Genomic DNA, 55895 nt, shown 5'->3' with positions numbered 1-55895 from the left:
GAGCGATCGTGGACGTACACGTCATTGACCATCCGCTGGCCCAGTCCAGGTTGACTGCCATGCGGGACGCGCGCACCGATTCCTCGACGTTCCGGGCCGCGCTGCACGAACTGACCACCATGCTGGTGTACGAGGCGGCGCGCACCTTCCCCGTCGAGCGGTACCCGGTGCAGACGCCGGTCACCGGCACGGAGGGCACCCGGCTGGCCAACCCGCCGCTGCTGGTGCCGGTGCTTCGCGCCGGCCTCGGCATGGCGGACGCCGCCCTCGGCCTGCTGCCCGAGTCGTCGATGGGTTTCGTGGGCCTGGCCCGCGACGAGGCGAGCTACGAGCCGCGCGCGTACATGGAGTCGCTGCCCCGCGACCTGGCCGGGCTGCCGGTGCTGGTGCTCGACCCGATGCTGGCCACCGGTGGCTCGCTGGAGCACTGCTGCCGGCTGCTGGCCGACCGCGGCTGCACCGACATCACCGTGCTCTGCGTCCTCGCCGCGCCGGTCGGCATCGAGCGGCTGGAGCGCTCCGGCCTGCCGTTGCGCCTGGTCACGGCCTCGATCGACGAGGGGCTCAACGAGCACATGTTCATCGTCCCCGGGCTCGGCGACGCCGGTGACCGTCAGTTCGGTGGCATGCCCCGCTTCTGAGGCGTTACCCGGTCGGTGCCGGGTCCGGCGGGTCCGCGCGCGGTGGTGCGCGGACCCGCTACCGTTTCCGGCCATGACTGGTGTTGCGCTCGCCGAGGAGTTGTTGCTCCTCGCCTACGACGACACGACCGGCAAGGCGACCATGCCGCGGATCAGCCTGGACCTCGGCATGGCTGCCGCGGTGCTGGTCGAGCTGGCCCTGGCCGGCCGGATCGCGTACGCCGACGGGTCCCTGACGGTGGTCGACCCGACGCCTACCGGCGAGCCGGTCGCCGATGAGGTGCTCGGCCGGATCGCGGCCGACACTCCGCACACCCCGGCCTCCTGGGTGCAGCGCCTGCGGCACGGCCTGCGCGACCGGATCCTCGGTGACCTGTGCAGCCAGGGCGTGGTCCGCGACGTCGACGAGACCGAGCTGGGCTTCATCCACGTACACCGTTACCCGGTGGTGGACACCTCCGTCGAGGCGGAGACCCGGCAGCGGCTGGCCGAGGCCCTGACCGGCGCGGCCGCGCCCGACGAGCGGACCGCCGCGCTTGCCACCCTGGTCGTGGTGCTGCGGATGGAGTCCGCGCTCGGGGTGAGCGGCGAGACCGCTGCCGACGCTCGCCGCCGGCTGGAGGCGATCGCCACCGGCGCCGGTTTCTCCGGCGAGGTGAGCGCGGACGACTCGGTGGTCCGTCCCTCCGTCGGCCTGGTCGTCGCCGCCCTGGGCCGGGCCGTCGACCAGGCGCTCGGCCCCCGCCGCTGATCCCCGGCGCCGCCGCCCCTCGGGCTACAACCCGAGGGCGGCGGCGATCTCCGTGCGGAGCTGCGCGATCGCCGCGCTGGCACGGGCGCGGGCGGCGGCGACATCGCCGTCGGGCACCGGCTCCACCACTTCCAGGTACGCCTTGAGCTTCGGCTCGGTCCCGGATGGGCGGATCACCACCCGGGCCACCCCGGTACGCAGGATCACCACGTCCGCCTCCGGCAGCAGGTCCCGGACGCTGTCGACCGGGTGCCCGAGCAGGGTGGTCGGGGTGACCGCCCGGATCCGGGCCATCCCGTCGGCGATCACCCGTAGGTCGTCCACCCGGACGGAGAGCTGGTCGGTGTGGTGCACGCCGAACTCGGAGGCCAACTCGTCCAGCCGATCGGTCAACGTGCGGCCCTGCGTCTTGAGCCCGGCCGCCAATTCGGCCACGGTCAGCGCGGCGGTGATGCCGTCCTTGTCCCGGACGTGCTCCGGGGCGACGCAGTAGCCGAGCGCCTCCTCGTAGCCGAAGACCAGCGGGGTGCTCCCGCCGCCGGCCCGCACGATCCACTTGAAGCCGGTCAGCGTCTCGTCGTACGGCAGGCCCCGGGCCGCGCACATCGCCCGCAGCAGCGACGACGACACGATGGTGGTGGCGTAGAGCCCGGTCACCCCGCGGCGCATCAGGTGGTCGGCGAGCAGCACGCCCACCTCGTCTCCGCGCAGCATCCGCCAGCTCTGCCCGCCGTCGCCCACGCTGTCCCGGACGACCACCGCGCAACGGTCGGCGTCCGGGTCGTTGGCGATGGCGAGGTCCGCGCCGGTGGAGTCGGCCAGGGCGATCAGCCGGTTCACCGCGCCGGGCTCCTCCGGGTTGGGAAACGACACGGTGGGAAACTCCGGGTCCGGCTCGGCCTGGTCGGGCACCACACCGGGGACCGGGAAACCAGCGCGGGCGAAGGCGGCGGTGAGCACCGCCGCGCCCACCCCGTGCAGCGGGGTGTACGCCACCGTCAGGTCCCGTGGCCCGTCCGGGTCGATCACCGCGGTGGCCCGTTCGACGTACGAGGCGGCCAGGTCGTCGCCGAGCACCTGCCCGGGTTGGCCCAGCGGCACCTGGGTCAGCGGGCCGACCGACCGGATGGCCGCCTCGATACCGGCGTCGGCGGGCGGCACGATCTGCGCGCCGACGCCCAGCTCACCGCCCAGCTCCGCGCCGAGGTAGACCTTGTAGCCGTTGTCCTGTGGCGGGTTGTGGCTGGCCGTGACCATCACCCCGGCGACCGCGCCGAGGTGGCGCACCGCGTACGCCAGCACCGGGGTGGGCAGCGGGCGGGGCAGCAGTAGCGCCGGCCGACCGGCCCCGGTGGCCACCTGGGCGGTGCGTTCGGCGAACTGTCGGGAGCCGTGCCGAGCGTCGTACCCGATCACCAGGGGGCCGGTGCCGCCCTGGGCCGCTAGCCAGCCGACCAGGCCGGCAGCGGCCTGGGTGACCACGGCGAGGTTCATTCCGTTCGGGCCGGCGCGTAGCGGGCCGCGCAGGCCCGCGGTGCCGAAGGTCAGCGGGCCCGCGAACCGGTCCGCCAGCTCCGGTGCGCTCCCCGGCAGCCCGTCGAGCACTGCCGTCAGCTCGTCCCGGCTGGCCGGGTCGGGGTCGTCGGCCAGCCAGCGCCGGGCTTGCTCGCGAATGTCGTCGATGTCAGTGGTGTCCGCCGCCATGCCTCTTGATAGCACGGCGACGGATCACCGCTGTCGGTTCCCTCCGGCTCAGCCGTCTCCGGTGAGCTGGAACGTCCGCACCATCTCGTCGAAGATCGACTTGCTCTCGGCGAACTTGGTGTCCGTGGCGGTGAGGTAGAACGAGTACGCCTTGCCGTCCTGCGCCACGCCACGCCAGACGCCGTGCCGCATGGCGTCACCCTCGCCGCAGGTGTACTCGAATTCGGCGGCCGGCTTGCTGGCCAGCTCGGTCTCGGTGGAGGAGATCTGGCTGTACGGCTTGACGCAGGAGGTGCTCCTGGTCTTGAGACCGTTCTCGGCCGTCTCCGCCCACCGGGTGGAGCTGCTGGACCACTTCTCGGTGATGATGCGGACCTTGCGGCCGCTGTCCTCCGGGTCGATGTAGTCGGTGTACGAGCCGCCGGTGGCCTTCTTCCAGCCCTTCGGCACCATGACCTGGATCCCTCGGGCCACGTGCTCCTGCATCTCGACCGTGGGAGCTGCCGGGGCGGACGGGGTGGGCTGCGCCTGCGGGGTGCTCGGCCCGGGGTCGTCGCCGCCGGACAGCGCCACCACGGTGAGGAGCAGCACCACGACCAGCCCGCCGGCTGCGGCGAGCTGCACCTTGCGTGGCCAGCCCTTGACCGTGCTGACGAGCTGACCCCCGGTGGCGCGGACCTTGCCCAGAGCGCCGCCTCCCGGAGCAGCGGGCGAGGCGGCCCAGGGCTGACCGGTGCCCGGCACCGACCACTGGTTGCCCCCGCCGTAGGTGCCGCCGATCCGCTGGGTGGCATCCGGTGCGCCACCGTAGCCGACCTGCTGGGTGGCATCGGCCGGACTGCCGTAGCTGACCCGCTGGGTGGCGTCCGGGTGCCCGCCGGCGTCCACCCGCTGGGTGGCGTCCGCGTTGCCGCCGTAGGTGCGCCCGGCGGCCGGTCGGCCGGGTGCGGGCATCGCGCCGGTGGGTGTGTGCAGAGGGCCGGCCAACGCGTCGGCGCTGGTCTCGTCGAGCCCGGTGGCGCCGGCCGTGCCAGCTGGTTGCGGGCGTTCGCCTCGGCGTAGCGCGGCCAGCCGGTCGGTCAGGGACTCACCCGGGCCGATCATCGCCGGGCCACCGATCTGGCTGTCCGGCTTCGGCTCGGGCTGGGCCGGCGGGAGGACGGGCACCGGGCGTTGCTGCACAGGCACCACGGCGTACGGGTCGGTGATCGAGTGCACAGCCGTCGCGGTGCTGCCGAGCGGGCCGGCGAGCAGCTCGCGCAGCATGGCCCGGGAGGTGTGCACGTCCAGCCGGCGCGCCGGGTCCTTCTCCAGCAGACCCATCAGCACGCGGGTCAGCGGGCCGCTGCGCTGCGGCGGGGCGGGCGGGTCCTCGACCACGGCGTGCATGGTCTCGATCGGGTCGCCCTTGTCGAACGGGGGGCGGCCCTCGACCGCGGTGTAGAGCGTCACGCCCAGCGAGAAGAGGTCGCTCGGCGGGCCGAACTCCTGGCCCATGGCCCGCTCGGGCGAGATGAAGTGCGGCGAGCCGAGCACCATGCCGGGGGTGGTGAGCTGCACGTCGGTGGGCATCCGGGCGACCCCGAAGTCGGTCAGCACGCAGCGCCCGTCGGTGCAGATCAGCACGTTGGCGGGCTTGACGTCGCGGTGCAGCACGCCGATCGCGTGCGCGACCTCCAACGCGCCGAGCAGCGCGATGCCGATCTTGGCGACGGCGCGGGGCGCGACCGGCCCGTCCTCGATCACCATGTCGGCGAGGCTGCGGGCGTCCAGCAGCTCCATCACGATCCACGGCCGGCCAGCCTCGGTGACCACGTCGTACACCTGCACCACGGCGGGGTGCTGGATGGCGGCGGCGGCGCGGGCCTCGCGCAGGGTGCGTTCGTACATCGCGTCACGGTCGCTGGGGGCCAGCCCCGGAGGCAGGACGACCTCCTTCACCGCCACATCGCGGCGCAGCAGGGTGTCTGTGGCGCGCCACACCGTGCCCATGCCGCCGTTGCCCACCGAGGACCGCAGCGAGTACCGGCCACCAATGGTGGTGCCGGGCGCCGCTCGTCCGTTGGCGGGACTAACTGGTCCGCCGCTCCACGTCGGGATCTGAGTCACAGAAAAGCCACCGGGGGAAATCGAGGGGGGCTGGGACACAACCCCCCTATCTTGCTGGTTCCGACGCCCGATGCGAAAGCCGACGCGACGGACGTTTATCGAAGTCGACGGAACGTGCCCTGTCGTTCACCTCTTGTCGACCGGTCGGGACGCACTGTGCGGTATCCCTCACCCGACGACGTGGCCAGGCGACTTACCATCCGGGGATGAACGAACGGCGGTCAAGCGAGTCCGGTTTCCCGATCAACGGCGTCTACACGGCGGACGACCTTCCGGAGGACCTGGACTCCCGGCTGGGCGGCCCAGGGGAGTTCCCGTACGCCCGTGGGGTCTACCCCACGATGTACACCTCCCGCCCGTGGACCATGCGCCAGTACGCCGGCTTCGGCACCGCCACCGAGTCCAACGCGCGGTACCACCAGTTGTTGCGGGCCGGCACGATGGGCCTCTCGGTCGCCTTCGACCTGCCGACCCAGATGGGCTACGACTCCGACGAGCCGATCGCGCACGGTGAGGTCGGCAAGGTGGGCGTCGCCATCGACTCCATCGAGGACATGCGGCTGCTCTTCGCCGACATTCCGCTGGACAAGGTCTCCACCTCGATGACCATCAACGCTCCCGGCTCGGTGCTGCTGCTGCTCTACCAGCTCGTCGCCGAGGAGAACGGGGTGCCCGGCGCGGCGCTCAACGGCACGATCCAGAACGACATCCTCAAGGAGTACATCGCCCGGGGGACGTACATCTTCCCCCCGAAGCCGTCGCTGCGCCTGGTGGCCGACACGTTCGCGTACTGCCGCAAGGAGGTGCCGAAGTGGAACACGATCTCCATCTCCGGCTACCACATGGCGGAGGCCGGCGCGACGCCCACGCAGGAGATCGCGTTCACCCTGGCGAACGGCGTGGAGTACGTGCGGGCGGCGCTGGCCGCCGGGCTCGCCGTGGACGACTTCGCGCCCCGGCTGTCGTTCTTCTTCGTGGCCCGCACCACGCTGCTGGAGGAGGTGGCGAAGTTCCGCGCCGCCCGGCGGATCTGGGCCCGGCTCATGCGCGACGAATTCGGCGCCAAGGATCCGAAGTCGATGATGCTGCGTTTCCACACCCAGACCGCAGGCGTGCAGCTCACCGCCCAGCAGCCGGAGGTGAACCTGGTCCGGGTGGCCGTGCAGGGGTTGGGCGCGGTGCTCGGCGGCACGCAGTCGCTGCACACCAACAGCTTCGACGAGGCGATCGCGCTGCCCACCGAGAAGGCGGCCCGGCTCGCGCTGCGGACGCAGCAGGTGCTGGCGTACGAGACGGACCTCACCGCCACGGTCGACCCGTTCGCCGGCTCCTACGTGGTGGAGGCGATGACCGCCGAGATCGAGGCCGCCGCCGTCGAGTTGATGGAGCGGGTGGCCGACCACGGCTCGGCGGTGGACGCCATCGAGGCCGGGTTCCAGAAGCGGGAGATCGAGCAGTCCGCGTACCGGATCGCCCAGGAGATCGACTCGGGTGAGCGGGTGGTGGTCGGGCTCAACCGGTTCACCGTGGACGAGGAGGAGCCGTACGAGCCGCTGCGCGTCGACCCGACGATCGAGGCGGCCCAGGCCGACCGGCTGGCGCGGCTGCGCTCCGAGCGGGACGCCGACGCGGTGGCGCGGGCACTCGCCGACCTGCGGGCGGCTGCCGACGGCACGGACAACGTGCTGTACCCGATGAAGGAGGCGCTGCGGGCCCGGGCCACCGTGGGTGAGGTCTGCGGGACGCTGCGCGAGGTGTGGGGGCTGTACCGGCCCACCGATCGCTTCTGAGTCACCGGCCGGCACCGGGCCGCGCTTCTCCTGGGGGCAGGCGAGCGCGGGCGCGCGGTGTGTCCCTGGGGCATGGCGGGTAACCCGGCGTTGTATGCGGACGCACACGGTGTGCGCCCGTGGTGGGCGGGTGCATGTGAGCGTCGTTATCCGGCTCGTTGCGGAGTGCGGTCGGCTAATTGTCGGAGTGTCAGTTCATCACCCCGACTAATGCGACAATTCGCAACAAGGGCCCGCTAGTGGCGCCGGGATTCGTGACCGCCGCAATCGGTTACGCGTTGTAGGAGGTGAGGGGCGGATGACGGCCTTCGACCGCGATCTACCTGCTGTCCCACACATCTCCGAGCGCCCCCAGCAGGGCATACGTGACGCTTCGCGGTCTGATCATTACCGTAACGAGGTTGCGCAGCGTCACCGCCGGAGGTCTAGGCTGTCTGCTGTCCCCGATGATCCATCCATCTCTAGTAATCGAGAATTCGACGTGACGAGTGCGTTGACGCTGCCCACAGATGGCCAGCTGGCGTCGTCCTGGCTGGAGACGCCACCCGGGTCCCAGCCCCTGCCCCGCGATCTGGACCACCTCCTCGCGCTCCGGGTACCGGGGCTGATCGCCACGCGCCGTCACCTCCACTCGCACCCTGAGCTCTCGGGCAACGAGTTCGAGACGGCCGCACTGATCGCCCGGGAACTCTCGTTGGCCGGGCTGAACCCGCGCCTACTGCCCAAGGGCAACGGCGTGATCTGTGACGTCAACGGCAGGCCGGACGGCCCCGTGGTCGCGCTGCGCGCCGACATCGACGCCCTGCCGCTCGCCGACTCCAAGGACGTGCCCTACCGGTCAACCGTGGAGGGCGTCTGCCACGCTTGCGGGCACGACGTACACACCTCGATCCTGCTCGGCGTCGGCATGCTGCTGGCCCAGCTCGCCGACCTCGGCGAGCTGGATGGTCGGGTCCGGCTCATCTTCCAGCCGGCCGAGGAGATCCTGCCCTGCGGCTCGCTCGAGGTCATCGAGGCAGGCGGCCTGGACGACGTGGTGCAGATCTTCGCGCTGCACTGCGACCCGAACCTGCCGGTCGGCCAGGTCGGCCTGCGGGTCGGCCCGATCACGGCGGCCGCCGACAACGTCACCGTCCGGCTCTCCGGCCCGGGCGGGCACACCGCCCGTCCGCACCTGACCGTCGACCTGGTCGACGCGCTCGGCCGGCTGATCACCGAGGTGCCCTCCCTGGTCAGCCGCCGGGTGCCGGCCAACAGCGGCCTGCTGCTGGTCTTCGGCCACGCCTCGGCCGGCACCCGCTACAACGTCATCCCCTCCGAGGCGACCGCCTCGGGCACCCTGCGGGTGATGGACCGCGACACCTGGGAGAAAGCTCCCAAGATCGTCGCTCAGGTCGTCCGGGATGTGATCGCCCCGACCGGCGCCACCGTCGACCTGGAATATCTGCGCGGCCGGCCGCCGGTGTGCAACGACTCCCGAGCCATCCAGGTGCTGACCGCCGCCACCGCTGCCGCGCTCGGCCCGGAAGGAATCGCTGAGACACCGCAGAGCATGGGCGGCGAGGACTTCTCCTGGTACCTGGAGTACGTCCCCGGCGCCCTCGCCCGGCTCGGCGTGGGTCGCTCCGGCCCCAACGTCGACCTGCACCGCGCAAGCTTCGACGTGGACGAGCGGGCCATCCCGGCCGGCGTACGCGTCATGGTGCAGACCGCGCTGCGGGCACTGGCGTCGGTGCGCTGACCGGGGCGACCAGGGCCGGGGTCTTGCGCCGCCGGCGCAGCACCAGCAGCAGCACCGCCACCGGTACGCCGAACGCCACCAGCCAGGGCAGCAACGCCCCCAGCACCGTGAGCAGGACGGTCAACGAGGCGACGAACGCCTTCCAGCTGCCGGTCAGCCCGGCCATGAAGCCGGTCTCGGTCGTGTCGTCGGAGGCGATCTTCGCCGCCGGCCCAGCGAGCGACACGGTGATCGTGGAGAGGGCGGTCAGGTCGGCCAGCCGCCGCTTCTTGGCCTCCAGCGATGCCAGATCGGCCTCGCGGCGACCCAGCTCGTTCTCCAACGACACGAGGTCGGCGATCGAGGTGGCACGGGACAGGAGCCGCCGGGCACTCTCCACCCTGGCCCGCTGACTGACGATGCGCGCATCGAGGTCGACGATCTCCTCTGTGGCGTCCTGGGTGTTGATCTCCCGGCTCTGCTGCCGGCCGAGCTTCGCGACCTCGTCCACCACGCCGGTGAACTTCGCCGCCGGCACCCGCAGCTGCAACTCCGCCACCGCGTCGGCCTCGGCACTGCGCCGCTGGTCACCGCCGATGAAGCCACCGGACCGGGTGACCAGGGCGGTCACCTCGCGGGCGGCGGCGTCCACATCGTCCACCTGCACCCGCATCGATCCGGTGTAGATGATCGCCCGCTGGTCGATCCGCAGGTCCGGTGCTGCGGCTCCACCACCCTGCGGTGCCCCGGCCTTGCCCTCCTGCGGTGCCCCGGCTCCGGCCGCCTCGGGTGCTCCCACCGCGCTGTCCCTGTCCGCACCGCCGCCGTTCGCCGCGGGGGCGTCGGCCGCCGAGTCCCTCGACCCGCTGTCGCCGGCCCCGCACCCCGTCAAGACCAGCGCGGCCACCAATGCTGTTGCCGCCAGCAGTGTGCCGCGGCGTCGTACCGCCCGTTCGTCCATCCCCGCTCCCATCGTCGTCATCCGGTGTGGCGATAGCTCGGACGCGGCGCGCGCGTCGGCTGGTTCCGGCAGACTGCGCTGAGGACGTCACGATTCGATAATCGAGGAGTCACGATGCGGCTCACCAAGTACGGCCACTCCTGCCTCCGGGTGGAACACGACGGGGGAGTGCTCGTCGTCGACCCCGGGGTGTTCAGCGACCCTGCGGTGGCCTTGGACGGTGCGGACGCGGTGCTGATCACCCACGAACACCCCGACCACCTGGACGTGGCGGCGGTGCGCCTGCAGCTCGACCGGCAGCCGTTCCCGATCCACGGGCCGGCCTCGCTCGCCGGTGCCCTGGGTGACGCGGCCGAGGTGTTGCGCCCGGTCACCGTCGGTGAGTCGTTCACCGCCGCCGGGGTCGCCGTCCGCGCGTACGGGGGGCAGCATGCGGTGATCCACCCGGACATCCCGGTGGTGGACAACCTCGGTTACCTGATCAACGACGTGGTCTACCACCCCGGGGACGCCCTGGTGGTGCCCGACGAGACACCCGTCGACACGCTCTTCGCGCCGATCCACGCACCCTGGTCGAAGTTCTCCGAGGTCGTCGACTTCATTCGGGCGGTCGCACCGAGGCGCGCGTACGCCCTGCACGACGCCCTGCTCAACGACAACGGGTTGGGCGTGCTCGACCGGCAGTACGCCGCGTTGTCCGGCACCGAATACCAGCGACTGGAGCCCGGTAGCCGGGTGGACGTCTGACACCATGCCCGGCCCCTCAACGGAGCTGGTGCAGCAGCTCTACCGCACCCCACCGGACCGCTTCGTGGCCGCCCGGGACGCCGCCGTGGCCGAGGCTCGCCGTGGCGGCGACCCGACCACTGCCCGGCAGCTGGCCCGGTTGCGTCGGCCGACGGTGGCCGCCTGGCTGGTGAACCTGCTCGCCATCCGCCGTCCTGAGCTGGTCGCCGACCTGGTCCAGCTCGCCGATGCGTTGCGGGCCGCCCAGCGGGAGCTGCGCGGGCCCCGGCTGCGGGAGCTGTCCGCGCAGCGCCGCGCGGTGGTCGCGGCCCTGGTCGCCGAGGTCCGCAAGCTCGCCGCGGCGGAGCCGGAAGCGCCGCCGGCCGGTCGGCTGCCACTGGCCGAGGTGGAGGCGACCCTGAACGCGGCGTTCTCCGACGTCGAGGTCGCCGAGCAGGTCCGGGCGGGCCGCCTGCTCCGGGCGACCAGCTACGCCGGCTTCGGCGAGGTGCCCCGGCCACAGCTGCGGCTGGTCACCGGCAATGACGAGGAGCCGGAGGAGGAACGTCCGACCGGCCGACCCGGCGCCCAGCGAGGACGTCCCGAGGCGGCCCCCCGTACGGACCGGGCGGCGGAACGCGCCGAGCAGGCCGAGCGGACCGCGCAACGAGCGGCCCGCGCCGAGCGGGCCCGGCGGCGCCGTGCGTTGGAGCGGGAGCTGACCAAGGCCCAGGCTGGCCAGGAGCGCGCCGAGGCCGAGCTGACCGAGGCGACCGGGCAGGAGCGGGACGGTGTGGCCGTACTCGACGGGATCGAGGCTGAGCTGGCCGAGCTGGAGCGGCGGCGGGCGGTCGCCGAGCAGGATCTCAGTCGGGCCAAGCTCGCTCGGCGCGCCGCCGAGCGTGCGGTCACGGTGGCTCGGCGGCGCGCCGGTGAGGTCGAGGCGGCAGTCGAGGCGCTGGCGGCCGAAGAGGGGGATGCGGACACGGGCGGTGGCGCGGCAGACTGACCATCGATGGACGACGTCGAGTGTGTGGGCCGTCCACGGCGGGTGACCCCGGACCGGGGCGTCGTCGTGGTCGACGGGTCGGGTTGCCTGCGGGTGGCGCTCGAATGACGCCGGAGCAGGTCGCCGCCGCCAGCAAGCCCGTCGTGCTCGACCTGGGTGACGCGTTCAGTCGGGACCCGACCACGTTGCGCCGGGCCCGGCTGCTCGGCATCTCCGGCTGGGCCTTCTACATCAGTGGCCGGGCCGGCGCGCTCGGCGATGTGCGGGCCGAGACGGCCGCCGCCGCCCTCGGCTTCATCGCCCCGGACGCGGTCGCCGACGGTTGGGACGCCGCAACCCGGATCGTCCCGCCGTTCGAGGTGGCCGCCGCCAGCCTCGCCGAGTGCTGCCGATGGGGATCGCAGCGGCTCGGCGCCCTGCCCACCACCGAGCGCCTGGCGGCGCTCGTCGAACGGGCGGTGGTGGCGGCGGACGCCAGCGGGATGCCGCTCTTCGCCGCGTGGCGTGCGATGCCGTTGCCGGAGCTCTCCCCGGGGGCCCGGAGCGCCGCCGGGCTGCGGCTGCTCCGCGAACACTTCACCGGCGCCTACCTGTTGGCGGTACGCGCCGCCGGGATGACCCCGTTGGAGGCCGTGCTGTCCGGGCCGGAGGGGGAGGCCGGGGCGGTGGCCTGCGGCTGGCCACCGCCGTACCCGCCGATCGGGCCGTTGGTGCGGCGGCGGCTCTGGGCGGAGGCGGTGACCAACCGTCTGGCCGCGCCGGCGTTCACGGCCCTCGGCCCCGCCGACGGCGCCGAGCTGGTGGAGTTGCTGCACCGCACCCGGGCCGACCTCGCCTGAGCGGTCTCGGCCGTCGAAAATGGGCGGCGCCTGCGGCGGCCGGCTGCCAGGATCTTCTGCCGTGACTCTTCCCGCTGGTTGGACAACGCGCAGGCCCACCCTCGACGACGTGCCGGCGATCCTCGCGGTGGTGCACGCCGCCGACACCTTCGCCATCGGCCATCCCGACTTCGACGCCGAGGACGTCGCGACGTCGCTGACCGCGCCATACTTCGACCCGACCCGGGACTCCTGGCTGGCGGTCGACCCGGATGGCACCGTGGTCGGCTGGGCGACGGTGGACAACCCGACCGGGGTGGGCCGGGAGTTCGTGGAGGTCTACGTCGACCCGGAACACGCCGCCGTCCGGGCGCCGTTGTTGGACCGACAACTGGACCGGGTCGCCGAGCGCGCCGCCGAGCGAGGGCTGCCGGCGCTCACCGTCCGCTGCGCGGTCTTCGCGCCGGAACGCGACTGGGACCGCGCCCTGCGCGCCGTCGGGTTCACCCTGGCCAAGCGGTACGTCCGGATGAGCCGCCCGCTGGCCGACCTGCCCGACGAGCCCGCTGGGCCGCCCGGTGTCACGGTGCGGCCGGTCCGCCCGGACGACGAGGCCGACCTGCGGGAGTTCCACCGGATCTACGAGGTCGCCTTCGGTGACACCCCGGACCACGAGCCGCTGTCGTACGAGCGGTGGCGGGCCCGCATCGGCGACCTGACCGCCTGGGACGAGTGGTTCGTCGCCGAGGTGGACGGGGTGCCCGCCGGCGCGTTGCAGTCCTCGGATCAGGCGCTCGACCAGCAGGAGGGCTTCGTGAAGAACCTGGCGGTGCTGTCCGCGTACCGCCGACGGGGTGTGGGTGCGGCACTGCTGCGCCGCGCCTTCGCCCGCTACGCCGAGAAGGGGCGGCTCTCGGCCGGCCTGGGCGTCGACCTCACCAACCCGACCGCCCCGCTGTCGCTCTACCGGTCCGTGGGCCTGCGGGAGACCCGGTGGACCGACATGTACGAACTTTCCGTCCCGGCCGCCGGTGTGTGATTGACGACCCCGGCCGGGCCCGACCGCCGGTCCGGTCGACGGCGGTAGCAGACTGCAGACGTGCGATACGCGCTGCTACGCCGACGCGGTGCCGGTGGGGCGGCCCCGCAGCTCGGTGACGTAGTCGTCCGGAGCGCCCGCCTTCTCGGCGGCGGTCGCGATCTCCGAGAGGTACCACGAGGTCGGCAGGCCACCCTCGTACCCGTTGAAGACGTAGATCCACGCGGTCACGTCGCCGTCGAGGGTGGAGACCCGGACGTGCAGCTTGCGGTACGTCCCGGCGGTCACGCCCTCGAGCTCGTCGAGCTGGTCCGCGTCGTACGGGTGGATGTCGTAGAGCGCCACGAAGACCCGGTCACCGGGAGACTCGACCAGGGTGCTCACCGCGCCCTCCCAGCCGATCACGTCCGCCCCGGCGAACGTCAGCCGCCAGCCCTCCAGCCAGCCGGTGCCCACCATCGGCGAATGCGGACAGTAGGCGCGCATCCGGGCAGGGTCGAGATTTGAGCCGTAGGCGGCGTGATGACGCACGGCGATGACGATAGCCCGACCAACGGGTGGGGGAGAATACGACAGTGCGTGTCGAATGCGCTCAGGAGAAGAAAGTCACTGTGAGCATGAATGAAGGGCGAATGCTGTGAGCCGGATCGTGATCATCGGTGGAGGGCCGGCCGGGTACGAGGCGGCCCTGGTCGCCGCCCAGCTGGACGCCGATGTCACCGTGGTGGAGGCCGACGGGGCGGGCGGGGCCTGCGTGCTCTCCGACTGCGTACCGTCGAAGACCTTCATCGCCAGCTCGCAGGTGGTCACCGGCTACCGGGACACCGAGGAGTTCGGGGTGCACTCGGATGGCCTGGAGGCGGTCACCGTCGACGCGCGGGCGGTGCACGAGCGGGTCAAGCGGCTGGCACTGGCGCAGTCCGCCGACATCCACGCCAAGCTGCTCAAGGCGGGGGTCACCTTCGTGGCCGGCACCGCCCGGCTCGGTGAGGACGCCCTCGGGCACACCCACCGGGTCGTCGTCACCCCCGCCGACGGCAGCGAGGAATACTCGATCGCCGCGTCCAGCGTGCTGGTGGCCACCGGCTCGACGCCCCGGCAGTTGCCTACCGCCGTGCCGGACGGTGAACGCATCCTGACCTGGCGCCAGGTGTACGACCTGCCCGAGCTGCCCGAGCACCTGATCGTGGTGGGCTCCGGTGTGACCGGCGCGGAGTTCGCCAGCGCGTACCTGGCAATGGGTGTGAAGGTCACCCTGGTCTCCAGTCGGGACCGGGTGATGCCGCACGAGGACGCCGACGCGGCGTCCGCCATCGAGCGGGTGTTCCGCAACCGGGGCATGGAGATCCTCAACAACTCCCGGGCCGACACGGTTCTGCGTACCGCCGACGGCGTCGAGGTGGAGCTGTCCGACGGTCGCAAGGTCACCGGCTCGCACGCGCTGATCGCGGTCGGGTCGATCCCGAACACGGCCAACCTGGGTCTCACCGAGTACGGCGTGGCGCTGGGCCGGGGCGGCTACGTGACCGTCGACCGGGTCTCCCGGACCAACGTGCCCGGCATCTACGCCGCCGGTGACTGCACCGGGGTGCTGCTGCTGGCCAGCGTCGCCGCCATGCAGGGCCGGATCGCGATGTGGCACGCCCTCGGCGAGGCGGTCCGCCCGCTGCGGCTGCGGACCGTCGCGGCGAACGTCTTCACCGACCCGGAGTTGGCCACCGTGGGTGTCTCACAGGATGAGGTGGACGCCGGCAAGGTGCCGGCCCGGCAGGTGATGCTGCCGCTGTCCGGCAACGCCCGGGCCAAGATGGACGACCTCTCCGACGGTTTCGTAAAGCTGTTCTGCCGGCCCGCCAGTGGTCAGGTGATCGGCGGTGTGGTGGTCGCCCCGAAGGCCAGCGAGCTGATCCTGCCCATCACGATGGCGGTGGAGAACAACCTGACCGTCAACGAGCTGGCGCAGACCATCACCATCTACCCGAGCCTCTCCGGCTCGATCACGGAGGCGGCCCGCCAGCTCATGCTCCACGAGTTGGAGTAACCCCACCCCCACCCCCACCCCTGCCCCCCGCCCCTGCCCCCGCCCCCACCCCCGCCCGCGTCGATCATGGAGTTGTGGTGGCTGGTTTACGCCGTCACGCCCCTTTTGTGGGGCACCATAACTCCATGATCGACGGGAAGTCGGTTTTGGATCACCGCGACCGTGGCGAGGACTGCCACCTCGGTGAGGATGAGCAGGCGCTCGGCCAGGCCGATGAGCACGCGGTCACCGGGGTAGGCGGACCAGATCATCACCGCCGCCAGGATCAGGCTGAGCAGGACGAGGGCGCGCAGCGTCCGGGCGGCGGGTGCCAGGTCGGGCCGGCGGGCCAACAGCCAACCGGCAGCCGGGAGCGCCAGGAAGGCGACCACTGAGGCGTACCGGTGCAGGTAGGCGGCGGTGGTCATGGCGGTGCCCGGCTCGTTCGTCGGCACCACCGCGGCCAGCAGCAGCCCGGCCACCCACGCGCCGAGCAGCAGCTCAGCCATCCGACCCGAGCGTGGTGGGGGTGGGTCGGTGCGGCGCAGCCCGTACAGCAGCGCCACGGTGGCGAGCGCGAGCACCACCATGGCGACGTCGATGACGCCACCCCGGTCGGAGACCGCGAAGTCGCTGATGGTCAACGCCCACGGGTTGAGGTCGTCGTTGACTTCCAAGTGGCCGATCACGGTGAGCAGCGCCGCCAGGGCGATCCCGCCGAGGGCCAAAAGACCGGTGCTCCGGGTTCCAGGCATGCCTCAGCCTGTCGCCGCAGGGACCCGAGGCGGATCCGGAACGGCCACCCAATTCGTCCCCCGGGACCACCCCTAGAGGCATCCGGGCAACGGCCCAAACCCGTCCGCGATCTTGCACTTGCGGTCGTCGTTCTGCGTGCCTTGCCGCCTTTTGCCGGGACACCAAGTGCAAGATCGCGGCTGGCTCGGCGTCAGTCGATGGGGATGTCTGCTCCGGCGGCGGTGCGGGCATGGCGGGCGCTGACCAGAGTCATGGCCCATCCGGCAGCGGCGAAGCCGGCCGCAGCGGCGGTGGCGATGATGGCCAGCCGCCACGCCGACTCGGTCAGCGCGGTGCCGCCCAGGTGCCCGACCAGCGCGCCGTAGGTGGCCCACCCCAGCGCGGCGATCGTCTCGTAGAGGACGAACAGCCGGTACGGGTAGCGGCTGCGGCCGGCCGAGAAGCAGGCCGCCATTCGGCCGCCGGGCACGAACCGGCAGAGCAGGATGACCAGCGGCCCGGGTTGTCGGAGCCCCCGGGTAACCCGATTGGCCACCCGGCGGGCCCGGCTCGGTTCGGCGTGCCGGGGTGGCCGGCGGTCTGGTGCGCTCCGCCCGAGCAGGTAGCAGGCCAGGTCACCGGCGAACACGCCGAGTGCGCCGACGGCGATGGTGACCGGCAGGCTGAGCCCACCGTAGACGGTGAGCGCACCGCTGGTGATCATGACGATCTGGGTGGGGATCACCGGGACGAACGCGTCCGCGATCAGCAGGGTGAGCAGCACCAGGTACGCCCACGTCGGCGATGCGACGTCAGTCAGTAGTTCGGGCACGCCTGCCACCTCGCCGGATGCGGCCGATTGGGTGTCTTGAGCCTGACGGCGTGTCCGGCGTCACCGTGGACAGCCCCGGCCCGTCGTGACCGTCGACACGGCCAGGCCACGCAGGTGCAACGAGCCGAAGGGCTTCCGGGTGACGGTTCGGCTGCCGTCCCAGACGCCCCGCGCCGGTCGGCGGAACGGCGTTCGTCGGCGTACCGTTGTCGGCGCGGCCCAGCCCGTCGGGTCCCCCGTTCCTGACGATTCGGGCCGCCCAGGGCCGCCGGCGGGTCCCGCGCCGGCGGCCCGCCCCCTCCTCCAGCACGTCAAATCCAGGTGCGTCCGTGACCGCCCGACGGGTAGCGTCGCCGCATGCGCAGCGCGGTAGTGGTGACCACGACGCCGGGTGTCCCCGGCGCGCCGCTCTGACGTAACCACCGTCGACCAGGCCCCGGGGCGATCCGCCCCCGAGGGCCGCGCGGCGTTCGGAGTCCAGGTCGCCTCCGGGTCGTACCCGATCCAGGAGCGCGACATGATCGACCACCGCAAACTCGGCCGTGAGCTGGACCTCTTCGTCTCGGATCCGCTGGCCGGCGCCGGCCTGCCCATCTGGCTGCCGGCCGGCGCCGCCGCCCGGCACGCCGTCGAGGAGTACGTCCGAGAGTTGGAGCGTCGCTCCGGCCACCAGCACGTCTACTCGCCACCGCTGGGTAAGCGCGAACTGTTCGAACTCTCCGGGCACCTCGGCTACTTCGCCGACGACATGTTCCCGCCGATGCGGCTGAGCGCCGACGACGAGTTCGTGCTCCGGCCGGCGCTCTGCCCGCATCACGCGCTGGTCTTCCGAGCCCGGGGCCGCTCCTACCGGGAGTTGCCGCTGCGGATCGCTGAGCTGGGCGGAATGTACCGCTCGGAGCGCTCCGGGGTGCTCGGCGGGCTGTCCCGGGTCCGCGCCATCTCGCTCAACGACGCGCACACCTTCTGCGCTCCGGAGCAGGTCGGCGAGGAGGTCGTGGAGATCCTCGGTCTGATCCGCGCCGCGCACGCCGCGCTCGGCGTCCGCCCGGCCGGGTTCCGGCTGTCGCTGCGCGGGCCGGGCGAGAAGTACGTCGGCGACGACGCGCAGTGGGCCCGCGCCGAGGAGTTGCTCCGGGGAGCGCTGGCCGGTGTGGAATACGTCGAGGCCCCGGGGGAGGCCGCGTTCTACGGCCCGAAGATCGACATTCAGATCATCGACGCGGCCGGCCGGGAGTCGACCATCTCCACCATCCAACTGGACTTCGACAAGCCGGAGCGGTTCGACCTGTCGTACACCGACTCCGACGGCAGTCGGCGTCGGCCGGTCATGGTGCACCGCAGCCTGGTCGGCAGCATGGAGCGGCTGTTCGCGTACCTCATCGAGGTGCACGAGGGCGCCTTCCCGGCCTGGTACGCGCCCGTTCAGCTGGTGCTGCTGCCGGTGGACGACGGGCAGGCCGGCGCGGCGGCCGAGCTGGCCCGGCGGGCCGTCGACGCCGGGCTGCGGGTCGAGGTGGACGTCGCCGGCTCGCTGGGCGCCCGGGTACGGGACGCGGCCCGCCGCCGTGTCCCGTACCTCGGGGTGCTGGGCGCCCGAGAGGCAGCCGACGGAGGAATCTCCCTGCGCCTCCGAGACGGCCGCACCCTGCCCCAAATGCCCGCGACCGCCGCGCTCACCCTGATAAGCGAGCAGGTCACCGCCCGAGCGTCCGCCCTGCTCCCCCGGGCCTGACCCGCCCGTCGATCTAGGGCGAATCGCTGTGAGTGGATCTCCATTCACGACGATCTGCCCTAGATCGACGCGGACGCGGACGCGGGCGCGGACGCGTCCGCGGGGGCGGGGGCGGCGGGTGCGGGGTCCTCGTCGACCACGGCGCCGGTGAACTGGGAACGGTAGAGCCGGTGGTACGCGCCTTGGGCCGTTAGGAGCTGGTTGTGGGTGCCTTGCTCTACGATTCGACCGTTTTCCATCATCAGGATCAGGTCGGCGTCGCGGATGGTGGAGAGCCGGTGCGCGATGACGAAACTGGTCCGGTCCGAGCGCAGCGCGGCCATCGCCCGTTGGAGCAGCACCTCGGTACGGGTGTCCACCGAACTGGTCGCCTCGTCCAGGATCAGCAGCGACGGCTCGGCGAGGAACGCCCGGGCGATGGTGATGAGCTGCTTCTCGCCGGCGCTGACGTTGCTGCCCTCCTCGTCGATGACCGTGTCGTAGCCGTCGGGCAGGCTGTGGACGAACCGGTCCACGAAGGTGGCCCGAGCCGCGGCGAGGATCTCCTCCTCGGTCGCGTCCGGTCGCCCGTAGGCGATGTTGTCCCGAATGGTGCCGCCGAAGAGCCAGGTGTCCTGGAGCACCATGCCGATCCGGCCGCGTAGGTCGTCACGGCGCATGGTCGTGATGTCCACCCCGTCCAGGGTGATCCGGCCGGCGTCCAGTTCGTAGAACCGCATGACCAGGTTGACCAGTGTGGTCTTGCCGGCGCCGGTCGGGCCGACGATGGCCACCGTGTGCCCCGGCTCCGCGACCAGGGACAGGTCGTCGATCAGCGGCTTGTCCGCCTCGTAGCGGAACGAGACATGCTCGAACTCGACCCGACCGTGCGGGTCGACGACCCGAGCCGGCTCGACCGGGTCGGGGCTCTGCTCGTCGGCGTCGAGCACCGCGAAGACCCGCTCGGCCGAGGCCACCCCGGACTGGAGCAGGTTTGCCATCGAGGCGAGTTGGGTGAGCGGCTGGGTGAACTGCCGCGAGTACTGGATGAACGCCTGCACGTCGCCGAGGCTCATCGTCCCGGAGGCGACCCGCAGCCCGCCGACCACGGCGATGGCCACGTAGCTCAGGTTTCCGATGAACATCATCGACGGCATGATGATCCCGGAGATGAACTGCGCCCCGAAACTGGCCCGGAACAGCTCCTCGTTCTTGGCGGCGAAGGCGGCCTCCACCTCACGTTGCCGGCCGAAGACCTTCACCAGCTCATGACCGGTGTACGCCTCCTCGATCTGGCCGTTCAACTCGCCGGTGTGCGTCCACTGGGCGATGAACTGCTTCTGCGAGCGCTTGGCGATGCGCTGGGTGACCAGCACCGACAGCGGCACCGCGACCAGGGCCACCAGGGCCAGCAGCGGCGAGATCCAGAACATCACGCCCAGCACACCGACGACGGTCAGCAGCGAGGTGAGCAGCTGACTGAGGGTCTGTTGGAGGCTGGTCGAGATGTTGTCGATGTCGTTGGTGACCCGGCTGAGCAACTCACCGCGGGGCTGCCGGTCGAAGTAGGGCAGCGGCAGCCGGTTGAGCTTCTCCTCCACCTCGGCGCGCAGCCGCAGCACGGTGCGCTGGACCACCCCGTTGAGCAGCCAGCCCTGCCACCACGACAGCACGCTCGCGGCCAGGTAGAGCCCGAGCGCCAGCAGCAGCACCCGGCTCAGGGCGCTGAAGTCGATGCCCACCCCAGGCACCACGTCCATCCGGGCCAGCATGTCGGCGAAGCTGTTGTTTCCGCTGGCTCGGGCCGCGGCAACGGACTGCTCGGCCGTGGTGCCGGCGGGCAGTTGCCGGCCGATCACCCCAGTGAAGATCAGGTCGGTGGCGTGGCCGAGGATCTTCGGTCCGGCCACGCTGAACCCGACGCTCACCACGGCCAACGTGATGATCGCGGCCAGATGCAGTCGGTGCGAGCGCAGCCGGCCGAGCAGCCGTCGGGCCGACGGCCCGAAGTTCATCGACCGCTCGGCGGGCATCCCGGCGCCCGCCCACGGCGGCCCGCCGCCCGGGCGGCCCGGAGGCAGCCGCTTCGGCGTCGGCGCCTCGCCGCCGGGCTGCTGCGCGTCGCCTCCCGGCGTCCGCGCGTCGCCTCCCGGCTTCTGACTGGGTACGGCCGCAGTGCGCGGCTCGTCGGGCTCGCTCATGCCGGCACCTCCGCCGTCTGCTGTGAGGCCACGATCTCGGCGTACGTCGGGCAGGTCTCCAACAACTCCGCGTGTCGTCCCACTCCGACGACTCCTCCATCCTCAAGAACGATGATCTGGTCGGCGTCGATGATCGTGGAGACCCGCTGGGCCACGATCACCAGCGCGGACTGCGCGGTGACCGGCCGCAGAGCCGCCCGCAGTCGCGCGTCGGTGCCCAGGTCGAGCGCGGAGAACGAGTCGTCGAAGAGGTAGATCTCCGGCTGCCGGACCAGGGCTCGGGCGATGGCCAGGCGCTGCCGCTGCCCACCGGAGACGGTGGTGCCGCCCTGCGCGATCGGCGCGTCCAGCCCGCCTGGCATCTGGGCCACGAAGTCCCGGGCCTGGGCGATCTCCAGCGCCGCCCACAGCTCCTCGTCGGTGGCGTCCGGGTTGCCGTAGCGCAGGTTGCTGGCGACCGTGCCGGTGAACAGGTACGGCCGCTGCGGCACGAGGCCGATGCGCCGCCACAACTCGTCCGGCGCCAGCTCCCGCACGTCCACCCCGTCGACCAGCACCGCGCCAGCGGTGACGTCGACCAGGCGGGGAATCAGTGACAGCAGTGTCGTCTTGCCGGCCCCGGTGCTGCCGATGATCGCCGTGGTGGTGCCGGGGGTCGCCCGGAAGGAGATGTCCCGCAGCACCGGCTCGACCGCGCCCGGGTACTGGAAGCGCACCCCGCGCAGCTCCAACTCGGCCCGGGTGGGCAGTTCGGTGACTGGCTCGGCGGCGGGGACCACCGAGGAGTCGGTGTCCAGCACTTCGACGATCCGCTCGGCGCAGACCGCCGCCCGGGGCACCATCATCAGCATGAAGGTGGCCATCATCACCGCCATCAGGATCTGCATCAGGTACTGCAGGAAGGCGGTGAGCGCGCCGACCTGGATCGCGTTGGCGTCCACCCGCTGCGCGCCGAACCAGAGCACGGCCACGCTGGAGACGTTCAGGACCAGCATGACGACCGGGAAGATCAGTGCCATCAGCCGGCCGGTACGCAGCGCGGTGGCGGTCAGGTCGGCGTTGGCGACGCCGAAACGATTGGTCTCGTACGGCTCGCGGACAAAGGCGCGGACCACCCGGATGCCGGTGATCTGCTCGCGCAGCACCCGGTTGACCGTGTCGATCCGGGTCTGCATCAGCCGGAAGCCCGGCACCATCCGGCGAATGATCGCGCCGAGCGTGATGGCCAGCACCGGCACGCTGACCAGCATCAGCCAGGAGAGCCCGACATCCTCGCGGAGCGCCATCACCACGCCGCCCACGCTCATGATCGGTGCGGCGACCAGCATCGTGCAGCTCATCAGGACGAGCATCTGCACCTGCTGCACGTCGTTGGTGTTGCGGGTGATCAGCGACGGCGCCCCGAACCGGGCCACCTCGCGGGCGGAGAAGCGGTTGACGTGCCCGAACAGCGTGGCCCGGACGTCCCGGCCGAAGCCCATCGCGATCCGCGCGCCCAGGTAGACGGCGGCGATCGAGCAGACGATCTGGATCAGGCTGACCAGCAGCATCCACCCGCCGGTCTGCACGATGTAGTCGGTGTCGCCCCGCGCCACGCCCTGATCGATGATGTCGGCGTTGAGGCTGGGCAGGTAGAGCGAGGCCATGGTGCCCACGAACTGGAGCAGCACCACCGCCAGCAGCGGTCGTTGGTAGGTGCGCAGTTGGTCGCGCAACAGTCGGATCAGCACGCCGGATCCTTCGATTCGGTAGGGCGTCCGGTCATCCGCGGGTCGTCCCCGCTGCCGATGACCTCGAGCAGGAACTCCCGGATCACCTGGGCCTTCGCCGGGTCAGCGTCGACCGAGGTCAGGGAGCGTCCGGAGTGCATCAGTGCGCCGAGCGCGGCCGCCCGTTCCCGCCCTGCGGGGGTGAGGGCGAGCCGCACGCTGCGTCGGTCGCTGTCGTCGCGCTGCCGCTCGACGAGCCCCTCGCGGGCCAGCGTGTCCACGATGCCGGTCAGGGTCGCCGGGCGGACGAAGCCCTTCTCGGCGACCTCCCGGTGGGGCAGCTCGCCGTGTCGGGCGAGCGTCATCAGGGTGACCATGCCCGCCTGGGTGAGGCCGTGCTCCTCGGCGAGGTAGCGGTTCCACCGCTGCCCGACGAGGTGCCCGGCGACCACCAGCAGCCGAGCGAGCGGCACATCCTTGAGGGTGACGAGTTCCACGGAAGGCAGGTTAGCCCCCTGATAGTCAGGGGCCAAACGAAATTGCCGCGGCAGTGGCCACGAACACGATCTGTAGGACGATGCGCTGGCCGAGCGGGGTGACCGGTTGCCCGGCCAGGGTCAGTCGCCGACGCGCGGCCGAGACGTTGGCCGGGAACATCACCAGCATGAGCAGGCCGAGCCCGGCTGCGGCCACACGTGCGGTCGCCGGCACCAGTAGGCCGACCGCGCCGACCAACTCCAGCACGCCGGTGACGGTGACCAGCAGGCCCGGCCGGGGCAGGCCGGGCGGGACCATCGCGATCAGGTCGGCGCGGCGCTGGCCGGCGAAGTGGGCCACGGCGGTCAGCGCGAACATCAGGGCCAGTCCGACCCGTAGTGCGGGTTGCCAGCCGTCCAACGCGTCGACACCGGCGAAGCCGGTGAACCGGGCCAGTGCGGTGCCGACCAGCAGAGCGATCAGGGGTGCCATCGAAATCCTCCTCATGAACTTGAACTTGTCGGTGGCAAGATTGCCTCGATGGGTGTCATCTTGTCAATGGCAAGATAGGATTCGGGCATGACCGGAGCGCGCGCTTACCACCACGGCGATCTGCGCCGTGCCCTGCTCGTCGCCGCGCTGGAAGCGATCGAGGAGGTGGGGCCGGCCGCGCTGAGCCTGCGCGACCTGGCCCGCCGGGCCGGCGTCTCGCACGCCGCGCCCGCCCACCACTTCGGCGACAAGGCGGGTCTGCTCGCCGCGTTGGCCGCCCAGGGCTTCGACCGGTTGGCGCAGAGGCTGACCGAGGCAGGTGACGACCTGCTGGCAGCCGGTGTCGCGTACGTCGACTTCGCCGTCACGCACCGCGCGTACTTCGAAGTGATGTTCCGGCCCGAGCTCTACCGTGCCGACGACGCTGACCTCATCGCCGCGCGGGAGCGCGCCGGCGCCGCGCTCCGCTCCGGGGTGGCCGCCCTGCCCACCGGCGACACGCCCGCCGATGTCGACCGGGACGCGCTCGCCGCCTGGTCGATCGCGCACGGCTTCGCGACCCTCTGGCTCGCGGGCGTACTGCCGGACCGGGTCGGCAACGAGCCGCGAGAGGCCGCCCGGGCCGTGCTACGCAGACTCGTCAACTAACCCGAGCCCTCTCTACCGCGTCGATCATGGAGTTATGGTGGGCGTTTCGCCCGTCCATGCCCCTTTCGTGGGGCACCACAACTCCATGATCGACGGGGCGGGGGGCGGGGCGGGGCGGGGGGCGGGGGCGGGGGTTACCAGCTGGTGGGGAGGGGCATTCCCTCGGTGAAGCCGGCTGCGCTCTGCACGCCCACGATCGCGCGCTCGTGGAACTGGGTCAGGTCCCGCGCGCCGGCGTACGTGAAGGCGCTGCGTACCCCGGCGATGATCTCGTCGATCAGGTCCTCGACGCCGGGTCGGGTCGGGTCCAGGTGCATCCGCGCCGAGGAGATGCCCTCCTCGAACACCGCCTTGCGGGCCCGGTCGTACGGGCTGTCGTCGGCGGTACGGGCGCTGACCGCCCGAGCCGAGGCCATCCCGAAGCTCTCCTTGTACCGCCGGCCGTCCGCATCGGTGTACAGGTCACCTGGGGACTCGTAGGTGCCGGCGAACCAGGAGCCGATCATCACGTTCGACGCACCGGCAGCGAGTGCGAGAGCCACGTCCCGTGGGTGCCGCACCCCGCCGTCGGCCCACACGTGCCGGCCCAGTTGCCGGGCAGCGGTCGCGCAGTCGAGCACGGCGGAGAACTGCGGACGACCCACGCCGGTCATCATCCGGGTGGTGCACATCGCGCCCGGCCCGACGCCGACCTTGATGATGTCCGCGCCCGCCTCGACCAGGTCGCGAACCCCCTCGGCGGTGACCACGTTGCCGGCCGCCACCGGCACCCCCGGGTCCAGCTTGCGGACCGCCTGAAGCGCGGAGATCATCCGCGCCTGGTGGCCGTGCGCCGTGTCCACGACCAGCGTGTCCACCCCGGCCTCCAGCAGCGCTGCGGCCTTGCCGGTCACGTCACCGTTGATCCCGACGGCCGCCGCGATCCGAAGCCGGCCGCGGTCGTCCACGGCCGGCGTGTAGAGGGTTGCCCGCAGCGCGCCCTGGCGGGTCAGCACCCCGATCAGCCGACCATCGGCGTCAACCACCGGAGCGAGCCGGCGGCGGCCCGCGGAGAGAAGATCGAAGCCGGTACGCGGGTCCGCGTCCGCCGGAACGGTGTGCAGCTCGGTGGACATCACGTGGCGCAGCTGGGCGAACCGGTCCACGCCCGTGGTGTCCGCCTCGGTGACCACGCCCATCGGCCGGCCGTCCTCGTCGACCACGATCACCGCACCGTGCGAGCGCTTGGGCAGCAGGTGGATGGCGTCGCCCACGGTCTCGGTCGGGCCCAGGGTGATCGGCGTGTCGTAGACCAGGTGTCGCTGCTTGACCCAGGCGACGACGTTCGCCACCACCTCGATCGGGATGTCCTGCGGGATCACGGTGATCGCACCCCGGCGGGCCACCGTCTCGGCCATCCGCCGGCCGGCGACCGCCGTCATGTTCGAAACCACCAGCGGGATGGTGGTGCCGGTGCCGTCGCCGGTGGACAGGTCGACGTCGAGCCGGGAACCCAGGTCGGAGCGGGCCGGCGCCATGAAGACGTCGGTATAGGTCAGGTCGTGCGCGGGGACCGCGCCGTGAAGGAACCGCACCCGGCCATCATTCCTGCCCCGGACCGCCCGCGCCCACGTCGGTGCCGCAAACCACCCCCGCGACACGCCTCACGAGGCCGACACAGCGTGCGGAAGGTGCTCTTCCTCTCAGGCGACTCAGGCGATGGTGCAGATGGGGGCACCGGCGGTGATCACGGCGCCGACCTCGGCGGTGAGCCCGCTGACCGTGCCCGCCTTGTGGGCGTGCAGCGGCTGCTCCATCTTCATCGCCTCCAGCACCACCACCAGGTCGCCCTCGGCCACCGTGTCGCCGTCCGCCACCGCGATCTTGACGATGGTGCCCTGCATCGGAGAGGCGAGCACGTCGCCGCCGACCGGGGCACCGGCCTTGGCTCCGCCACCGCGCCGGGTCGGCTTACGGGTGGCGGGTGCCGCGGTGGTCGTACTCCCGCCGAAGCCGGCGGGGAGGCTGACCTCAAGGCGCTTGCCGCCCACCTCGACCACGACGGTGTCGCGTTCGGCCGGCGCCTCGGCGGCGCCGGCGGCGGCGGCGAACGGCGGCACGGTGTTGTGGAATTCGGTCTCGATCCACCGGGTGTGCACGGTGAACGGCTCGGCGGTGAACGCCTCGTCCCGCACGACGAGCCGGTGGAACGGCAGTGCGGTGGCCATCCCGTCGATGACCATCTCGTCCAGCGCGCGGCGGGCGCGCTCCAACGCCTCGGTCCGCGTCTCACCGGTGATGATCACCTTGGCCAGCAGCGAGTCGAAGTTGCCGCCGATCACGTCACCAGCCGAGATGCCGGTGTCCACCCGCACGCCGGGGCCGGTGGGCAGGCGTAGCGCCGTGACCGTGCCCGGGGCGGGCAGGAAGTTGCGGCCCGGGTCCTCGCCGTTGATCCGGAACTCGATGGAGTGCCCACGCGGCGTCGGGTCCTCGGTGATCCGCAGCTTCTCACCGTCGGCGATCCGGAACTGCTCGCGGACCAGGTCGATGCCGGCGGTCTCCTCGGTGACCGGGTGCTCGACCTGGAGCCGGGTGTTGACCTCCAGGAAGGAGATGGTGCCGTCCACACCGACCAGGTATTCCACCGTGCCGGCGCCGTGGTAGCCGGCCTCGCGGCAGATCGCCTTGGCGCTGTCGTGGATCTGTGCCCGCTGGGCGTCGGTGAGGAACGGCGCGGGTGCCTCCTCCACGAGCTTCTGGTGCCGCCGTTGCAGGGAGCAGTCCCGGGTGCCCACGACGATCACGTTGCCGTGCTGGTCGGCGAGGACCTGCGCCTCGACGTGCCGGGGCTGGTCCAGGTAGCGCTCGACGAAGCACTCGCCCCGACCGAACGCCGCGACCGCCTCCCGGGTGGCCGACTCGAAGAGCTGGGGGATCTCCTCCATGGTCCGGGCAACCTTGAGCCCGCGCCCGCCGCCACCGAAGGCGGCCTTGATGGCGACCGGCAGGCCGTGGTCGACGGCGAACGCCATCACCTCGTCCGGGTTGGCCACCGGGTCCGGGGTGCCGGGGACCAGCGGAGCGCCGGCGCGCTGGGCGATGTGCCGGGCGGTGACCTTGTCGCCGAGGTCACGGATCGCCTGCGGGGTGGGGCCGATCCAGGTCAGCCCGGCGTCGATGACCGCCTGGGCGAAGTCGGCGTTCTCGGACAGGAAGCCGTAACCGGGGTGCACGGCATCCGCACCGGCCCGGGTGGCGATATCGAGCAACTTGTCGATCCGCAGGTACGTCTCGGTCGCGCTGTCCCCGCCGAGCGCGTACGCCTCGTCGGCGAAGGTGGCGTGCAGGGCGTCGCGGTCGGAGTCCGCGTACACGGCGACGCTGCCCAGGCCGGCGTCGCGGCACGCGCGGATCACCCGGACGGCGATCTCGCCGCGGTTGGCGATGAGTACCTTGCGCACCTTCGTGGCTCCTCCCGGGCAGGTTACTGACGGGGAGTGTATCGGCCACCCTGGTGGCCCTAACGATCGCTCAGTGTGGGATGCCGCACTGTGCGGCCACGCTCTAGTCAAACTTGTCTATTACGCTTGTTGGGTGTCTGCGACTCGAATGATGATCCTCGGTCTCGTGCGGTGGATGCAGCCCGTGCACGGCTACGACGTGCGCCGCGAACTGCTGAGCTGGAACGCCGACAAATGGGCGAACGTGCAACCCGGCTCGATCTACCACGCGCTGCGCAAGCTCACCGAGGAAGGCCTACTGCGCGCCGTCGCCACCGAGCAGGTCGGCGCCCGTCCCGCGCGTACGACCTACGAAGTGACCCCCAAGGGGGAGGACGAGTTCGAGACGCTGCTGCGCAACCTCTGGTGGAACCTCTCCGAACCGCTGGACCCGTTCTCGGTGGCGTTCTCCTTCCTGCCCGCGATGCCACGGCACGAGGCGGCGGCAGCCCTGCGCAACCGGGCCAACCTGCTGCGCGCCGGCATCGAGTCGATGCGCGCCTCGATCGAGTCGGACTGGATACGCACCAGCAAGCCGGTGCACGTCGGTTGGATGTTCGAGCTGTGGTCGGCGCGGGCGGAGGCGGAGATGAGCTGGTGTGAACGAATCGCGGAACGGATCGAATCCGGAGTGTCGTACCTACCTGCTGGGCTGGAGAACGTCGATGGTTGGTCGCAGTGGCCCGACGGCGGGAACTCGACCCCCACTCGCGATTCGGAATAATCAACGTTGACCATAGAAGCTATATCGCGTTAGCCTGCTGACGGCACAGCGGGGGAGTGCGCCGTCCGGCGTCCTCTCGATGGCCGGCTCGGCCGGCCCGAATGACTCGACAGTCGGCATGCCGGCCCGAATGACCAGGAGCAGAGATGATCGAGACCAGGGGGCTGCGGAAGTCGTTCCGCTCCCGCGCAGGTCGAGAGACGAAGACGGTGGACGCGGTGCGGGGCGTCAACCTTGAGGTCGCCAAGGGCGAGATCTTCGGCTTCCTCGGCCCGAACGGCGCCGGCAAGACCACCACGCTGCGGATGCTCGCCACGTTGATCGAGCCGGACGGCGGCGACGCCACCATCGCGGGCGCCGACCTGCGGAAGGACCCGGCCGAGGTGCGCCGACGGATCGGCTACGTCCCGCAGGGCGGCAGCACCTGGGACGAGTCCACCGCCCGTGAAGAGCTGGTGCTGCACGCCCGCATGTATGGCATCAGCAAGGCCGACGCGCAGCGGCGCGCCGCCCGCGCCCTGGATGCCTTCCAGCTCACCGAGTACGCCGACCGCAAGTGCAAGACCTACTCCGGCGGTCAGCGCCGGCGGGTGGAGATCGCGCTCGGCATCATCCACGAGCCGAAGATCGTCTTCCTGGACGAGCCGACCACCGGCCTCGACCCGCAGAGCCGCGCCCACATGTGGGACGAGATCAGGCGGCTACGCGGCGACGGGATGACCGTCTTCATCACCACGCACTACCTGGACGAGGCCGACGCGCTCTGCGACCGGATCGCGATCATGGACAACGGCGAGGTGGTAGCCGAGGGCACCCCGGCCGAGCTCAAGCGGGAGATCTCCGGCGACGTCGTGCTGGTAGGCCTCGACCTGGCCGCCACCCCGCAGGCCGCCCAGGCGCTCGACGGCGAGCCGTACGTCAACAAGCTGGAAACCGCCGACGAGGGCGGCCTGCGCCTCTACGTCGACGAGGGTGCCACCGCCATCCCACAGGTGCTGCGCCGACTCGACCACGCCGGGCTGGAGCTGCGCTCGATCGAGCTGCACCGACCCAGCCTGGACGACGTCTTCCTCACCAAGACCGGCCGCTCGCTGCGCGAGTCCTGACCACCGGAGACGACTCATGAAATTCGCCCGTGACACGTGGCTGATCTTCCAGCGCCAGACCCAACTCCTGCTGCGCAACCCGGTCTGGGTCTTCGTCGGCGTGTTCCAGCCGGTCATGTACCTGCTGCTCTTCGCCCCGCTGCTCAAGCCGGCGCTGAACGCGCCCACCCAGGCCGCCGCCTACAAGATCTTCGTACCCGGACTGCTGGTGCTGCTGGCCATCTTCGGCGGCCTGTTCCAGGGCTTCGGCCTGATCGCCGAGCTGCGCGCCGGCGTCATCGAACGCTCCCGGGTCACCCCGATCAGCCGGCTCGCCCTGCTGCTCGGCCGCTCACTGCGCGACGTGGTCTCGCTCATCGTGCAGGCGGTCATCATCACCCTGCTGGCGCTCCTGTTCGACCTGCGGGTGTTCATCGGGGACCTGCTGCTGGCGTACCTGATGCTCGCCCTGATCGCGCTCATGACCTCGGCCGTCTCCTACGGCGTCGCTCTCAAGGTCAAGAGCGAGGACGCGCTGGCCCCACTGATGAACACGGTGGCGCAGCCGGTGCTGCTGCTCTCCGGCATCCTGCTGCCACTGACCTTCGCGCCCGGCTGGTTGCAGGGCGTCGCCAACTGGAACCCGTTCTCCTGGGCGGTCGACGGCACCCGGGCGCTGTTCGCCGGTGACCTGGGCAGCGACAAGGTCTGGCAGGGCCTCAGCATCACCGCGGTCCTCGCCGCGTTGGGCGTCTACTGGGCCGCCCGCCAGTTCGCCCGCAGCGTCCGCTGACGCTCTTCGGAAATCGGGGTGCCTCCTGCACGAGGGCACCCCGATTTCCGTGTTCGGTGATTGCCGGCTCAGCGCACCCGAGCGAGGGTCAGGCCGTCAGCGACCGGCAGCATCACCGGGTCGACCCGCACGTCGGCGAGGACCTCGTCGTTGAACGCGGCGATGGCCCGGTCGTCGGCGTTCTGCGGGGCGATCACCCGCCCGCCGCGCAGCACGTTGTCGACGGCGATCACCCCGCCGGGCCGCATCCGCGGCACCAGCTCCGCCCAGTAGACCGGGTAGCCGGTCTTGTCCGCGTCGATGAACGCGAAGTCCAGGTGACGCTCGTACGGCAGCTCCCGCAGCCTGTCCCCGGCCGGGCCGATACGCAGGTCGATCTGGTCCTGCACGCCGGCCCGAGCCCAGTAACGCCGGGCGATGCCGGTGAACTCCTCGGAGATGTCGAAGCAGGTCAGCCGCCCACCCTCGGGCAACCCTCGGGCTATCGCCAGCGAAGAAAGCCCGGTGAACGTGCCGACCTCGACAGCCTGCCGTACGTCGAGGAGCCGGGTGAGGAACGTCAGAAACGCGGCCTGCTCGGGGGCCACCTGCATGGTGGCGTGCTCCGGCAGCACCGACCGGGTCTCCTCGGCCAGGTCCCGAATGATCTCGTCCGGCGGGGAGCCGTGTGCGACCAGGTAGGAGTGCAGCTCGTCGGTGAGCGGGATCGACTTGGTGGTCATGACCGGACGTTACCCAGCGACTCAACCGACTGACCCCCGGGCGCGACCTTCGTCCACAGGTCGGTGATCCGCAGGTCCAACTCCGCGAGGAGCCTCCGCAGCAGCGGCATCGACAGCCCGACCACCGTCCCCGGGTCACCCTCGATCCGCTCCACGAACGGCCCACCCAGCCCGTCGATCGTGAACGCGCCGGCCACCGCCAGCGGCTCACCACTGGCCACGTACGCGGCGATCTCGTCATCACTGATGTCCGCGAAATGGACGGTGGTCGAGGCGACCGCCTCCGCGCGCCGCCCGGCGGTAACGTCGATAAGGCAGTGCCCGCTGTGCAGAACGCCACTGCGCCCCCGCATCCGCAGCCAACGCCGGGTCGCGTCCGCCGGGTCCGCCGGCTTGCCGAGGATCTCTCCGTCGAACGCGAGCACCGAGTCGCAGCCAATCACCAGCGTCCGCTGGTCGGTGCCGGGGCTCAGCCGGGTCAACACCGCCTGCGCCTTGAGCCGAGCCAACTCCAGGCACAGCTCCTCGGCTCGATCAGTCACCACCAAAGATTCATCCACCCCGCTGACCAGCACATCCGGCTCGATGCCGGCAGCCTGAAGGGACTTACGACGGGCAGGGCTCGCCGAGGCGAGCACGAGGCGGAGCGGCAGAGAATCAGACACGAGCCCGACGTTACCGGCTAGCCGGCCGCCAAGACCTCCGCCTCGGTCGCGCGCCGGTCTTGGTTCCCGCACGGGTGTTGGTCTTGTGACCGGCCTGGGGTCGCGCGCCGGTGTTGGTCTTGTGGCCGGTCTTGGTTCGCGCGCCGGTGTTGGTCTTGGGGTCGGTCTGGGTTCGCGCGCCGGTCTGGGGTCGTGCGTTGGCGTTGGCGTTGGCGCTGGCGCTGGCGCTGGCGTTGGCGCTGGTCGGGCGCCGGCGCTGGCTGTGCGTCGGCCTGGGGTGACGCGCTGGCCTTGGGCGGGCGCTGGCCGTGGTCGCGAGCCGACCTTGGTCGTGCGCCGGCCTGGGGTCGCGCGCCGCCCTAGATCCACTCCACATCGCCGACATTGGGCTATCCCACCGCCCGGATACCCCCATATCGGCGACGTCGAGTCGATCACTCCACGACCGACCCGGCCCCACACCGTGATCGACTCCGCATCGGCGATATCGCGGTATCCCACCACCCGGACACCGCCATATCAGCGATCCTGAGTCGATCACCGTTTCGTCGGGCGGTCAGCGACTGATTCTGGGTGGCGGATCATCGCCGCGCCGACGGCGTCGTACCACCACCGCCCATCCGATCCCGGCAGCCAAGATCACACCAAGCGTGGCAAGACCGCGAGCCGTCGCGCCGCTACCGTCATCGCCCGGCTGGGCGCCGGCCGTCGTCGTCGGGCCAGCACCGGCCGGCGCGCTCACCGACTCAAAACCCAGCGGCGGTACGTCTGCCGTCAGCGCCGCCACGAGATCAATAACGCCATAGCCGTACTCGTCGTCGCGTCCAGGTGGGCCCTTGTCGACGGCGGTGGCCGTGAGTCGGTGTGCCACCTCTCGCGCAGGCAGGTACGGGTACTTGGACCTGATCAGCGCCGCCGCCCCCGCCACGATCGCCGTCGCGCTCGATGTACCAGTGCCCTTCGAGTATTTTCCGCCGTAGCTGGTGCTGTAGATGTCGACCGCAGGCGCGACCACGTCGATTTTCGGCCCAGTCACCGAGACGGCAGCATGTTGTCCAGCGCGATCGACACCACCAACGGCGATTACGCCTTCTTCACTGGCCGGATATCCAATGGTCTGGTCCCGAGGAAGGTTGCCAACGCCGGCTACAACAATAATGTCTGCGTCGAGGGCGGCATGTATCGCTTGACGCAGTCTTGAACTGCTTCCGCCGACAGACGAAATGCTTATCACGTCTGCGCCATTCGCGATGGCATACTCGATCCCTCGTGCCAAATTGTCTGGCTCGCCATCACCGTGCGGCGGGGAATCGTATATTGGCAGAACTTTCGCTTCGGGAGCTATGCCTAGCGCTCCAGCATTTCCGCCTTGGCCGTGAGCCGCAATAAGTCCAGCCATCGAGGTGCCATGACTGTCCAGATCTATTCGGCCATCGCCACTTCCGCCAGGGATGATGTCTGTTCCGGCGAGTAGATTCTTGTGGAGATCGGGGTGCGGATCCACGCCGGTGTCTGGTACGGCGACGACAACTCCGCTGCCACGACTTACTTCCTGAGCTTTGGTTGTCTTCAGATAATCGAGGTGCCACTGCTCTTCCCGAATTAGAGCAGCAGCACCTGGCGCTGGGCTTTGAAGGGCGGCGAACATTATTGGTGCTGTCAGTGTGAGGAGCGCGGAGAATGCTGCTAGCAGCCCGTTAGGTCCCACGCTCACCGATTGAAGCCAATGGCCGGACCAGGATCAATCGGGCCTTGATCTTCTCCAGAGCGAACGACAGGGTTCACCCCTTGGTTCGTTTCCCACGGATTGTCTGGGTCCCACCGACGCGCCTCATCATCATCGACTCTCTGATGTTGGCCCTGACGTCCAGGGGGAAGTCCAATGCCTGCGTTGCTGCCCAGCGAAGGCGCACCACCGATCGGAGTGGGGCCGCCGTGCACGGGGGTAGATGTTCGGCCGCCGCCCGGGCGGGACCCGGCGCCCCCGGTGGGCCCGGTGCCAGCACCGCCACCGCCTATGACTCCACCAATTGGATTGACCTTGCGAGGTTGAGCCGCACCTGGCCCCAGCGTACCCATTCCCAGACCAGGCGTGCCGCCAATCACTCCACCAGGAGTCATTGGGCGTAGCGGCGGCGTCGGAGGCGAGGTCTGAGGTCGATTGAGGCTGCCGCTCAACGGTTGGCTACCCGTACTTGGTGGTCCTCCCGGGCGAGACGAAATAGGCGCGCTGGGTGGCAGCCCAGGTCCTGGATGTGAGCCAGTTGATACCGGTGGAGACGAGCCTGTCGCGTTCGCAGCGGTGGAGCTGCTCGCTAAGCCAGTTCCAGCACTGCCTAGCACTGGTCCAACGCCTTGTTGCTGCGGGATGGGAGTGGCAACGTCGGGCGCTGCCGGTCGGGTTGTCACTAAGCTGCCGCTCGTCGGCATCGGAATAGGGACGATCGGTGGAATGATTGGCGCCGTAGGCGTAACGCCTAATGCATCGGGATCTCCGGACTGGATCGGGGACCGCACCACCGGTGGTTTTTGGAGGGTTGCTTGGGCTTGTTGGAGTTCGCCGCTGAGGCTGAACATCATCGCCCGTGCCTGCACGTTCAGCCGTTCCAACTCGGTGTCAGTAACCGGTGACTCCGTGACCCGGTTTCCCATCACCGCCTTTGGATCGGCGGCCATCGACTCGTACGCCTGCTTCTGCTGGAGCTTGGGCGCGTACTCCTCGTAGATTTTGCGGAGTGCGGCGCGGGTGGTGCTGATGGCCTGGGTGGCGGCGGAGAGCGCGGTGTAGTTCGCGGCGGCGGCGTCGTGGGTGTGTTTTACCTTGGCGATCAGCTCGTCGAGTTCGGCCAGGTACGTGCTGGAGGCGGCGCTGGTTTCGGGTGGCCACGCCTCGGCGAGCCCGCGCCGGTATTCGTGGAGGCGGCCGAGGTGGATCTGCGCCAGGTCGCAGACCTTGCGCCAGCCGGCGACCTGCTTCCAGTGGTTGGCGGTGTCGTGGTCCTGCAGGCAGGCCCACATGTTGTTGACGTCCATCAGTTGCCAGTCGGTGAGGCCGGAGGTGCGGCCGGTGCCCCGTTCGATCACGGCAGCACCACTGGGCTGTCGGCGTCGGGGCCGGTCGGGTCGGTCAGCATTGGCGTGGGGCCGCCGGGCAGCATGGTTCCGGGGTTGACGAGGGCCTGTCGTACGTCCACCACCCGGGCGGCGGTGAAGGCGTCGCTGTCGGCGTATCGGGTGGCGACCTGGTTGGCGACGGCGGCCAGGTGGCCGGTGGCGCCTCGGACGGCGTACACCATGTCGGCGGTGGCCTGCTGCGTGTCGTGGTGCGCGTGCAGGAAGGTGACCAGCTCGATGAAGGCGTCGCACGGGTTGGGCAGCTTGGCGGACATGTCTTCGGCGATGTACGACAGGTGTGGCGCGTAGTTGCTCTCGACTTCGGTGGCGAGTCGGTCGGCGAACTCTCTGAGCTGGCTGATGTCGGCCTCGATGCCGCCGTAACCGCGCAGCCAGGGTGCTGGCCGGTCCTCTTCGGGGATCATCGATCCTCCCTACCTGTCACGGCACCGTTTCCCTGAGTGAGGGTAACGGCTGGGAGTGCCCCTGGCAGCCCCCGCAGGGCAGGTTGGGTCAGCGGGGCAGGCCCGCCGAGCGCCACGCACCCGGGCCTGCGCTGAGGCCGGCCGGTCGACCGCTGCGAGCCCAGGCGGACGCGGTCGCCGGGGCGGGGGTGGTCGGGCGGGACCGAACGATGATCGCCCCCACCAGGGCAGCCAACTCCTCGGCGGTGGGCACGCCGCGGACGACCCGGAACAGCGGCTCTTCGGCAGACATGACGCCAGGGTACGCGGCGCGAAGTTGTGGGAAGCGCACAGTGGCGTGCCGGCGGTGTGAGCGTCGGCCGGTCCGGGTACCGTCTCACCGATGTCGAACGCACTTCCCCAACTTGTCGCTGACCGATACCGGCTTCTTTCGCCGCTCGGCCAGGGTGGCATGGGCAGGGTGTGGAAGGCGCGCGACGAGGTGCTGCACCGGGACGTCGCCATCAAGGAGTTGGTGCCGCCGCCCGGTCTCACCGACGAGGAGCGCCGCGAGATGCGGGAGCGCTCGTTGCGGGAGGCCCGGGCCATCGCCCGGCTCAACCACGCCAATGTCGTCCGCATCTTCGACGTGCTGCGCACCGATGGCGATCCGTGGATCGTCATGGAGTACGTGGCGTCCAAGTCGTTGCAGGACACTCTCGCCGAGGACGGGCCGGTGTCCGTGGCCCAGACGATCGAGATCGGCCTCGGCGTGCTGGGCGCTCTCAACGCGGCGCACAAGGCGGGCGTCATGCACCGGGACGTCAAGCCCGGCAACGTGTTGCTCGGCGAGGACGGCCGGGTGGTGTTGACCGATTTCGGTCTCGCCACGATTCCCGGTGACCCCAACGTGACCCGCACCGGCATGGTGCTCGGTTCACCGGCGTACATCTCGCCGGAGCGGGCCCGGGAGGGCACCGCCGGGCCGGAGGCCGACCTCTGGTCGCTGGGCGCGACGCTCTACGCGGCGGTTGAGGGTAAATCGCCGTACGCGCGGCCGTCGGCGATCGCCACGCTGGCCGCGTTGGCCACCGAACCGATGCCCCCGCCGAAGAACGCCGGCCCGCTCAAGGCTGTGCTCAACGGGCTGCTGCGTAAGGATCCGAACGAGCGGATCAACGCCGAGGTGGCGGAGCGGTTGCTGCGCCGCGCCGGAGGCAAGCGGGCGCGCGGGATTTCACTGCTTGATGGCGTACGCCGGCCGGGGCCGAACGGTCCGCGCGAGCCGCGCCCGCCGCACGTGCCGGCGCCGCGACCTGCCGAGAGTGCCGACCGGCCGGTGTCGCCGCCGCCAGTCGCCGCTGCCGCCACGACCTCCGCCGTCGATGCCACGCCGACGGCCGTTGTTCCCTCCAGTGCGGACGCCGACCCGACCGCTCTGGTGCCGGCCGAGCCGACTGCCACGATTGACCCCCCGGCCTCGTCCGATGCCGACCCGACCGCGAAGGTCACGGCCGCGGGCGACACAGCCGGTGACGGTACGACGGACGCCGACGACGAGCCGACGGTCGTCGATGGCCCGCCGGTGGCGCCGGAACAGCGCAAGCCGTCGACGCCGACGTCGCTCATGCCGCCGGTGAGTCCGGCCGGTCGCGCGCCGGTGCTGCCGTCGGATGGCACGAAGCCGAACAACACCCGACGCAATCTGCTGATCGGGGCTGTGGTTGCGCTGTTGCTGATCGGCCTCGTGGTGATCGTGCCGATGCTCACCGACGGCGACGACAAGAGCCCTCAGGCCGCGCCGACCGGGGCTGCCGCGACGTCTGCGTCCGCGCCGACGTCCGCCCCGGCGGTGACCCCACCCACCACCGGTGCTCCCAGCCCGACGCCCTCGGCCACGCCCTCCGTCGACCCGAACGCGCTGCCGGCGGGTTGGAAGCTGCACAAGGACCCGGCCGGCTTCTCCCTGCCGATACCCGACGGATGGGTGCGCAAGCAGGTCGACGGCAGCACGGTGGTTTTCGACGAGTCCAACGGGCCGGGTGAGCTACTCGTGCAGTGGACCAACAGGCCAGAGAAGGACGCGTACGCCGACTGGCAGAGCAAAGAGTCGTCTCGCAAGAACTTCGTCAACAACTATCAGAACCTCGGCATCGTTCGCTGCAACGTCGGGCGGACCTGCGCGGACTGGGAGTGGCTGGAGACCCGTGACGGGACCAGGATCCATGTTCGTAATCGCGGATTCGTGACGGCCAGCGACCGGGGTTACGCGCTGCGGTGGGAGATCGCGGAGAAGGACTGGCGGGCCAACCTGCCGAACTTCGACCGGATCGCCAAGGGTTTCGTGCCCGACCGCCAGAACTGAACGTCGGTACGAAACTCATTCGCATGACCTTGCGTCGTCCTGGGTAATTGACCTTCGACGACGGAAGGAGGCACGACATGGGTTACCGACGGAGGGATGCTCGGCCTCGGCTGGCACTGTGGATGCTCGTCGCGCTCGGCGACGCGGTTCTACTGCTGGTCGCCGTGGGGATGCCGGCGCTCATCGCACTGCTCAGCGTCGTGATCGTTGCCGTCTGCGGTGTGGCTGCCTGGCGGCTGACCCGGCGGGACACTCTGGCGCGCGAGGAAGTTGTGGTGCCGGCGTTGAGCCGGCGGCGAGCCTGACCCTGTTACCGGGTGGCGTGGCGGCAGCCGGACCGATTGTCGACCGTGAGGTGACCGTCGATCCCGCTGCCGCCAACCGCCCGATCAGGTGTTGTTGGCCATCGCGATCAGCCGACTCCGGTCACCGTTCCAGTAGTTGCGGTCCACGTTGCCGCTGATCCCGGAGACAGCGCCGGTGCTCGTGTACTGCCAGAAGCTCCACACCGGCGCGCCGGCCGGCAGGGCGCCCGGCGTGCTCGACCAGCGGGCCAGCCAGAGCGGGTGGTTGGCCCACGGGCCGGTCCAGCTGCCCGTGCACTGGTTCCACCAGCTCGTGGTGGTGTAGATGACCGCGTACCGGCCGGTGCGGGAGCGGTACGTGTTGAGGAAGTCCTGCACCCAGTTGCGCATCCCCGTGGTGCTGAGCCCATAGCAGTAGCCGCCGGCGTACGGGTTGCCCTCGATGTCGAGCGCGGCGGGCAGGGTGCGGCTGTCCGCCGACCAGGCGCCGCCGTTGGAGGCCAGGTAGTTGGCCTGGGTGGAGCCGGCGGAGATGTTCGGCCGGGCGAAGTGGTACGCCCCGCGGATCACTCCGGCGTTGTACGAGTTGACGTAGTTCGCGTTGAAGCGCGGGTCCTTGTAGCTGGTGCCCTCGGTCGCCTTGATGTAGGCGAACTGGATGCCGGAGTTCCGGACGCTGGTCCAGTTGATGGAGCCCTGGTAGTTGGACACGTCGATGCCGGGTGTGGTGGCCGCCGCCGCGGGGCTGGCGGTCGCGACCAGGGCCGCGGCCGCGGTGGCGAGGACGGTGAGGCCGGCCGCGAGCGCGCGGCGCAGCGATGATGAGGTACGGGCCATGAGTGCCTCCAAGGACGTTGCTCTATCGATACCCATCTTTGGAGGTAAGTGCCCTAGATCGCAAGGCAAACCAAAAAAAGCTTCACTGGCAGGCGGCACGGAACGTCGCCGGTAGGCTCGCGCCCCATGATGTCGATCGACGGGCTGAGCGACCTGTGGGACACGCTGTTCGGCGCACAACCGGACCCGCCCCCGCTGTTGGTGCTGATCACCGCTGCCGTCGCGCTGGTGGTGGTGTCCACCCGACTGCCGTGGCGGATCGCCCGTAACGCCATCACCATCGCCCACGAGGGTGGACACGCCCTGGTCGCCCTGCTCACCGGTCGTAAGCTGCGCGGCATCCGGCTGCACTCGGACACGTCCGGGCTGACGCTCTCCGCGGGTCGCCCCACCGGGCCGGGAATGATCCTCACCCTGCTCGCTGGCTACGTCGCCCCACCGCTGGTCGGGTTGGCCGGCGCCTGGCTGCTCGGCGGCAACCGGATCACGCTGCTGCTCTGGGTCGCGGTGGTGTTGCTGCTGGCCATGCTCATCATGATCCGGAATGCGTTCGGCGTGGTGTCGCTGCTGGTCACCGGCGCACTGGTGCTCGCCGTCTCGTGGTACGCGACGCCCCAGGTCCAGGCCGCGTTCGCGTACACCGGGGTGTGGTTCCTGCTGCTCGGCGGGCTGCGGCCGGTGGTGGAGCTGCAACGGCTGCGCTCGCGCGGCCGGATGCCCGCCTCCGACGCTGACCAGCTCGCCGGGCTCACCCCGTTCCCGGCGCTCTTCTGGGTGACGATCTTCGCCCTGGTCAACCTGGTGGCCCTGGTCGCCGGTGCACTGCTCCTCGCCGGCCCGATCCTCACCGACGCCGGCCTGACCGTCTGACCCGATCCCCGGACCGGAGAAGGGACGGGCGCGGGCGGGCAGAATGAGGCCATGCGATACGTGATCATCGGGGCGGGTGCGGTCGGCGGGACCATTGGCGTACGGCTGGCGCAGGTCGGCCGGGACGTGACCCTGGTGGCCCGGGGTGCCCACCTGGATGCGATCCGCGCGCGGGGTTTGACCCTGCGGCAGCCCGACGGCGAGGTCACCGCCCAGCTCGCCGCTGTGGACGGGCCCGGTGACCAGCCGCTGCCGGCGGACACGGTGCTGATCCTCACCGTCAAGTCGCAGGACACCGCCGGGGCGCTGGCAGCCTGGGTGGACGCGCCGGTGGTCGGCGGCGGCACGGCGGGCGAGCGTCTGCCGCTGGTGACCGCGCAGAACGGGGTGGCCAACGAGCGGGCCGCGCTGCGGCTCTTCGCCGACGTGCACCCGGTCTGCGTCTGGCTGCCGGCCACCCACCTGGACCCGGGCGTGGTGGTGGCCAACGGGTACCCGCATCCCGGGATGCTCCACATCGGGCGGTACCCCGGCGGCGCAGACGACACCGACCGGGCGATCGCCGCCGATCTGAGCGCCGCCGGGTTCGTCGCGCCGGTCCGCACGGACGTGCTGCGCTGGAAGTACGGCAAGCTGCTCAGCAACCTCGGCAACGGCCTGCAGGCCCTGCTCGGCCGGGACATCCCGGACGCGCTGGTCGAGCGGGTACGCGGCGAAGGTGTCGCCGCACTCGCCGCCGCCGGCATCGCGCACACCTCGCCGGAGGAGGAGAAGGCCGAACGCGGTGACCTGGTCGGGCAGCGGCCGGTCGACGGCGAGGCCCGCTCGGGCGGCTCCACCTGGCAGAGCCTGGCCCGGGGCACCGGCTCGACCGAGGTCGACCATCTCAACGGGGAGATCGCGCTGCTCGGTCGGCTGCACGGCGTACCGACGCCGGCCAACGTTGCCGTCCAGCGGGCCGTACGCCGGGCGGTCCGGGAACGGATCGCGGCCGGCGCGTTCCCGCTCGCCGACCTGGAGAAGATGATCGCCTGACCGGGGCAACCGATGACCCTGCCCGGTGCGTGTTCCCTGCGACCGACACGGGGAGGTAGTGGGTGCCGGACGTCGACGGGTTCGACGAGTTCTACCGGGGGAGTCGGCAACGGCTGCTCGGGTTCGTCTACGCCCTGACCGGCGACCGGGTCGAGGCGCAGGACGCCGTGCAGGAGGCGTACATCCGGGCGTGGCAGCGCTGGTCGACGATCAGTGGGTACGACGACCCGGAGGCGTGGGTACGGGTGGTGGCCAGTCGGGTCGCGGTCAGCCGGTGGCGCAGCCTGCGCAGCCGCGCCCGCGCGTACCTGCGGCACGGGGCCACCGAGACCGTTCCCGGCCCGGGCACCGACACCATCGAGGTGGTCGCCGCCCTGCGTCGACTGCCCGAGGAGCAACGCGTGGCCATCGCCCTCTACTACCTGGTCGGCATGCCGGTCGCCGAGGTGGCGCGGGAGACCGCAGCCCCGGTCGGCACGGTCAAGGCTCGACTCTCCCGGGGCCGCGCCGCTCTCGCCGGCCTGCTCGCCGTCTCTGATCTGGAGGAGGCCACCGATGCGTGACGACCCGACATTCATCGAACGAGTCCAGCGGGACCTGCACGATGTGCGCTGGCTCGGCCCGGCGGAGATCCGTGCCCGGGCCCGCCGCCGCAATCAGCGCAGGACCGTTGTGGCCACCGTCGTGCTGGCCCTCGTCGGCGTGTCCGCCGTGGCGGTCGCCGCTCCGGTGAAGTCCCCGTCACCGGCCCTGCCGGCCGCCGCGCCCTCGGCCTCGCCGACCCGGCACGAGATCAGCATCGACGCTCTGTTGCAGCCGGTCGACCTGGCGCAGCCGGTCGATGTACAGCTCAGCCAGTCGGGCCTGGGTGAGCCGGTCCGGCTGGATGAGATGCTCGGCTACTGCCGGACAAGCCAGGGGCGCTCGGATGGCTGGCAGATGTCAATCTTGTCTCGCTCGCAGACCCTGGTGCCGAAGCGCGCCCCGGCAATCCTCACCGCGGCGGATGGTCTGGTCACGCAGGATCTCTTCCGGCTGACTCCGGACGCGGCCACACAGCTCCTCGCGACTCTGGACGACCTGGTCGCCCCGTGCGGCGAGTGGAACAGCATCGGAGAGTACGAGGTGAAGGGCGCAACGGGCACCGGGGTGGCGGTGCACCGCTGGACGGTGGTCCAGCGGGGTTTCGCCGGCGACGGGGCTGCGCTGCTGCGGCACACCGGTTCGCAGCCCGTTGATCAGAAGACGGGTGAGCCCATCGCCAAGGCGCCCCGGCCGACCAGCACGGCCGTGGTCCGGGTGGGCGACCTGATCACAGTGCTCGGTCTGGGACAGACCGGCACCGAGCCGGAACTGCGTCGCCTGGCGGGGGTCGCCGCCCGCCGCATGTGCGCCGCCGCCAACCCGGCCTGCTGACCGTTCTTGATCCGCACAACTTCAGGGATGTAGGTGCCTCCAGGCGTCCGGAGGCAGCACTTTCCCCGAAGTTGCGCGGACCGAAAGCGCTCAGAGAGGGATGTTGCCGTGCTTCTTCGGGGGCAGGGTCTCGCGCTTGGTGCGAAGGACTCGCAGCGCCCGGACGATCTGGGTGCGCGTCTCGTGCGGCGGGATCACCGAGTCGATGTACCCGCGCTCGGCCGCCACGTACGGGTTGGCCAGGGTGTCCTCGTACTCGGCGATCTTCTCGGCCCGGACCGCCGCCGGGTCCTCGGCGCCGGCCAGCTCCGAGCGGTAGAGGATGTTCACCGCGCCCTGCGCGCCCATCACGGCGATCTGCGCCGTCGGCCACGCGAAGTTCAGGTCCGCACCGAGGTGCTTGGAACCCATGACGTCGTACGCACCGCCGTACGCCTTGCGGGTGATCACGGTGACCTTGGGGACGGTCGCCTCGGCGTACGCGTAGATGAGCTTGGCGCCCCGACGGATGATGCCGTCCCACTCCTGCCCGGTGCCGGGTAGGAAGCCGGGCACGTCCACGAAGGTCAGCACCGGGACGTTGAAGGCGTCACAGGTGCGGACGAACCGGGCGGCCTTCTCCGACGCGGCGATGTCCAACGTGCCGGCGAAGTGCATCGGCTGGTTGGCCACCACGCCGACGGGACGCCCCTCGACCCGGCCGTAGCCGACCACGATGTTCTGCGCGTAGAGCGGCTGGACCTCCAGGAACTCCCCGTCGTCGAGGACGTGCTCAAGCACCGTGTGCATGTCGTACGGCTGGTTGGCCGAGTCTGGGATCAGCGTGTCCAGTTCGCGGTCCTCGTCGCTGATCGCCAGCTCTGCGGGAGCCTCGAAGACCACCGGCTCGTCGAGGTTGTTCGACGGCAGGTACGACAGCAGCGCCTTGACGTAGTCGACCGCGTCGGACTCGTCGCTGGCGAGGTAGTGCGCGTTGCCGCTGCGGGAGTTGTGCGTGCGTGCCCCGCCCAACTCCTCCATGCCGACGTCCTCGCCGGTCACCGTCTTGATCACGTCGGGGCCGGTGATGAACATGTGCGAGGTCTGGTCGACCATCACGGTGAAGTCGGTGACCGCCGGGGAGTAGACCGCACCGCCGGCGCAGGGCCCCATCACCAGCGAGATCTGCGGGATCACGCCGGAGGCCCGCACGTTGCGGAAGAAGATCTCACCGTAGAGACCGAGCGAGACCACGCCCTCCTGGATGCGCGCGCCGCCGGAGTCGTTGATTCCGACCACCGGGCAGCCGATCTTCATGGCCAGGTCCATCACCTTGACGATCTTCTCGCCGAAGACCTCGCCGAGGGAGCCACCGAAAACCGTGAAGTCCTGCGCGAAGACGCACACCTGCCGGCCGTCCACCGTGCCGTAGCCGGTGACCACGCCGTCGCCGGACGGACGGTTCTTCTCCAGCCCGAAGGCTGTGGACCGATGGCGGGCCAGCCCGTCGAGCTCGACGAAGGAGCCCTCGTCGAGCAGCATCTCGATCCGCTCGCGAGCGGTCTTCTTGCCTCGCGCGTGCTGCTTCTCGACCGCGCGGGCCGACCCGGCGTGCACCGCCTCGTCGACCCGGCGCTCCAGGTCCGCCAGCTTGCCCGCAGTGCTGTGGATGTTGGTCCCGGTCTCGGTAGTCACCCAGGGAATATAACGATGGTTCAGGTCGGCGCCGCTGTGCAGTACGCCTCAGTGTCGACGCGACCACCGCCGTAGGCTGGCGGAATGTCGGGCTCCCCGTACACCGATCTGGACCGCCCGCCGCTGTCGGCGGCCCGGCTGCGCCGCGCGCTGGTCGCGCCGCAAGGGCCGTGGGCCCGGCTGGAGCTGCGCGCCGAGACCGGCTCCACCAACGCCGACGTGGCCGAGGCGGCCCGGGCCGGCGAGCCTGAGGGCCTGGTCGTGGTTGCTGAGCGGCAGACCGCCGGGCGGGGCCGACGCGGCCGGGTCTGGCAGTCGCCGGCGCGGGCCGGCATCGCCACCAGCGTGCTGCTGCGGCCCGGCGAGGCCGTGCCGGACCGCGGCTGGGTGCCAGCGACACCCACGGGGTACGGGTGGCTGCCGTTGCTGGCCGGCGTGGCGCTGGTGGAGGCGGTGACCCGGCTGGCCGAGCTGGAGGCCGCTCTGAAGTGGCCGAACGACCTGCTGATCGACGAGGCGAAGTGTGCGGGCGTGCTGGCCGAGGCGGTGCCGGGGCGCTCACCGGACCAACCGCCAGCCATCGTGCTCGGCATCGGGCTCAACGTGACGCTGCGCGCCGACGAGCTGCCGGTGAATCCGACCGGGTTGCCGGCCACCTCGCTGCAACTGGCTGGCGCGGCGGCCACCGACCGTGACCCGCTGTTGCGTGCCCTGCTGCGGGCGGTCGCCGACTGGTACGACCGTTGGCGCTCCACTGGCGGCGACGCGGTGGCCAGCGGCCTTCGCGACGCCTACCTGGCGGCCTGCGCGACGATCGGCCGCGAGGTGCGCGTCCTGCTCCCCAATGGAGAGGCCCTGACCGGTACCGCCACCGGAGTCGATCGAGACGGTCAACTCCAGGTCACCACCCCGACGGCCACCCGCACCCTCGCAGCCGGCGACGTGCTTCACCTGCGCTGATCCACCCTCAGCGCGATCTTGCAGTTGCTCCTGCGGCGGAACGGGCGAAAGCCGCAGAGCGGCGCTCGAAGTGCAAGATCGTGAAGACTGGGGTAGGGCCGCGTGGCGGATGTTGTGGGAGGCCTTGGGGGGTTTACCGTCTGCGCGTCGAGAAAATGGCGTTGGAGGTTCCCGTGGCGTTTCCTGAAGACGTGCTCACAGAGGACGAGCATGTCGTGCTGCATCTGCACCCGCACTGGAAGGCGTTGATCCGGCCGATCGTGGTGCTGGTGCTGGCGATCGCCGCGGTGGTGGTCGGTGTGCTCCTGCTGCCCGAGAGTGGCGGCGGTTCAATCGCTCTGGCCGTGATCGGGGTGATCGCCCTGGTCGCGGTGCTCTGGCTCGGCCTGTGGCCCTTCCTGGTCTGGCGCACCACGCACTACCTGTTCACCAACGAGCGGGTGCTGATCCAGCAGGGTGTCTTTTCCCGGGACCGGCGGGACCTCCCGCTCACCCGGGTCAACGACCACTCGATGAATCAGCGTTTCCTCGAGCGGCTGCTGGGCTGCGGCACGCTCACCATCGAGTCGGCCGGTGAGCGCGGCCAGTCGGTGCTCGCCGACGTGCCGGGCGTAGGCCGGGTGCAGACCACCCTGTACGAGCTGGTCGAGGCGCAGCACGACAAGCACTCGCTGGGCGACGGGGAGATGCGCGACATCCTCGCCGACATGCGCGAGGGCAAGCCGCTGCGCGACACCACGACCTGATCCGAACGGGTTGAGGCCCGCCCCTGCGTCAGGCGTCGGGGCGGGTCAGTCGTGTGGTTCGGCCCTGGGCGGGCCGCTCTCGGGCTGTTCAGGCCCTGACGGGCTGCTCTCGGCCGGGTCGCTGCCGGACGAGCCGCTCTCGCGCAGGTCGTCTCCGGTTGGATTGGCTTCGGTTGGGTCGAGTCCGGCTGGGTCGGCTTCGGCCGGGTCGGCTTCGGCCGGTCGCACGGCGAACCAGCCACGGAAGCGGGTCCGCAGCACCTCCTGCTCGGGCCGGTCGTCCGCGCCGAGGCGGAGCATGGTGCCCGTGAGGCTCACGGTGCCGAGGCCCGGACGAGCGGTCGACGGTCGCGCGCCCATCACGTCGACCCGCACGGCGAGCCGGTCGCCGGCGCGCACGGGGGCGAGCCAGCGCAGCTCCTCCAGGCCGGGTGACGCGTCCGCGGCCGCCCGGGACAGCAGGTGGTCGACGTACGCGCGCATGAACAGGCTCACGGTGTAGAAGCCGCTGGCGATCAGGCCACCGTGCCGGCTAGCCCCAGCCAGGTCAGGGTCGACGTGGTACCACTGCGGGTCGAAGCGGCGGGCGAAGGCCACCATCTCGTCGCCATCCACGGTGACCACGCCGAGGTCGACGGTGAGCCCCGGGACGAGGTCCTCGAAGAACAGCTCGGCGGGTTGCCCGGTGCCGGAGCGGTCGACGGGTGTCGTCACCGGCGGGGCGCGCGGCGGGTGCCGACGTGCAGCTCCGCGGCGAGTTCCGCGTCCAGGTCGGCGGCGGGGCTGACGCTCAGCCGCGTGGGCCGCCCCTGAGTGGGCGCGCCCGGCTGTGGGTCGGCGAGCCCTGTGGACTCCGCCTCTTCCAGCTCGGAGACCGATTCGGCCAACTCGGCGACCGGGTCCATCTCGGCCATGGTGTCCCACTCGTCGCGGGGGATGCTGTGCCAGGTGGACTCGGGCTTCGCCTCGTCCTCGACTGGTGGGACGGGCTGGAAGACGAAGGTCCGGTACGACCAGAACCGGAACAGCGTGGCCAGCAGGACGCCCACGGTCTTGGCCACGTTCAGCGCCAGCAGGCCATGGACGCCGAGACCGTACTTGGCCGCTGCCACGGCCCCTAGTTCAATGAGCAGGCCAGCCCCGTTGAAAAGGAAAAATAGGACGTACTCTCGGCGAAGCGCCGATTTCGGGCGATCCCGGTACGTCCAGTGCCGATTCATTAGATACGACGTGATCGTGGCGATGACGGTCGCGATCACGGTCGCCTTCAGCTGACCATTGACGAAAACCGTTAGTGCAAGGGCATTGAACACCGCGTAATTGATGATGGTGTTGATGCCGCCGACGATGCCGAACTTGAGCGCCTCGTGGATGAACTTCTGCCAGCGCTCAGGCAGCAGACGGACAAGACGCATGCGCAACACCTTAAGGCAGTCGGTGCGGCCGGCGATCACCGGCCGAACGAGGTGGGCGGCAGGTCACGCCCCGTGATCACGGCTGGGCTTCACCTGCGGAAGGGTCGGGGTTCCCGCTTCGACGAAGACGAACCGCCGGTACGACCAGAATCGGAACAGCGTGCCGAGGCCCGTGCCGACGACGTAGCTGGCGACGTTGTCGGCCAGGCGCGTCTGGAACACGGCCGGCCAGATGCTGCCGAGCCCGTACCGGCTGATCGCGAGGCAGGCCACCGCGATGCCGAGGCCGACCGCGTTGAAGATGAAGAACAGTGCGTACTCGCGGGCCGGGTTGCTGCGCTGACGGTGGCGCCAGGTCCAGAACCGGTTGCCCACGAAGGCGACGGAGGCGGCGATCACCGTGGAGATCGTCTTTGCCGTCAGCTCCTCGACGCCACGGCTGCTCGTCAAATAGTTGAAGAGCGCGAAGTCGATGAGGAAGGCGACCCCACCCACGGTGGCGAACTTGCTCATCTCGCGGACGAGGTGACCGAAGCGGTCCAGCAGTTTGCCGACCAGACCCTGTCGGGTCTGCCGGGGACCCGGTTGCTCCCCGGTCATCGTGGCGGCCACGGGGCGAGCCTACCGGTTGACGACCAGTCAGAGGGGTAGCAACGGCAAGCGGGCGTGGTCGCTCTGCGGAGCCCATCGCGCCGTGCGGAACTGTTGTACGCAGCGTAACCAATTGGGAGGACTGACGCGGCGCGGAACGGGAATCCACGCACCGGTCGGCGGGGCAGGTCGATGGCCCGACCGCAACAAGCGTCCGCCGGGGTGCACAACAAGATTTGCGTGAAACTGCGCGGGAAAGCGGGTATCAGCTCGTGATACCGCAGCGTGGCCGTACCTTGTGCAGTTCTTCACAACCAGTCCCACTGACTCCGAAGGCTGCCCGGTTTACGCTGAGGCCAATCCCAGGTTTCCACGAAGGCGACGCATCGCGCCGCTGAGTCTCGTGCATCCCATAGATCGGTCAGCGTCGACCACAAGGAGATGTGTCATGGTTGCTCCGGCTGTTGTGCGGGGTATTGATCAGGCCCCGACGTCCCATCCGAAACTGCTCGCCTGGGTCCGTGAGGTCGCGGCACTGACCACCCCCGACCGTGTCGTCTGGGTGGACGGGTCCGACGAGGAGTGGCGCCGCCTCACCGACGAGCTGGTCGAGGCCGGCACGCTGATCCGGCTGAACCCTGAGAAGAAGCCCAACTCCTTCTACGCGCGTACCGACCCGACGGACGTCGCCCGGGTCGAGGAACGCACCTTCATCTGTTCCCTCGACGAGGCGGACGCTGGCCCCACCAACAACTGGATGGCGCCGCCCGAGATGAAGCGGACGATGACCGAGCTCTACCGCGGCTCCATGCGCGGTCGCACCATGTACGTCATCCCGTTCGTCATGGGCCCGGTCGAGGCCGAGTCTCCGATGTTCGGTGTCGAGATCACCGACAGCCCGTACGTGGTCGCCTCGATGCGAATCATGACGCGGATGGGCACCCGGGTTCTCGAGGCGATGGGCGACGACGCGGACTTCGTGCACGCGCTGCACTCGATCGGCGCCCCGCTCGCCCCCGGCCAGCAGGACGTTGCCTGGCCGTGCAACGAGACCAAGTACATCTCGCACTTCCCGGAGACCCGCGAAATCTGGTCGTACGGCTCCGGCTACGGCGGCAACTCGCTTCTCGGCAAGAAGTGCTACTCGCTGCGGATCGCCAGCGTGATGGGGCGCGACGAGGGCTGGCTCGCCGAGCACATGCTGATCCTCAAGATCACCTCGCCGGAGGGCAAGGTCTACCACATCGCGGGTGCGTTCCCGTCGGCCTGCGGCAAGACCAACCTGGCCATGGTGGAGCCGACCATCCCCGGTTGGAAGGTCGAGACCATCGGCGACGACATCGCCTGGATGCGGTTCGGCGAGGACGGCCGGCTGTACGCGGTGAACCCGGAGTACGGCCTGTTCGGCGTCGCGCCCGGCACCGACTGGAAGACCAACGCGAACGCGATGCGGACGCTGGACCGGGGCAACTCCGTCTTCACCAACGTGGGCCTCACCGACGATGGGGACGTCTGGTGGGAGGGCATGGGGGAGCCCCCGGCGCACCTCATCGACTGGAAGGGCAACGACTGGACGCCGGAGAGCGACAGCCTCTCCTCCCACGCGAACAGCCGGTTCTGCACCCCGATCACCCAGTGCCCGATCCTCGCCGACGAGTACTTCGACCCGAACGGCGTACCGATCGACGCGATCCTCTTCGGCGGCCGCCGCAAGGACACCATTCCGCTGGTGACCGAGGCCCGCGACTGGGTGCACGGCGTCTACATGGGTGCCACGCTCTCCTCGGAGACCACCGCTGCCGCGTCCGGCGCCGTTGGCGTGGTCCGGCGGGACCCGATGGCGATGCTGCCGTTCATCGGCTACAACGCCGGTGACTACTTCCGGCACTGGATCGAGATGGGCAAGGGCGCCGACGGCGACGAGGCGAAGCTGCCCAAGATCTACTACGTCAACTGGTTCCGCAAGGACCCGGACGGCTCGTTCCTCTGGCCCGGCTTCGGGGAGAACTCCCGGGTGCTCAAGTGGGTCGTCGAGCGGATCGAGGGCACGGCCGGCGCGGTCGAGACGCCGGTGGGCATGGTTCCCGCGCCCGACGCGCTGGACGTCGAGGGCCTGGACATGACCCCGGAGGACGTCCGGATCGCCCTGAAGGTCGACCCGGACGAGTGGCGTAACGAGCTGCCGCTCGTCACCGAGTGGTTCGAGAAGTTCGGTGACAAGCTGCCCGGCGTGCTCTGGGCCGAGTTGGACGCGCTGCGCGCGCGCCTGGACGCCGCACAACCGCAGCGCTAGGTGTGAAGGTTGCCCCCTGCGGGCATCATCAGATTCCATGAGGACGGCCGCCGAGACCCAGGTCCGGCGGCCGTCCGCCGTCCGGGTGCTCATCATCCTGCTTGCGACGACGGCGGCGGCCACCGTCGTGGTCGAGCTACTCAACTGGTGGTACGCCCCGGAGCAGGGCTTCGGGCTGGCCGTACGGACCGGCTGGGCGATGCTGCGCTCGTTCGGCTTCCTGCTGCTGATCGGGCACGTCCGGCGGGGCCGGACGGTGGCTCGTCCGTTCGGGCTGATCCTCGCGGTCACCACGATCTTCGCCGTCGGCCGGATCATCGTGCCTCGGCAGGGAGTGCCGCCGCTGCCCGGCCTGCTCGGCTTCGCCGTGCTCACCGCGCTCTGTGCCGCGTTGGTCTGGCTGCTCTACCGCTCGTCGGCGTTGGCCGGTCACCTGGTCCGGCACCGGCCCCGGCTCGTCATCGACCGTGCCGGCCTCTCCTGGCGTGAGACCCCTCCGCGCCGACCACAGGCCAGCGCCTGGCTGTTGACCAGCAGGGTGGCGGCTTTCACCTACAGCCCGCTGATGCTGGTGCCCGCCTTGGTGGCCGCTGCTTCCATCCTGGATGGTCGACTGACCGCGGTGCCAGCCGTGCTGTTCTGGTTCGGCGCGGGGATCGCGGCCAGCTACGCCGTGCTGTTCTGCACCGCGTTCCTGATGCGCGGCAAGGACTGGGCGCGTGGCCTGCTGGTCGTCGTCACGGTGGCCGTACTCGCCGTGGACCTGCCGTTGTGCTGGTGGCTGCTGGGGCTGGACGGTCTGATCCGCGATGGCGGCCCACTGCTCGCCGCAGCAGCCCTGACCCTCTACGGCCTGCACCGCGCCGCCCGCGCCGAAGACGCCCTCCCAACCTAAAAACGCCCCACCCGCGTCCCACCCGCGTCCCACCCGCGTCCCACCCGCGTCCCACCCGCGTCCCACCCGCGTCCCGCCGTGCCCGCGCCCCACCCCGGCACCGTCGATCATGGAGTTGTGGTGGTGGATGAAAGTGGCAAATATGGGTGCACCGGGCACCACAACTCCATGATCGACGCGAGCGAGCGAGCGAGCGGGCGCGGCGGGGCGCGGCGGGGCGCGGCGGGGCGCGGCGGGGCGCGGCGGGGCGCGGCAGGGCGGGGCGGGGCGGGGCGGGGCGGGGCTGGTGGGGCGGGGCGGCTGGGCGGGCGGGGGTGGTTGGGATCGTTTTGTTGGGGTGGGCTGGTGCAGGATGGCGGGTGGCGCTGGTCACAAGGGTTCGGCGTTGAGTGGCGCAGGCGGGTCGTCGGGCGGGCGGGTCGTCGGGCGGGGCGGGTTGTCGGGCGGACGGGAAGGCCGCGTCCCACCGGATTGCAGTGACCGGCGAGGCGGGAACGACCGTGCCGCATCGGACGGAGGGAGGCGCGCGGTGGACGACGAGTTCGACGTGGTGGTGGTGGGAGCGGGGCCGGCCGGAGCGGCCGCCGCGCTGACGGCGCGCCGGGCGGGCGCCAGCGTGCTGCTGCTGGACCGAGCCGACTTTCCCCGGGACAAGGCGTGTGGCGACGGAATCGCGGCGCACTCGGTGGACGTGCTCGCCGAGCTGGGGGTGAGCGAGGCGGTGGCAGGCTACGCGCCGCTGCCGGCGTTACGGATGATCGCGCCGGGTGGCGGCGCGGTGGCCCGGGCGCTGCCTCGACCCGCGTACACCGTGCCCCGGGAGGTCTTCGACGCGCGGCTGGTGGCGGCCGCCGTGGCGGCCGGCGCTGAGCTGCGGCGGCACACCGTGCGCCGGGTCGAGCCGCGCGCCGACCGGGTGGTGCTCGACGGGGAGTTGTCCGGCCGGGTGGTGGTGGGCGCGGACGGCGCCGGGTCGGTGGTGCGTCGAGCGCTCGGCCACCCGCAGAACCCCGACCGGCATCTGGCGCTGGCCATCCGGGGGTACGCCCCGGCTCTGCCCGGCCCGTCCGAGCAGCTCATCGTCACCTCGGAGGCGCGTTGGCCGGCGTACGCCTGGTCGTTCCCGATCGGTGACGGACGGGCGAACGTCGGGTACGGGGAGGTGCTGCGCGGTGAGCCGCTGAGTCGGGCCTACCTGCTGGACCGGCTGGCCGCGCTGCTGCCCGGCACCGATCTGGCGACGGTGACCGCGTTGCGCGCCCATCACCTGCCGCTGTCCACCCATCGGCCGACACCAGGTCGGGGGCGCACGCTGCTGGCCGGGGACGCGCTGTCACTGATCAATCCGTTCACCGGGGAGGGCATCTTCTACGCGCTGCTCTCCGGTGGGCTGGCCGGTGCGGCGGCGGCCCAGGCGCCCGAGGGAGCCGCCCGCCACTATGCCGACGGGTTGCGTCGCCGCCTCGGCACCCACCTGCGGCACAGCTCGGTCGCCGCCTGGTTGGCGCGGCGGCGCCGGGTGGTCGACGCGGCGGTCCGGGCCGCCCGTCGGGACGACCGGGTGTTTCATGACGTGGTCGAGCTGGGGTTGGGTGACGGGCGTCTCACCGCTCGCACTCTGGCAATGATCGGCATCGGTCTGCCCGGCTGGGATGGGGCTCCGAGGCGGTGAACTGGCGCAAGGGTCGCTACGCTGCTAGGTGATGACGCTGCGGAACCTTATCTACTCCGTGTACGAGCGCCGGCTCACGGCGAAGCTGGCGGGTAAGCCGGTGCCCCGACACGTCGGGGTGATGTGCGACGGCAACCGCCGGTGGGCGCGGGAGATGGGCTTTGTCGACCCGAACGACGGGCACCGGGTCGGCGCGGCAAAGATCAAGCATGTCCTCGGCTGGTGTGACCAGGCCGGCGTCGGGCACGTCACCCTCTATCTGCTGGCCACCGACAACCTGCGCCGTCCGGCCAGTGAGCTGGACCCACTCCTCAAGATCATTGAGGACCTGGTGGTGGAGCTGGCGGAGGAGGGCAACCCCTGGCGGCTGCGCATCGTCGGAGCGCTCGATCTGCTGCCGGCGCAGACTGCCGCTGCTCTCAAGGGTGCCGAGGAGCGCACCCGCGAGCGCACCGGCGGCGCGGAGGTCAACATCGCGGTGGGCTACGGCGGTCGCCGGGAGATCACCGACGCGGTCCGCTCGCTGCTGCTGGAGCACGCCGCCGCCGGCGGCACCATCGAGGAGCTGGCCGAGGTGCTGGACGTCGAGCACATCAGCGAGCACCTCTACACCCGCGGCCAGCCCGACCCCGACCTGGTCATCCGCACCAGCGGCGAGCAGCGGCTGTCCGGCTTCATGCTCTGGCAGTCCGCGCACTCGGAGTTCTACTTCTGCGAGCTCAACTGGCCGGATTTCCGGCACATCGACTTCCTGCGGGCACTGCGCTCGTACGCCACCAGACAACGCCGCTACGGCGTCTGAGCCGGCGGCGACGCGTCAGTCGCCGCCGGGCGCGGTCAGGGTAGGTGGGTCAGTGCCCGGGTGAGGAAGTCGCCCAGGGCGGCCGGGGACTCGATCGTCAGGTCGGCGGCGTTGGCCACCTCCTGGCCGGTCTCCGAGTTGGCCACGGCCACGCAGACGCCGAGGAAGTCCGGGTCGGCGGCGGCACGGGCACGCAGCGCGGCGAAGGCCTTGATGTCCGAGACGTCGTCGCCGAAGTACCAGGCGCCGGTGGCGTCCTTGATCGCCTCGCCGATCACCATGCCCTTGTCCCGATCGACTGGCGGCTTGAGCTCCAGCACCATGCGCCCGGCCTGCACCCGCAACCCCAGCCGATCGGCCTGCGCCTGCCCCCACTGCTGCACGGTCGAGCCGAGCTGCGGAGCGGTACGCCAGTGCAGCGCGACGGAGAGCCGCTTGTACTCGACCAGCGTGCCGGGCGGCAGCTCCGCCCGGGCCAGGTCGGCCAGCTCCACCATGGTCGGCACCCAGGGCAGCGCCGCCGGCTCGGTGACGGTCTCCCCGCCGGAGTGGCTGTGCTCCAGCCCGTAGAGGCCGTAGAGGTCCACGCCGACGAGCCCGCCGAGCTGATCCCGGAGGAACTCGACGGGTCGGGCGGAGACGATCGCGACCCGCTGCACGATCGGGGCCAGCGCCTCGATCGCGGCCAGCGCCTTGGGCGCCGGGCGTACCGCGGTTGGATCGTCGTCGACGGGCGCAAGCGTGCCGTCGAAGTCGAAGAAGAGCACGGTCCCGGCCGCCCGGCTGGCGGTGGTCCGCCAGGCCTGGTCGGCATTCAACGGGGTCCTCGGCTGCTGACTGCCCAAATTCAACGGCGACACGCGCGTCAGCGTACCCCGGCGATGGAGGCTCATTCCTGGCCGAGTGGACCCGTTCGGCGGTACGCGATCAGCGTTCGGCGGCTCCTCGTCCGCGGCGACCGAACGGCACCACCGTCGCCTCCTGGCCATGGCTCAACAGGTAGCCCTCCACGAACCCGGTGTTGCGATCGCCGGTGTGGTTCTCGATCTCGGCGAGCCGTGCCACCAGGAACTCGGTGAGGGCGCTGATCCGGTTGTCCAGACGCTCGTGCAGCTCCGCCACGACGGCCAGGATGACCGCGGTGCCGGCGGTGATGAGCACGAACAGGTTGACGAGCAGCGGAAGCTGCCCGCCATCGACCGCGAGGGTCACTGCGTTACCGGTCGCCCAGAGTGTCACCGACACCGTCGCGACCACGACTGCCAACCACTTCAGGGTCATGGACAGACCCCTCCTTCTGTCCCGCAGGGCTGGGTTCGGCCTTGTCCCGTCCCCCCGCCGATGACGAGCCCAAGCAGTACGAATAGGGACGCTAGCGTGCCCGTTCCGGCCCCGGAGGCAAACGAATGAACCCGACCAGGCGTTCTTTCGCCATCTGAGGAACTACCCTGCTTGATTGCCCCTTTTTCGGACATCGACCGGCAGCGTTGGGCGGTATGCGAGATATCTGATGGTTTCGCGGATGTGGAACTTCTCCGCGTCCGACACGTTCGGATCGACCAGGCGGCGCAGCAGGGCCTCCACGTCGGGGTCCATCGGAGGGGCCGGCTGGCCCGCGCGAGGGCTGGCCGCGGTGCGGTCCCAGCCGAGTGCGGCGAAGGCTGCGGCCGGGTTCAAGCCCAGGCCCTCGCAGAAGGCGACCACCCGTTCGGCCTCCGGGTCGCTGGCCCAGTCGCCCCGGACCCACCGGTTGATGGTCTGCCGGGAGACGCCGGTGCGCCGGGACACCTCGGTGCCACTCCAGGCCCGGGTCGCCCGTGCCTCGTCCAGGGCGCGCCGGACGAAGGTGGCGAAGGCGATCTTCCGCGCATTGGCCGTCTCGGTCACCCCGTGACGGTACGGCCAGCCGGGTGCGAGTGCGCGGCCCGGCTCGCCACTGTCACGCATACGTGACGGGATCTTCGGATTTCGGGTAAACGATTCAGTGCCACTGTTGAGGGGTGTCACGCGGGCAGAATAGATGCCCTTAGTGGCAAACGTAAGCGGACGAAAAGCTGATACTGTCACGCCCATGGGACAATCTACGGTGTGTCACGTGCATGAGACGATTGGTGCTCACATGCGTCACGCCCCCGGTGCCAAGGGGGTGTGGTGACCGAGCTCGCCACCCGCGCCCAGGCCTTCGGGCTGATCGCCGAGGGGGTGGCCGCGGGGCTGACCGCTCCCTGGCGCCTCTACCTCGCCCGAGGTTGCCGCTACCTGTCGCTGAGCGTCGGCGACCGCGCCGAATGGAACGCCTGGCGTACCCATCTCGGCTGCCCGGAGCTGAGCGTCCGGGTCTACGACGCCGGCGGCGAGATCCGTCGATCCTCGGTGGCCGAGATCGTGCTGGACGGCTGCCGGATCAGCGTCGAGCTGGTCGAGGAGGTCAGCACCGACGACCTGGACCGGCTGCTCGTCGCGGATCCCACCACGATCGAGCCGGAGGAGCGATGACCTGGCGTCCGAGCTGGGCCGGAGCTGCCCGATGAGCCCATTCCTCGCGGTGTTCCTCGTTCTGGTGCTCGGTGCCACCAGCTACGCGGCCGGTCGTTTGCACGGGCAGCTCAGCTACCGCATCGGCTACCGCTTCGGTTACCGGCAGGGCTACTTCGACGGTGATCGGGGCGCCTGGAACCGGCGTCGACGCGACGCCCAGGCGGCGATCGCCTCCGCCCTGTCGGTCTCACCGGCGGGTGTCGTCCGCTCCGCCGGCACCGTCGCCCGCCCCGGCACCACGTACACCGGCTCGTCGTTCACCGCGCCGGCCGCCCCGATCACCGGGCGGCACCCGACCGGCACGCTCGTCCGACGTACCGGCTGAGGTCGGTCGGCGGGCGCAGGCCCGCCGACCGGCGCCACGAACGCGGTGCGTCGTCCGCGGCGGACACGCAC

55 protein-coding genes are annotated in these 55895 nt (G+C 70.7%); 29 read left to right on the top strand and 26 right to left on the bottom strand.

Annotated features, from left to right (window positions below; translation table 11 throughout):
* Window positions 1–8: 8 nt before the first annotated feature.
* A complete protein-coding gene (gene upp, locus ABZT18_RS07760) occupies window positions 9–641 on the top strand; it encodes a uracil phosphoribosyltransferase (RefSeq protein WP_354995460.1) in 633 nt (210 codons plus the stop codon).
* A 73-nt stretch (window positions 642–714) separates the two neighbouring features.
* Window positions 715–1392, top strand: coding sequence for a GPP34 family phosphoprotein (locus tag ABZT18_RS07755; RefSeq protein WP_354995459.1), 678 nt, complete (start codon window positions 715–717; stop codon window positions 1390–1392).
* A 24-nt stretch (window positions 1393–1416) separates the two neighbouring features.
* Here ABZT18_RS07755 and ABZT18_RS07750 read toward each other — a convergent pair whose 3' ends face one another.
* Both ABZT18_RS07750 and ABZT18_RS07745 read right to left on the bottom strand, forming a co-directional pair.
* Entirely contained in the window at window positions 1417–3096 is a 1680-nt protein-coding gene (locus tag ABZT18_RS07750; RefSeq protein WP_354995458.1) for a phospho-sugar mutase, read from the bottom strand.
* Window positions 3097–3144: 48 nt separating this feature from the next.
* A complete protein-coding gene (locus tag ABZT18_RS07745; RefSeq protein ID WP_354995457.1) occupies window positions 3145–5205 on the bottom strand; it encodes a protein kinase in 2061 nt (686 codons plus the stop codon).
* Window positions 5206–5411: 206 nt separating this feature from the next.
* Between ABZT18_RS07745 and ABZT18_RS07740 the strand changes: the two genes are divergently transcribed.
* A complete protein-coding gene (locus ABZT18_RS07740) occupies window positions 5412–6995 on the top strand; it encodes a methylmalonyl-CoA mutase family protein (RefSeq protein ID WP_354995456.1) in 1584 nt (527 codons plus the stop codon).
* Window positions 6996–7476: 481 nt separating this feature from the next.
* On the top strand, window positions 7477–8736 hold the full coding sequence (locus tag ABZT18_RS07735; protein WP_354995455.1) for an amidohydrolase: 1260 nt from the start codon (window positions 7477–7479) through the stop codon (window positions 8734–8736).
* Here ABZT18_RS07735 and ABZT18_RS07730 read toward each other — a convergent pair.
* Window positions 8693–9697 carry a DUF4349 domain-containing protein gene (locus ABZT18_RS07730; protein WP_354995454.1) on the bottom strand — a complete coding sequence of 335 codons (1005 nt, stop codon included), beginning with the start codon at window positions 9695–9697 and terminating at the stop codon, window positions 8693–8695. The two genes, ABZT18_RS07735 and ABZT18_RS07730, sit on opposite strands and share 44 nt — an antisense overlap.
* A gap of 93 nt (window positions 9698–9790) precedes the next feature.
* Here ABZT18_RS07730 and ABZT18_RS07725 point away from each other — a divergent pair, with 93 nt between their 5' ends.
* The 4 genes from ABZT18_RS07725 to ABZT18_RS07710 all read left to right on the top strand — a co-directional run bounded on the left by ABZT18_RS07725 (window position 9791) and on the right by ABZT18_RS07710 (window position 13268).
* Window positions 9791–10423, top strand: a complete 633-nt coding sequence (locus ABZT18_RS07725; protein ID WP_354995453.1) for an MBL fold metallo-hydrolase — start codon at window positions 9791–9793, stop codon at window positions 10421–10423.
* A 4-nt stretch (window positions 10424–10427) separates the two neighbouring features.
* A complete protein-coding gene (locus ABZT18_RS07720; RefSeq protein ID WP_354995452.1) occupies window positions 10428–11411 on the top strand; it encodes a hypothetical protein in 984 nt (327 codons plus the stop codon).
* A 104-nt stretch (window positions 11412–11515) separates the two neighbouring features.
* On the top strand, window positions 11516–12250 hold the full coding sequence (locus tag ABZT18_RS07715) for a hypothetical protein (RefSeq protein ID WP_354995451.1): 735 nt from the start codon (window positions 11516–11518) through the stop codon (window positions 12248–12250).
* Between the two features lie 61 nt (window positions 12251–12311).
* A complete protein-coding gene (locus tag ABZT18_RS07710) occupies window positions 12312–13268 on the top strand; it encodes a GNAT family N-acetyltransferase (RefSeq protein ID WP_354995450.1) in 957 nt (318 codons plus the stop codon).
* 75 nt (window positions 13269–13343) lie between these two features.
* On the opposite strand, the gene ABZT18_RS07705 is transcribed toward ABZT18_RS07710, so the two are convergent.
* Complete coding sequence (locus tag ABZT18_RS07705; RefSeq protein WP_354995449.1) at window positions 13344–13799, bottom strand: gamma-glutamylcyclotransferase; 456 nt, start codon at window positions 13797–13799, stop codon at window positions 13344–13346.
* 106 nt (window positions 13800–13905) lie between these two features.
* On the opposite strand from ABZT18_RS07705, the gene ABZT18_RS07700 reads away from it, so the two are divergent.
* Window positions 13906–15309, top strand: coding sequence for an NAD(P)H-quinone dehydrogenase (locus ABZT18_RS07700; RefSeq protein ID WP_354995448.1), 1404 nt, complete (start codon window positions 13906–13908; stop codon window positions 15307–15309).
* A gap of 86 nt (window positions 15310–15395) precedes the next feature.
* Here ABZT18_RS07700 and ABZT18_RS07695 read toward each other — a convergent pair whose 3' ends face one another.
* Window positions 15396–16043, bottom strand: coding sequence for a DUF998 domain-containing protein (locus ABZT18_RS07695; protein WP_354995447.1), 648 nt, complete (start codon window positions 16041–16043; stop codon window positions 15396–15398).
* 191 nt (window positions 16044–16234) lie between these two features.
* The gene (locus ABZT18_RS07690; RefSeq protein ID WP_354995446.1) at window positions 16235–16855 is read right to left on the bottom strand and encodes a DedA family protein; all 621 of its coding nucleotides are present in this window, start codon (window positions 16853–16855) and stop codon (window positions 16235–16237) included.
* Between the two features lie 517 nt (window positions 16856–17372).
* Between ABZT18_RS07690 and thrS the strand changes: the two genes are divergently transcribed.
* Window positions 17373–18590, top strand: coding sequence for a threonine--tRNA ligase (gene thrS, locus ABZT18_RS07685; protein WP_355250780.1), 1218 nt, complete (start codon window positions 17373–17375; stop codon window positions 18588–18590).
* A gap of 59 nt (window positions 18591–18649) precedes the next feature.
* Here the strand turns inward: thrS and ABZT18_RS07680 are convergent, their stop codons facing one another.
* The 4 genes from ABZT18_RS07680 to ABZT18_RS07665 all read right to left on the bottom strand — a co-directional run bounded on the left by ABZT18_RS07680 (window position 18650) and on the right by ABZT18_RS07665 (window position 23448).
* Window positions 18650–20602, bottom strand: a complete 1953-nt coding sequence (locus ABZT18_RS07680; RefSeq protein ID WP_354995604.1) for an ABC transporter ATP-binding protein — start codon at window positions 20600–20602, stop codon at window positions 18650–18652.
* Window positions 20603–20766: 164 nt separating this feature from the next.
* Window positions 20767–22500 (bottom strand): ABC transporter ATP-binding protein, encoded by a 1734-nt coding sequence (locus ABZT18_RS07675; RefSeq protein ID WP_354995444.1) that lies wholly within the window; start codon window positions 22498–22500, stop codon window positions 20767–20769.
* Entirely contained in the window at window positions 22494–22976 is a 483-nt protein-coding gene (locus ABZT18_RS07670) for a MarR family transcriptional regulator (RefSeq protein ID WP_354995443.1), read from the bottom strand. Before ABZT18_RS07670 ends, ABZT18_RS07675 begins: the two co-directional genes overlap by 7 nt.
* Before the next feature lie 25 nt (window positions 22977–23001).
* The gene (locus ABZT18_RS07665; protein WP_354995442.1) at window positions 23002–23448 is read right to left on the bottom strand and encodes a DoxX family membrane protein; all 447 of its coding nucleotides are present in this window, start codon (window positions 23446–23448) and stop codon (window positions 23002–23004) included.
* 87 nt (window positions 23449–23535) lie between these two features.
* Between ABZT18_RS07665 and ABZT18_RS07660 the strand changes: the two genes are divergently transcribed.
* A complete protein-coding gene (locus ABZT18_RS07660; RefSeq protein WP_354995441.1) occupies window positions 23536–24096 on the top strand; it encodes a TetR/AcrR family transcriptional regulator in 561 nt (186 codons plus the stop codon).
* Window positions 24097–24230: 134 nt separating this feature from the next.
* Here the strand turns inward: ABZT18_RS07660 and ABZT18_RS07655 are convergent, their stop codons facing one another.
* Both ABZT18_RS07655 and ABZT18_RS07650 read right to left on the bottom strand, forming a co-directional pair.
* Window positions 24231–25670, bottom strand: a complete 1440-nt coding sequence (locus tag ABZT18_RS07655; RefSeq protein WP_354995440.1) for a GuaB1 family IMP dehydrogenase-related protein — start codon at window positions 25668–25670, stop codon at window positions 24231–24233.
* Between the two features lie 117 nt (window positions 25671–25787).
* A complete protein-coding gene (locus tag ABZT18_RS07650) occupies window positions 25788–27539 on the bottom strand; it encodes a biotin carboxylase N-terminal domain-containing protein (RefSeq protein ID WP_354995439.1) in 1752 nt (583 codons plus the stop codon).
* A gap of 148 nt (window positions 27540–27687) precedes the next feature.
* Between ABZT18_RS07650 and ABZT18_RS07645 the strand changes: the two genes are divergently transcribed.
* The 3 genes from ABZT18_RS07645 to ABZT18_RS07635 all read left to right on the top strand — a co-directional run bounded on the left by ABZT18_RS07645 (window position 27688) and on the right by ABZT18_RS07635 (window position 30180).
* Entirely contained in the window at window positions 27688–28302 is a 615-nt protein-coding gene (locus ABZT18_RS07645; protein WP_354995603.1) for a PadR family transcriptional regulator, read from the top strand.
* Window positions 28303–28448: 146 nt separating this feature from the next.
* Window positions 28449–29408, top strand: a complete 960-nt coding sequence (locus tag ABZT18_RS07640) for an ATP-binding cassette domain-containing protein (RefSeq protein WP_354995438.1) — start codon at window positions 28449–28451, stop codon at window positions 29406–29408.
* Between the two features lie 16 nt (window positions 29409–29424).
* Entirely contained in the window at window positions 29425–30180 is a 756-nt protein-coding gene (locus ABZT18_RS07635) for an ABC transporter permease (protein WP_354995437.1), read from the top strand.
* 68 nt (window positions 30181–30248) lie between these two features.
* Here ABZT18_RS07635 and ABZT18_RS07630 read toward each other — a convergent pair whose 3' ends face one another.
* Together ABZT18_RS07630 and ABZT18_RS07625 are read right to left on the bottom strand one after the other, a co-directional pair.
* On the bottom strand, window positions 30249–30902 hold the full coding sequence (locus ABZT18_RS07630; RefSeq protein ID WP_354995436.1) for an O-methyltransferase: 654 nt from the start codon (window positions 30900–30902) through the stop codon (window positions 30249–30251).
* Window positions 30899–31567 carry a Maf family protein gene (locus ABZT18_RS07625; protein WP_354995435.1) on the bottom strand — a complete coding sequence of 223 codons (669 nt, stop codon included), beginning with the start codon at window positions 31565–31567 and terminating at the stop codon, window positions 30899–30901. Before ABZT18_RS07625 ends, ABZT18_RS07630 begins: the two co-directional genes overlap by 4 nt.
* A 155-nt stretch (window positions 31568–31722) precedes the next feature.
* Here ABZT18_RS07625 and ABZT18_RS07620 point away from each other — a divergent pair, with 155 nt between their 5' ends.
* On the top strand, window positions 31723–31848 hold the full coding sequence (locus ABZT18_RS07620) for a hypothetical protein (protein WP_355250777.1): 126 nt from the start codon (window positions 31723–31725) through the stop codon (window positions 31846–31848).
* Between the two features lie 275 nt (window positions 31849–32123).
* Here ABZT18_RS07620 and ABZT18_RS07615 read toward each other — a convergent pair whose 3' ends face one another.
* From ABZT18_RS07615 to ABZT18_RS07600, 4 genes are all read right to left on the bottom strand, one after another.
* On the bottom strand, window positions 32124–33215 hold the full coding sequence (locus ABZT18_RS07615) for a S8 family serine peptidase (protein ID WP_354995433.1): 1092 nt from the start codon (window positions 33213–33215) through the stop codon (window positions 32124–32126).
* Window positions 33216–33277: 62 nt separating this feature from the next.
* Window positions 33278–34651, bottom strand: a complete 1374-nt coding sequence (locus ABZT18_RS07610) for a hypothetical protein (RefSeq protein WP_354995432.1) — start codon at window positions 34649–34651, stop codon at window positions 33278–33280.
* Window positions 34648–35106, bottom strand: a complete 459-nt coding sequence (locus ABZT18_RS07605; RefSeq protein ID WP_354995431.1) for a hypothetical protein — start codon at window positions 35104–35106, stop codon at window positions 34648–34650. Before ABZT18_RS07605 ends, ABZT18_RS07610 begins: the two co-directional genes overlap by 4 nt.
* Window positions 35107–35194: 88 nt before the next feature.
* The gene (locus ABZT18_RS07600; RefSeq protein WP_354995430.1) at window positions 35195–35398 is read right to left on the bottom strand and encodes an acyl-CoA carboxylase subunit epsilon; all 204 of its coding nucleotides are present in this window, start codon (window positions 35396–35398) and stop codon (window positions 35195–35197) included.
* A gap of 90 nt (window positions 35399–35488) precedes the next feature.
* Here ABZT18_RS07600 and ABZT18_RS07595 point away from each other — a divergent pair, with 90 nt between their 5' ends.
* Both ABZT18_RS07595 and ABZT18_RS07590 read left to right on the top strand, forming a co-directional pair.
* Window positions 35489–37450, top strand: coding sequence for a protein kinase (locus ABZT18_RS07595; protein WP_354995429.1), 1962 nt, complete (start codon window positions 35489–35491; stop codon window positions 37448–37450).
* A gap of 77 nt (window positions 37451–37527) precedes the next feature.
* Window positions 37528–37755 carry a hypothetical protein gene (locus ABZT18_RS07590; protein ID WP_354995428.1) on the top strand — a complete coding sequence of 76 codons (228 nt, stop codon included), beginning with the start codon at window positions 37528–37530 and terminating at the stop codon, window positions 37753–37755.
* An 84-nt stretch (window positions 37756–37839) separates the two neighbouring features.
* Here the strand turns inward: ABZT18_RS07590 and ABZT18_RS07585 are convergent, their stop codons facing one another.
* On the bottom strand, window positions 37840–38592 hold the full coding sequence (locus ABZT18_RS07585) for a GH25 family lysozyme (RefSeq protein ID WP_354995427.1): 753 nt from the start codon (window positions 38590–38592) through the stop codon (window positions 37840–37842).
* Window positions 38593–38718: 126 nt separating this feature from the next.
* On the opposite strand from ABZT18_RS07585, the gene ABZT18_RS07580 reads away from it, so the two are divergent.
* The 4 genes from ABZT18_RS07580 to ABZT18_RS07565 all read left to right on the top strand — a co-directional run bounded on the left by ABZT18_RS07580 (window position 38719) and on the right by ABZT18_RS07565 (window position 41913).
* Window positions 38719–39462: a M50 family metallopeptidase gene (locus ABZT18_RS07580; protein WP_354995426.1), complete on the top strand. Its 744-nt coding sequence runs from the start codon at window positions 38719–38721 to the stop codon at window positions 39460–39462.
* A 51-nt stretch (window positions 39463–39513) separates the two neighbouring features.
* Complete coding sequence (locus ABZT18_RS07575) at window positions 39514–40497, top strand: 2-dehydropantoate 2-reductase N-terminal domain-containing protein (RefSeq protein WP_354995425.1); 984 nt, start codon at window positions 39514–39516, stop codon at window positions 40495–40497.
* 62 nt (window positions 40498–40559) lie between these two features.
* Complete coding sequence (locus ABZT18_RS07570) at window positions 40560–41060, top strand: SigE family RNA polymerase sigma factor (protein ID WP_354995424.1); 501 nt, start codon at window positions 40560–40562, stop codon at window positions 41058–41060.
* Entirely contained in the window at window positions 41053–41913 is an 861-nt protein-coding gene (locus tag ABZT18_RS07565; protein WP_354995423.1) for a hypothetical protein, read from the top strand. The genes ABZT18_RS07570 and ABZT18_RS07565 overlap by 8 nt, the downstream gene beginning before the upstream one ends.
* Before the next feature lie 90 nt (window positions 41914–42003).
* Here ABZT18_RS07565 and ABZT18_RS07560 read toward each other — a convergent pair whose 3' ends face one another.
* Window positions 42004–43587: an acyl-CoA carboxylase subunit beta gene (locus ABZT18_RS07560; RefSeq protein ID WP_354995422.1), complete on the bottom strand. Its 1584-nt coding sequence runs from the start codon at window positions 43585–43587 to the stop codon at window positions 42004–42006.
* A gap of 84 nt (window positions 43588–43671) precedes the next feature.
* Here ABZT18_RS07560 and ABZT18_RS07555 point away from each other — a divergent pair, with 84 nt between their 5' ends.
* Both ABZT18_RS07555 and ABZT18_RS07550 read left to right on the top strand, forming a co-directional pair.
* Window positions 43672–44547, top strand: coding sequence for a biotin--[acetyl-CoA-carboxylase] ligase (locus ABZT18_RS07555; RefSeq protein ID WP_354995421.1), 876 nt, complete (start codon window positions 43672–43674; stop codon window positions 44545–44547).
* A gap of 173 nt (window positions 44548–44720) precedes the next feature.
* Window positions 44721–45293, top strand: a complete 573-nt coding sequence (locus tag ABZT18_RS07550) for a PH domain-containing protein (RefSeq protein WP_354995420.1) — start codon at window positions 44721–44723, stop codon at window positions 45291–45293.
* Between the two features lie 45 nt (window positions 45294–45338).
* Here the strand turns inward: ABZT18_RS07550 and ABZT18_RS07545 are convergent, their stop codons facing one another.
* From ABZT18_RS07545 to ABZT18_RS07535, 3 genes are all read right to left on the bottom strand, one after another.
* Complete coding sequence (locus ABZT18_RS07545; protein WP_354995419.1) at window positions 45339–46007, bottom strand: MaoC/PaaZ C-terminal domain-containing protein; 669 nt, start codon at window positions 46005–46007, stop codon at window positions 45339–45341.
* A complete protein-coding gene (locus tag ABZT18_RS07540; RefSeq protein ID WP_354995602.1) occupies window positions 46004–46708 on the bottom strand; it encodes a GtrA family protein in 705 nt (234 codons plus the stop codon). The genes ABZT18_RS07545 and ABZT18_RS07540 overlap by 4 nt, the downstream gene beginning before the upstream one ends.
* A 63-nt stretch (window positions 46709–46771) precedes the next feature.
* On the bottom strand, window positions 46772–47320 hold the full coding sequence (locus ABZT18_RS07535) for a GtrA family protein (RefSeq protein WP_354995418.1): 549 nt from the start codon (window positions 47318–47320) through the stop codon (window positions 46772–46774).
* Window positions 47321–47747: 427 nt separating this feature from the next.
* Here ABZT18_RS07535 and ABZT18_RS07530 point away from each other — a divergent pair, with 427 nt between their 5' ends.
* From ABZT18_RS07530 to ABZT18_RS07515, 4 genes are all read left to right on the top strand, one after another.
* Window positions 47748–49592 carry a phosphoenolpyruvate carboxykinase (GTP) gene (locus ABZT18_RS07530; RefSeq protein WP_354995417.1) on the top strand — a complete coding sequence of 615 codons (1845 nt, stop codon included), beginning with the start codon at window positions 47748–47750 and terminating at the stop codon, window positions 49590–49592.
* Between the two features lie 37 nt (window positions 49593–49629).
* Window positions 49630–50487: a hypothetical protein gene (locus ABZT18_RS07525; RefSeq protein ID WP_354995416.1), complete on the top strand. Its 858-nt coding sequence runs from the start codon at window positions 49630–49632 to the stop codon at window positions 50485–50487.
* 529 nt (window positions 50488–51016) lie between these two features.
* Complete coding sequence (locus ABZT18_RS07520) at window positions 51017–52159, top strand: geranylgeranyl reductase family protein (RefSeq protein ID WP_354995769.1); 1143 nt, start codon at window positions 51017–51019, stop codon at window positions 52157–52159.
* Between the two features lie 31 nt (window positions 52160–52190).
* Entirely contained in the window at window positions 52191–52961 is a 771-nt protein-coding gene (locus ABZT18_RS07515) for an isoprenyl transferase (RefSeq protein WP_354995768.1), read from the top strand.
* 35 nt (window positions 52962–52996) lie between these two features.
* On the opposite strand, the gene otsB is transcribed toward ABZT18_RS07515, so the two are convergent.
* The 3 genes from otsB to ABZT18_RS07500 form a co-directional block, all read right to left on the bottom strand.
* Window positions 52997–53821, bottom strand: coding sequence for a trehalose-phosphatase (gene otsB / locus ABZT18_RS07510; RefSeq protein ID WP_354995767.1), 825 nt, complete (start codon window positions 53819–53821; stop codon window positions 52997–52999).
* A gap of 67 nt (window positions 53822–53888) precedes the next feature.
* A complete protein-coding gene (locus ABZT18_RS07505; RefSeq protein ID WP_354995766.1) occupies window positions 53889–54242 on the bottom strand; it encodes a hypothetical protein in 354 nt (117 codons plus the stop codon).
* 162 nt (window positions 54243–54404) lie between these two features.
* Window positions 54405–54848 (bottom strand): XRE family transcriptional regulator, encoded by a 444-nt coding sequence (locus ABZT18_RS07500; RefSeq protein WP_354995765.1) that lies wholly within the window; start codon window positions 54846–54848, stop codon window positions 54405–54407.
* 264 nt (window positions 54849–55112) lie between these two features.
* Between ABZT18_RS07500 and ABZT18_RS07495 the strand changes: the two genes are divergently transcribed.
* Complete coding sequence (locus ABZT18_RS07495) at window positions 55113–55457, top strand: hypothetical protein (protein WP_354995764.1); 345 nt, start codon at window positions 55113–55115, stop codon at window positions 55455–55457.
* Between the two features lie 31 nt (window positions 55458–55488).
* Complete coding sequence (locus ABZT18_RS07490) at window positions 55489–55824, top strand: hypothetical protein (RefSeq protein WP_074316807.1); 336 nt, start codon at window positions 55489–55491, stop codon at window positions 55822–55824.
* Window positions 55825–55895: the final 71 nt, after the last annotated feature.

The sequence above is a fragment of the Micromonospora sp. NPDC005291 genome (assembly GCF_040607415.1).
In the GTDB taxonomy this organism is placed as follows: Bacteria; Actinomycetota; Actinomycetes; order Mycobacteriales; family Micromonosporaceae; genus Micromonospora.
Note: the sequence above shows the minus strand (reverse complement) of the source record. Positions and strands in the feature narration are given on the sequence as shown.

Bases quoted from the DNA above. Each gene is read 5' to 3' on its own strand.
- ABZT18_RS07615 (WP_354995433.1), bottom strand. From the start codon at position 33,215: ATGTTCGCCGCCCTTCAAAGCCCAGCGCCAGGTGCTGCTGCTCTAATT.
- ABZT18_RS07575 (WP_354995425.1), top strand. From the start codon at position 39,514: ATGCGATACGTGATCATCGGGGCGGGTGCGGTCGGCGGGACCATTGGC.
- ABZT18_RS07595 (WP_354995429.1), top strand. From the start codon at position 35,489: ATGTCGAACGCACTTCCCCAACTTGTCGCTGACCGATACCGGCTTCTT.
- ABZT18_RS07715 (WP_354995451.1), top strand. From the start codon at position 11,516: ATGACGCCGGAGCAGGTCGCCGCCGCCAGCAAGCCCGTCGTGCTCGAC.
- ABZT18_RS07585 (WP_354995427.1), bottom strand. From the start codon at position 38,592: ATGGCCCGTACCTCATCATCGCTGCGCCGCGCGCTCGCGGCCGGCCTC.
- ABZT18_RS07640 (WP_354995438.1), top strand. From the start codon at position 28,449: ATGATCGAGACCAGGGGGCTGCGGAAGTCGTTCCGCTCCCGCGCAGGT.
- ABZT18_RS07755 (WP_354995459.1), top strand. From the start codon at position 715: ATGACTGGTGTTGCGCTCGCCGAGGAGTTGTTGCTCCTCGCCTACGAC.
- ABZT18_RS07665 (WP_354995442.1), bottom strand. From the start codon at position 23,448: ATGGCACCCCTGATCGCTCTGCTGGTCGGCACCGCACTGGCCCGGTTC.
- ABZT18_RS07660 (WP_354995441.1), top strand. From the start codon at position 23,536: ATGACCGGAGCGCGCGCTTACCACCACGGCGATCTGCGCCGTGCCCTG.
- ABZT18_RS07730 (WP_354995454.1), bottom strand. From the start codon at position 9,697: ATGACGACGATGGGAGCGGGGATGGACGAACGGGCGGTACGACGCCGC.
- ABZT18_RS07540 (WP_354995602.1), bottom strand. From the start codon at position 46,708: ATGCGTCTTGTCCGTCTGCTGCCTGAGCGCTGGCAGAAGTTCATCCAC.
- ABZT18_RS07490 (WP_074316807.1), top strand. From the start codon at position 55,489: ATGAGCCCATTCCTCGCGGTGTTCCTCGTTCTGGTGCTCGGTGCCACC.
- ABZT18_RS07525 (WP_354995416.1), top strand. From the start codon at position 49,630: ATGAGGACGGCCGCCGAGACCCAGGTCCGGCGGCCGTCCGCCGTCCGG.
- ABZT18_RS07695 (WP_354995447.1), bottom strand. From the start codon at position 16,043: ATGCCTGGAACCCGGAGCACCGGTCTTTTGGCCCTCGGCGGGATCGCC.
- ABZT18_RS07605 (WP_354995431.1), bottom strand. From the start codon at position 35,106: ATGATCCCCGAAGAGGACCGGCCAGCACCCTGGCTGCGCGGTTACGGC.
- ABZT18_RS07720 (WP_354995452.1), top strand. From the start codon at position 10,428: ATGCCCGGCCCCTCAACGGAGCTGGTGCAGCAGCTCTACCGCACCCCA.
- ABZT18_RS07680 (WP_354995604.1), bottom strand. From the start codon at position 20,602: ATGCCCGCCGAGCGGTCGATGAACTTCGGGCCGTCGGCCCGACGGCTG.
- ABZT18_RS07740 (WP_354995456.1), top strand. From the start codon at position 5,412: ATGAACGAACGGCGGTCAAGCGAGTCCGGTTTCCCGATCAACGGCGTC.
- ABZT18_RS07725 (WP_354995453.1), top strand. From the start codon at position 9,791: ATGCGGCTCACCAAGTACGGCCACTCCTGCCTCCGGGTGGAACACGAC.
- ABZT18_RS07635 (WP_354995437.1), top strand. From the start codon at position 29,425: ATGAAATTCGCCCGTGACACGTGGCTGATCTTCCAGCGCCAGACCCAA.
- ABZT18_RS07530 (WP_354995417.1), top strand. From the start codon at position 47,748: ATGGTTGCTCCGGCTGTTGTGCGGGGTATTGATCAGGCCCCGACGTCC.
- ABZT18_RS07630 (WP_354995436.1), bottom strand. From the start codon at position 30,902: ATGACCACCAAGTCGATCCCGCTCACCGACGAGCTGCACTCCTACCTG.
- ABZT18_RS07580 (WP_354995426.1), top strand. From the start codon at position 38,719: ATGATGTCGATCGACGGGCTGAGCGACCTGTGGGACACGCTGTTCGGC.
- ABZT18_RS07505 (WP_354995766.1), bottom strand. From the start codon at position 54,242: ATGACCCTGAAGTGGTTGGCAGTCGTGGTCGCGACGGTGTCGGTGACA.
- ABZT18_RS07515 (WP_354995768.1), top strand. From the start codon at position 52,191: ATGACGCTGCGGAACCTTATCTACTCCGTGTACGAGCGCCGGCTCACG.
- ABZT18_RS07645 (WP_354995603.1), top strand. From the start codon at position 27,688: ATGATGATCCTCGGTCTCGTGCGGTGGATGCAGCCCGTGCACGGCTAC.
- ABZT18_RS07750 (WP_354995458.1), bottom strand. From the start codon at position 3,096: ATGGCGGCGGACACCACTGACATCGACGACATTCGCGAGCAAGCCCGG.
- ABZT18_RS07555 (WP_354995421.1), top strand. From the start codon at position 43,672: ATGTCGGGCTCCCCGTACACCGATCTGGACCGCCCGCCGCTGTCGGCG.
- ABZT18_RS07565 (WP_354995423.1), top strand. From the start codon at position 41,053: ATGCGTGACGACCCGACATTCATCGAACGAGTCCAGCGGGACCTGCAC.
- ABZT18_RS07590 (WP_354995428.1), top strand. From the start codon at position 37,528: ATGGGTTACCGACGGAGGGATGCTCGGCCTCGGCTGGCACTGTGGATG.
- thrS (WP_355250780.1), top strand. From the start codon at position 17,373: ATGATCGACCACCGCAAACTCGGCCGTGAGCTGGACCTCTTCGTCTCG.
- ABZT18_RS07600 (WP_354995430.1), bottom strand. From the start codon at position 35,398: ATGTCTGCCGAAGAGCCGCTGTTCCGGGTCGTCCGCGGCGTGCCCACC.